Raw genomic sequence first — 56,447 nt, 5'->3', positions numbered from 1 at the left:
GCACCCGCTCCGCCGCGACCGTGAACGTCTCCTTCGCGGGCCGCCGCCCCTGCTCGACCGACGCGACCTGTTCCAGCGAGTACCCGAGGGCCTCTCCCAGCCCCTGCTGGTTCAACCCCGCCCGCTTGCGCAGGTGCTGGAGGAGCGTGCCGTACGCCACCCACACCCCTGGCAGCTCGCCGTCCTCCCTCGCCTTCGCTTTCGTCGCGTGTCCGTCCCGCGGCTCCCGCACTGCTCTCACGCCCTTCCCGTCACCCCACTGCGACTGGACATGGTTCAACAGCAGAAACTGTCCCGCGTCACGGCCCCGGACCCGCACAACGCCCGTACAAGCCCTCGTGCGGCGTACGCCGCACACCCTCGGCGGTCACTGTGGCCGGCCGCGGCGGCCCGGTCTGTCGTCAGCGGGCCGAGGTGGCCACAAGCCAGTGCCACGACTCGTTCCGATAGTTGGTGCCGAACTCGTTGACCGTGACGAAGTTCTCCATCCACCGCCCGCGACTGTGGTATTTCGCCCGGCACGAGCAGGTGCAGTACGGCCCTTCGGCATTCTTGCAGCGGGCGTTGCACCGCTCACCCGGCCTGTACTGGCGGCCAAGGATCAGATGCCTGTGACGCTTCAGAAGCTTGTTGGAAAGCGTCAGGAAGTGGCCCTTCGGCGCTGTCCAACAGCCGCGTTGCCCGTCCCACAGGGGTTTGGTCGCCGTCGGCATCATGGTGCCGATCGCGGCGCGGTGTCCCAGGGATGTCGTGTAGGGCAGCCAGATCCGCACGTCCCCCGAGGCCGGGAGGGCAAGTGAGGCCAGGTGCCGCTGCTGCCAGGGGGGAAGCCACTTCGGAGCGGGAAGCTCGTGGGTCGCCTCTGTCCGGTCTGCGGCTATGTCCTCGGAGGTCTTGCCACCTGCACCGCGCACGGGCCGTGCACCTTCCCCCTTGCACCGGAGGTCGCTGTACACGGTCAGGAGGTGACGTGCCACGCGACCCGAGCGGGTACGCCTGACGGGTTGCGCACAGTGCGGGCATAAATACATAACGTGTTCTTACAGCATCTGGCGAATCGGGCGACACCCCTACGTTGCGGTCAGCTTCGACTTGAGCAGGACAGGCCCGTCATCGGCACGGCGGGTCAACTGGATTGCCGATGGAGCGCATCGGCGCATCAGCCGGGCCTCGGCATTCCGAGCGCCGGGAGCCCCCTTCGGTTCGTAGCCTCCGTGCGAGCGAAGCGAACGCCGTGCACTCGTCCCGCTGTAGCTGCTCTTGAAGCACGTGAGCTGCGGACCAGCGTGAAGTAGGCCTGCCAGAATGCGAGGCGGGAAAACGATGCGGCAGAGGACGGAACCCCGGCGGTGTACTGGTGAGGCCCCGGGGGTTTCGTAGAGGCGCACGGGAGGGAGTACCTGCCGTGGGGGTGAGGTCTTTCGACCTCACGAAGGGGGCATGATCATGGGTTCCAACTGGGTAGGTCTGCTGATCGCCGTCGTGGGCGTAGCGGGAACGCTGGGAGCCGCGCTGCTGACGCAGAACCGTGCGGACCGCACCAAGCGCATGGAACTCCAGGCCGCCGCCGAGCAACGGCGCGAGGAGCGCGGTCACGCCGAGGCGCTGCTCCAGGCGGAGCAGGCCAGGCAGTGGCAGGGCGAGAGCCTTGAACGGCGGCGCACCTGTTACATCGCACTGAACACCGCCTCACGCCAGTACGTGACGGAAATGACCAACTACGTGCATGCGCTGCGAGGCAGGCAGGACGTCGATGCGGCGCTGAACAACTTGGAAGTGGCCCGACTGGGCTTTCGGGACAGTTATGCGGAGTCCCAGATGGTCTTCCCGGACGCGGTGCTGCGTGCCGCCAGCGCGGCCAAGACGGCTTTGAACACCGCGTACGGCACGCTCAGGAAGTACGGAGCTGAACCCTCCACATACGCCGAGGAGCTGGCGGCCCTGGAGGATGCGTTCCATGAGCAGGTCTGGCCCCACCTTGGGGCACTGAAGCAGTCGATGCGTGCTGATCTGGGCATCGACAACTGACGAACCCGCGCGCGACAAGCGGCGAGACGACGCCGCATCGATCGTCCGCCACTTGCCGATTGCCGTACCGCGGTGCCCGTACAACGGCCGTACCGTGCGCCGTGGTACGGCGGAGCGCCCTGGCCGACACCGAGGGTGCGGCGGCACGGTGGCCGCATGTCATCGAGAAGCGTCGCCGCCGGACTCCGCGCCGAGCCGGCCGAGTTCGTCATCCGCCTCAGCAGCACCCCGCGCGGAGCCCGCCTCGCGCGGCGGCTGGCCGAACAGCAGCTGGCCGCGTGGGGGATCGCATACGACTCCGGCACCGCCCGGACGGTCGCCCTGGTCACGGCCGAACTGGCCGCCAACGCGATCACCCACGGTCGCCTGCCCGGCCGTGACTTCCGCCTGGCTCTCGGGCTCCTGCCTCACGCCGTGCGCATCGAAGTGACGGACGCCCGCCCCGAGCGCCTCCTGCCGAACCTGTCACCCGCCCTCGCTGATGTCACCGCAGGACGCGGGCTCCTCATCGTCGACGCGTACGCGGACCGCTGGGGCTGCACAGTTCGTGACACCCACACCAAGACGGTCTGGGCGGAGGTGATTTCCACGCGTGCCTTGTGAACTCAGTCAACGACTGACATGCTTGTGGGGGTCTTCTTGAGGGGGAGGGGCCACCTTGCTGGACTACCGACTTGTTCAGACTGCCGTGATCGGTGACAAGAACTCCGATCTGCCAGTCATCCTGCCGATGGATCCTCATGAGCTGGACTTCTGGCGCAAGGCTCACCCCACCCACACGTACTGGTGCGGGCTTCAGCTCGACGGATGCGGCGGTGAGTTGAGCGACCGCCGGTACACCAACAAGGTGTGCCACTTCGCGCATCACCCCAGCGCCCCCACCTGCAGCCGCACAGCCAACGGCGAGTCCAGTGCGGACCACTTGTTCATCAAGCAAGGTGTGCGGCGCCTGCTGGACAAACGGAAGCTACGCGGCGAGGTGCGGACCCGCGATCTCGGAACCGGCCCCGGAGACGCGGTGGACGTGCACCTCGCCGGCAGCCGCCGCAGGTTGCGCTTCCAGCTCAGCACCTTCGAATACCGGGCATGGCGCCGTGCGGCCGACGAACTTGCCGCCGATGGCAGCGACGTCGACTGGGTCCTCGCCTCCGACGGACCGGTCACCCAGCAGATCGTCAGCCGCCACGGCTATTGCCTGCGCGTTCGCTGCGAAACGGTCGGCGGTGAACGGCGAGTTCACATCGGCGCCGAGGCGCGCGACCGCACCGTCGCCTGGACCCCGCTCGAAGACTGCGCGTTGACGCCGTCCGGCATTGTCACGCCACGTGTCGAGGAGATCCGACTGACGCGCCCGCAACCCATGCCGATCGCCTTCCCGGTACAGGGAGGGGTGGTGTTCGCGCTCGTCCCCGAGGCCACGACACACGAGGCTTCGCCGTTCTCCACCAAAGGCCGACAGCTTTTCACCGCGGACGTAAAGCCGGTGGACAGCCCTGTCGTCCGTACGGTGATCTCACTCCCGGGCGACACCGATGCGCCCCCGCCCGATCATGTCTACCGTGCGTCCGAGGGTGCTCGTATCCTCTTGCACGAGAGTGGCGGGGACTGGGCCCTCGAGGCGAACCGCTATGTACGTCTCAACGCGCACGACGCCCAGAGGACGGGCCTATGGACTCCGCCGCCCGGAGACCGCGCCGAACAGAGGGTCACCCCGGTCCCCGAACCTCGAACGACGAGGGCGGGAGCGGACGACGCTGTGGTGCCTTCCACCCGCACGGCGCCTTCGAAGCCCCCGGAGGCGGTACCCGTGACTCGGGGTCCCCTTGCCCGCCCCGATCTGGTGACTGCGCTCCGGGACGCCCTTGCGCAACGTGCACGCCTGCGTTCCACTGCCACATGGGAGACGCTCGTCCGGACCGTCGGCCCCGAACTCGCCACGTACGCGGCCGGCGACAGGACCGCCCTCCTCGTGGACGTGGACAGGCCGCTGCGTGAGCACGTACCCGTGCTGTCCGCACTGATCCGGCAGGACGGCGCTCCGCTGCCGGACCTTTCGGAGGTGCTCTCGGGACTCGGCGTACCTCATGCCGAGGCTTCCTCGCACATCAGGCGCTGGGCTGCCGTGGAGACCGACCGGGCTTTCGCTGCTCACGGCACGCCCGCGCGGTCGATGCCACCGAGGCACGAGCTCCGGCCGGAGCGCCCGGCCGTGCCGCAGCGGCGCGACCATGCGCTCACCGGGCTGCGCCCTCGGACCGCGGTCAGACGCGGGGGGACCAGCGTGATCAGGGACACCGGCAGCGTCCGGCGGGTGCGCGTGCTCACGGCGCAACTGGAGCAATTGGTACCGGATTTGGGCAAGGCGGCCCGGAAGGTGGCGAGCGAGGTCGTCAGCGGCGCGCATGCCTGGCTCGCATACCAGGACGGTGAAGACCTGCCCCAGCAGGAGCGGAGGAAGCTAGCGACTCAGACCCCCGAACACGTCGTCGGCCTCCTGGAGGGTGCACTCCGAAGGGCAGAAGGGGATCCTGTCCTGGAGCAGCACTTGGCACCGTACAGGGCGGAGCGGCGGCGCAATGCCGAGCCCGCATCCGCAGCCCCGATACAGCGTGTGGAGCAGCCGAAGCCCCCGGCCGAGGGGCCTGTGGACAAGCTTGCCAGGCGGCTCGTCACCGTTGCGGCACAGAGAACCTCCATCCCGGCGCCTCTCCTTGATGGAGGCCGGGCACGCGCCGACCTGCAACAGCGCATGGAAGCATTGGACGGCAACATTCCGCACGACGTACCCATGCTTTCGGCAGTTGTCCTGGGGGTCGATGGGGGGCCCGTCACATTCTTCCGGGACATCCTCAAAGCCGCCGGGCTGGCTGTGCCGCGGACCGAGGAGGCGCTGCTGAAGGTCTGGCGGCGTGAACAGGAGCGGGCCTATGCCGCCTACGCGAACCCACCGAGGGAGCTGCCGCCACGCCTTGCGCCGAGAGCCGACGGAGGCGACATCGACCTGTGAAATGGTCCCGCTAGGAGCTCACAGCCCGTCACGGAGCCGGTGCGAACACCATCCGCCCGATCGCCGTCAGGATCAGAGCCACGGGGATCGCGTACCACCAACGCCGAAGGCCCACCAGTGCGACGAAGGCGGCCGTTACCGCAGCGGCCAGCAGCTCGGTCACCAGGGCGAAGACAGCCATGGCCCGCGCAGTGTCGGTGATGCCGGTGTCCCACGGCCCTTGGGGTTCGGCGAGCAGGGCGTTCAGTACGAAAAAGCTGCCGATGGTGTGCAGTACCAGAAGGAGGACGGCGCACAGAGCTGTCGCGACCACCCTCCCCGGAGACCTTCTCGTTTGACTCGTCGTGTTCTGCTCAGTCACCCAAAGCCTGCCTTGCTTCATCGAGCTTGTAAGTGAAGCCGCGGCCGTACGCCTGGGCGTCGCCTGTCTGCCAGTACGGGCCGCCGTTGTACCGGGCGGCGAGTTCCTGGTACTGCGCGGGAGTCATCCGGTCCGCCGGCACATCGGCGAACGTACTATCTGCTTTGAGCTGGACGAGGTATTCCGACGCGATGTAGACGTTGGTCGCCGGATCCTGAGTAGCCCTCTCCACCTCGTCGCGCTGGGCCTGTGTCATGTTCTCCGGGTCATATCCGAGAACCTCTGCCGATCTGCGGATCTGAATCGCGATGGGCCCCATGGAGGTCTGATCCGCTTCACCGTCAAGCCCGACCTTCTCGGCCACCCACTGGAACTCGGGCCACACCTCGTGCTGATTTTGTCGGTACTGGTCACTTACGTCGTCGAACCATTTCGGATCACCTTGTACCTCTTGCCAGGCTATTCCCGCGATCATGTCTGCCGGCAGGCCGGTATAGGCGGCGGCATCCCTGATGTGCTCGCTGTTGGCGCGTATCCATCCCCGACGCTCCGCGTCGGAGTTCGACAGCAGCCACTGGTTCTGGTCCATGGCAGTCGGCAGGCCGTCGAGCCGCAACCGGATCTCCTGCAACTTGGGCGAGACCCGGTCGCTTCCCACGTGGCTCGGGCTGCAATGCGCAACCCGAGCCCCGGATCGGCGACGGTCAGGCAGCTTGAGGTGATCTGCTGGAGCCCGCCGTAGCCGGTGCGACGCCGAAGATGTCCACGGCGTGGTAGTACGTCCAGGCTGTGGCGTTGCATGAACTCAGCGTTGCGCCGGAGTAGGCCGCACATACGCGTTTGAGGTCCGAATAGAAGGCGGAGTCGATGCGGGCCTTGTTGGCGGAGAACGTGCCGGCGGCTTTGTAGTTCCGGTAGCCGAAGTCGTGGCGGGCGCAGGCGGTTTGGAAGGGGAAGCCGAACGGGTTGTCGGGGGAGGTGCTGCAGTAGTCCGTCGTCCAGTTGAAGCCGTACGCGGCCCAGGCGCTCTGGTTGTTGCGGGCGGCCTTCCAGGCGTTGTAACTGGAGGCGCTCGTCTGGGTCCAGGAGCTGAGCACCTGGGGCTTGTCCGCAGGGGCGGCCGAAGCGGATGCGGCGGGGATGACCGCGAGCGGGAGTGACAGACCGACTGCGGCGAGCAGCGTGGCGAGGCGACGACGCATGAGCAACCCTTCTAGAGATGTGGGGGAGCTGTGGTGTCCGTGCGTCGCGGGTCGCACGGGCCGTGCCAGGATGCCGCCATGTACCTGTCATGCCTAGATGCTGCGTCGACTCGACGCCAAGAGTTGGCGTGCCTGTCGGGTGATGGATATGAGGTCTGCCCGGAGTGGAGGGGCGGGTGGCTTGAATCGTGGAGTGGAGGCCGGATCTGGCGCTCGCGAGCCTGGGCTGCCGCCGGGGCGGCTCCGATTCCGAGCAACGACCTGCATTGCGTGGCTCCCCGGCGCAACTACCGAAGTCTCATGCCCCCGCGCGCACGATGAGCGAAAGCCCATGAGGAGGCGGTCTGTGCAGGTCAGGGGGTGCCGGCCGCCCAGGCATACACGGAGTGTGCCCTTCATATCCTCCGGGCTGGATCAGGGCGGGGTTCTCAGCCAGTTGCAGGAACACTGGCCGGAGGCATCGGCCGGGGTGACCACGACCCTGGACTTCTGGCGTCACCAAGGCGGCTATCTCAACTACGGGCGCCACGAGGAGACGAGCTGCTTCCCCGTGCTCGACGCCGGTACGAGCACTCATCCCCATCTGATCTGGCCGCTCGGCCTCTACCCGGTCAGCGGAACGGTCGAGGTCGTCGCCGACCGCCGCGTCCTCTTCCTGGGCAGCGCGAACCTCACGGAATCCGCCGCCCGGCGCGCTATCGAGGCAGGTGTCCTGGTGCGAGGTGGGGACGCGCCGCGGCGTGCCGCCGAACATGTCGAGGAGCTTCAGCGCCGGGGGGTTCTCCAGCCGCTCCGCGCATGACGGGATGACGGCCCGTCGCCTCAGGCGAGGTTCGAGCCGCCTTGGCCCTTCGCCGCTTCCGTGGCCGCGTCCGGCTTCCGCCGCATCGCGGACAGCAGGGTTACGGCGGTACCGGCGACCGCCCAGGCGGAGAGCACCAGCAGCGGTCCGGTGACCGCGTTGCCCTTGAAGTACGCGATCGAGCGGGCCACCCAGGTGCCCGCGCCCGGTGGCAGGGCGGGGCCGATCGCCCGCCAGAAGTCCGGCAGCATCGGGAGCGGGAAGGCGCCGCCGGCGCTCGGGTTGCCCGCGATCACGACGATCAGCACGGCCAGGCCGATACCGACGATGCCGGTGAGCGCCTCCAGGGCGAGCGTGATCATGCCGACCGCGAAGACGACCAGGGCGCCCAGTCCGGACAGCCCCCACACGCTGCCCGGCAGCGCGCCGAGGACCGGTCCGACGATGACCGCGCCGCCGATCCCGCCCGCGATCGAGTACAGAGCCATGACACCGGTGCGGATCAGCGCGCGCTGCCGGTTGGCGGGCCTGGAACCCGCGCTGATGGCCAGGATCGAGGCGCAGAGGTAGCCGCCGACGCACCAGCCCACGACCAGGTAGAACGACGAGAGGCCGTCGAAGTCCTGCGCCGACGCCGGGGCCACGTCCACGGTCCGCACCGTGCGCTGCTGGGACGCCTCCGTCTTCGTGATGATCCGGGTCAGGGAGTTGGCCAGCGCGGTGCCGCCGCCTGAGGCGACGAGCAGGGTGTCGGTGGTTCCCTCGGGGCTGACGATCAGGGCGCCGTCGAGGTCGCGGTCCATGATCTGCTCGCGGGCCTCGGCCGCACCGTCGACCGCTCGCGTGTCCAGCGGACCGCCGGGAAGCTCTCCCAGCTGGGTGACGAGCTGGGCGGACACCTGCCGGGGGGCCACGACCCCGAAGGGGACGTCGGTCGGGTCGGGCCTGTGCAGCGCCCCGACGTAGGACGCGATGAACAGCAGCTGCAGCCCGAGCACACCGATGACGAGCAGGGCGGCCCGTGGGGTGACGGCGTTCTTCACTTCGCGGGCGAAAGTCATGCCCCCACGGTCCGGGCGGGAGGCCCCTCACGCAGGTGGGGCGGGGCCGAATGGCGGATGCGGGGTAGGGGGTGGCCCGGCCTCGACTGAACACCGGGCGGAATCCGGGGTGTCAGTGTCCTGTGGCAGGGTGAATCACGGACGGGAGGACCGTCCGTGACGGATCCCGAAAAGCCCAGGGGGCAGCACGTGAACAGCCCAGTCGCCGCCCCGGCCGGTCGCCGCGCGCAGCGGAGTGGTTCGGACCTCGCCGTGGTCACACGATGGTGGCAGGGGCTCGGCCGGGACGGGTTCCTGGTGCTTCCGCCGCCGAACCGCAGCCGCTACACCCAGTCCGACGGCCACGAGGACGCCGCCGAGCTCATCGCGGCACGGGGGCTCACCGGTGCCGTCTCCTTCGCGTACTGGCACCGGCAGTCCCATCAGCGGTCCTTCGACCGCTCGGGTGCCCTGACGGGCGAGCTGCTGCTGCACTGGGGCGGCGACCATGCCGCCGTCGCCGCCGGGCTCGGCGAGGGGCCTGCCGGATTCCGGATCGTCGACGGCGGACCGCAGGGCGCCTTCCGGCTGGACCGGATCACCCATCGGGACGACGCCGGTCTGCCCGACCCCGCGGACCCCGACGGCGTACGCCAGTTCCTCGACGCGCTCGACGAACCGGTGGACCGCACGGGGCCGTTCCTCCGGTACAGGCCACTGTCCCCCGTAGAAGCCGCGTGGCTCCACGAGCGGCTGCAGGGCCCTCTGGGCCTCCTTGACGCGACCCGTTTCGCGGTCTCGTTGGAGCGGCGGGACGGGCTCACGTCCGACGAGACGGGGCGGCTGCTGCGTGCCTGGCGGGAGGAGTACGAAGGGCGGCTCGCGGAGTGGGGCGCCTGGCGGGAGCTGCTCCACGCGCTGCTGCGCCATGGCCTGGACGAGGCGTGGGAGATCGTCGCCGTCCTCGGCCCCCCGGCAGCAGCCGTCCTTTCCCGGGTGCCGTCCGAGCGGAGCCTGGCCGTCGTGCGGGGGATCGCGCTCACCGGCGACCGCGACACGGTCCACGCCTGGCTGACGCTCCACCGGTCGCTCCGCGAACCCGACGCGGTGCGGGCCGCGGCCGCCCTCGCGGCGGAAGTGGCCGCGCACGACCTGCCGGAGTCCTCACTGCGCGGGCTGTACCAGGCGCTGATCGGAGCCGTCACAGGCGACTGGCGCCGCCGGACGGGGGCGGATCACCGTACCGGTCAGTCCTACGCCGCCCTCGCGGCGGTCCGTCTCAGCACCGACGAACAGCTGCCCCGTGCCCTGCGCGTCCTCGCCGCGGACGGGGCCGACGATCAGCTGGACCTCGTGCGGCAGGAGGCGCTCCGTCCCGGTCGCACCGTGCTCCCCGGCACCGGACCCGACGACATGCTGGCCGCCGTGGACCGTTACGAGGCGGCCCGGGGTGAACTCCTGTCCGGCACCGGACCCGATCTCACCGCCTACGAGGGCAGGCTGTGCGATGTGTGGCACCGGTACCGGACCCTCACCGACGCCGACGCGCACTGGCTGAGAGCCCGGGTGGCCGACCCGGAGACCGATCTGCAGGGGCTCGGTTTCTGCCTCGAACTCCTCCTGGCCCACGGCCTGGCCACGGAGTCCGATGTCGACGCGCTGCTGCCACGCAGGCTGAAGGACCTCACCAAGAAGTACCGGACGACGTACGTCGAATGGCGTCACCCGCTCGTCACCGTGACCTGCCTCGCCCTCGCCCTGGACCATCCGGCCGCGGGAAAGCTGACCTCCTGGTGGAACGGGGCCCGGCCGGTCTGGAAGAACGAGCTGCGGCTCCTCACCCACCTCGGCGCCCCCGACGAGGCCAAGGCCGCCGAGCTGTGGGACTTCGTCACCTCCCCGGCCCACGACGTGGGCCAGCTGATGACCTGGGTGCTGCTCCGGGCCCGCCTCGACGGGGAGCACCCGCTGCTCGTCGCCGACCGGCTGCTCGGAACCCCCGGCATCAGCGCCCATGTCCTGCACCGCGTGCTGATCGGCGTGGCCGACCCCGGGCAGCCGCTGTGGCACTACTCCGCCGACCTCCGCAGCCGGAGCTGGTGGCAGCGCGCCCTGGAGGTCGCCGAGCACCCCGGCCTCTCCTCCGAAGCCCGCGCGATCGGTCTGCGGACCGCCCGCGAGCACTACCTCATATGTCACCCGGACCAGCTGAAGCCCGTGCCGACCGAGGCCGAACGCGCGGCGGCCCTCGCCTGGATCGACCGGCACGCCGACAGCTGATGCGTGCCCTCCGGACGGGCAAACGGATGATCCGGACGGAGTCGCGCGAAGCCGTACAGAGCCGGACGGGGCGGCCGGTGACCCGCCGGCGCGCGTACGGCTTGTGCGTCGGTGACGGTACGGGACGCCGTGGTCACGGAGACCTTCCCCGCGCGTGGCCGGGCGGGGAAGGCGCGCGGTAAGCCCTGTCGGCCCCGCCGGCAGCCCAGCCCAGCCCCGCCATGCCCTGTTGAGCCAGTCTTGCCCTTGATCCGTCACGGTGTGTGCCGTCCCTGCTGCGAACCGTTACCGTTCCGGCTTCTCCGGTCGCTCGGGCCGCCGCGACTCGCTGAACGACGATGGCCGGGCGAGCGCCGTGCCGGCGAATCCCCCAACTGCTCTGCCCGCATGACGAGGTGACGGGGTGGCGCCTGTTCCGGCCACCGCTCATTCCATCAAGTTATCGATCCTGTGTTCGAATGCGGATCGCTGACCAGGGTGGATGGGGTTACAGTAATCGAACGGACGTACGATAGACATATTGGGTGTATGGCCGAAAAGGGATGGTGGGATGGAGGTGTGGCATGGCGGGCTTCGCGCATCTGCATGTCGCGTCCGGCTACTCCGTCCGTTACGGCGCCGCCCATCCCGAGCAGCTCGTGCGGCGGGCGGCCGAGCGCGGCATGGAGTCGCTCGCGCTCACCGACCGGGACACGGTCACCGGCACCGTGCGGTTCGCGCAGGCGTGTGCGGAATCCGGGGTACGGCCGGTCTTCGGCGTGGACCTGGCGGTGGAAGCCCTCGCGCCCCCGCCGCCCGGCCGGCGGCCCCGCACCCCGGCGCGCGGTGGCGCACACGTGGTCGAGCCGCCGCTGCGGTTCGTGCTGCTGGCGCAGAACCGGGCGGGATGGGCGCGACTGTGCCGCATCACGTCGGCCGCCCATGCCGGCGCCCTGTCCGGTACGTCGCCGGTGGTGCCGTGGGAGGTGTTGCGCGAGTACGGCGGCCCCGGCCTGACCGTGCTGCTCGGACCGCTCTCGGAGCCGGTGCGGGCCCTGGCGGCCGGTCGCGAGGACGTCGCGATGAAGCTGCTGGCGCCGTGGCTGGAGATCTTCGGGGCCGGAGTCCGGCTGGAAGCTGTCGCGCAGAAACGTTTCAGCACGGGGCCCGGGTCGCTACGTCTGGCCGCCCGGACGCTGGCGCTGGCCGACCGCACCCGTACCACCGCGGTGCTCTCCAACGCCGTCCGCTACGCCGACCCCGATCAGCACCGGATCGCTGATGTCCTGGATGCCGCGAGGCTGCTGCGGCCGATCGACCGGCGCCGCCTGGACACCGGAGAGCGCTGGCTCAAGGACCGGCGGGCGATGGAAGCCGTCGCACGGATGATCTCCGACTGCGCCGGAACGGATGTCCGGCGGGCACGCCGCCTGATGGCGGACACCGCCGCCACGGCGGCCGCGTGCGCCGTCGATCCGCGGGCGGACCTCGGGCTGGGCACACCGCACTTCCCGGAACCCGCGCTCTTCGGCGCCGGCCCCGGGACCGGAGGGGCCGCGCACCTGCTGCGTGAGCAGTGCGAGGCCGGTATGGCCCGCAGGGGCCTCGAACGCGACCGCGTGGCGCTCGACCGGCTGGACGAGGAACTCGCCGTGATCTCCGAGCTGGGCTACGACCCGTACTTCCTCGCCGTCGGACAGGTCGTGGCCGACATCCGGGCCAAGGGCATCCGTGTCGCGGCCCGGGGCTCGGGTGCCGGGTCGCTGGTCTGCCACGCCCTCGGCATCGCCACCGCCAACCCGCTCGACCACCACCTGCTGTTCGAACGCTTCCTCAGCGTGCGCCGCAGGTCGCTGCCCGACATCGACATCGATGTGGAGTCCGCCAGGCGGCTGGAGTGCTACGACACGATCTTCGAACGCTTCGGCAAGGAACGGGTGGCTGTCACCGCGATGCCCGAGACCTACCGGGCCCGCCGTGCCCTGCGCGACACCGGCCTCGCCCTCGGGATCGCGCCCGCCGACATCGACCGGATCGCCAAGAGCTTCCCGCACCTGCGTGCCTCGGACATCACCGGTGCGCTCGGCGAGCTGCCGGAACTGCGGGGGCTGGCGGCCGAGGCACACCGGTACGGCCCGTTGTGGGAGCTCGCCGAAGGTCTCGACTCACTGGTCCACGGCATGGCCATGCACCCCTGCGGAGTGGTCATCAGTGACGCGACCCTCCTGGACCGGTTGCCGGTGCAGCCCACTCCGCAGGGCGACTACCCCATGGCGATGGCGGCGAAGGAGGAGATCGAGGCGCTGGGCAACATCAAGCTGGACGTCCTGGGTGTCCGGATGCTGTCCTCGATGGCTCACGCGGTCACCGAGATCGAACGGACGACCGGCAACCGTATCGAACTGGACGACCCCCAGCAGGTGCCGCTCGACGACGTCTTCGCGTTCAAGCTCATCCAGGAGAGCCAGACCCTGGGGCTGTTCCAGCTCGAGTCGCCCGGCCAGCAGGACCTGCTGTCCCGGCTGCAGCCGCGCGACCCGCAGGACGTCATCGCCGACATCAGCCTCTTCCGTCCCGGTCCGGTCGCCGGCGGCATGCCCGAGCGGTACATCGCCGCCCGCCACGGCGGCACACCGTCCTACGCCCACCCGGACCTGGAGCCGGTGCTCGCCGACACCTACGGCGTGACCATCTGGCACGAGCAGATCATCGAGACGCTGTCCGTGATGACCGGCTGCGACCGCGCACTCGCCGAGATCGCCCGCCGGGCGCTCGGCGACAGGAACCGGCTGCCGAGGATCAGGAACTGGTTCCACGAACAGGCGCGCGCCAACGGCTACAGCACACAGGTCCGGGACGAGGTGTGGAAGACCGTCGAGGCCTTCGGCGCGTACGGATTCTGCCGGGCGCACGCGGTCGCCTTCGCCGTACCCGCCCTGCAGAGCGCCTGGCTCAAGGCGCATCACCCGGCGTTCCTGCTGGCGGGCCTGCTCGAACACGATCCCGGTATGTGGCCCAAGCGCGTCCTGGTCGCCGACGCCCGCCGCCGCGGCGTCTCCGTCCTGTCCGTCGACATCAACCGCTCGAAGGTGAAGCACACCGTGGAGAAGGCCGACGGCGAGCAGTGGGGCGTGCGGCTCGCCCTGTCCGCGGTACGCGGGATCAGCGAGGACGAGTGCGCCCGGATCGAGGCGGGACAGCCCTACGGATCGCTGTCGGACTTCTGGCAGCGGGCGCGCCCCAGCAGGCCGGTCGCCGAACGTCTGGCGGAGATCGGTGCCCTGACCTCCCTCCACGACGGGCGGCTCACGCGACGCGACCTGCTCCTGCAGATCGCCGAACTCCACCGGGCCTCCCGCACCCGGTCCGCGGGCGCGGGTCAGCTGCCCCTCGACGCGGACGCCGTCGGCGGGGCGGAGCCGAGCGGTCTGCCGGAGATGACCGGACGCGAGGCCCTGAGCGCCGAGCTCGGCACCCTCGGCATCGACGTGACCAAGCACCTGATGGAGCACCACCACCGGCTTCTGCGGGAGATCGGCGCGACGGACGCGGCCCACCTGGCCGGTGCGCGCGCCGGCCGGCAGGTCCTGGTCGCCGGAGTGCGGGCCTCCACCCAGACCCCGCCGATCGCCAGCGGCAAGCGCATCATCTTCGTCACCCTGGAGGACGGCTCGGGCCTGGTCGATCTGGCGTTCTTCGAGGACTCCCACCCCGCCTGCGCGCACACCGTCTTCCACAGCGGACTCCTGCTGGTCCGCGGCACGGTCCAGGTGCGCGGCTCCCGACGCACCGTCGTCGGCACCATGGCCTGGGACCTGGACGAGATCGCCGCCGCCCGCCGGGACGACGGCCCCGAGGCCGCACTCGCGCTACTCGGTGCCGGCCGTCCGCACCCGACCCCCGCACAGCGGGGGCGGACCCTGGTCAACGGCACCACCGGCGCTCGACTGCACCCGTACGCGGACCTGCAGCCCGCCGGCACCCGTTCGGCCGACCTGAAGAAGTTCGGCCACACCAGCCCCGGGAGCGCGGGATGACCACGCGCCGGCGGCACACCGCCATCGCCCACCTCCATCTGCACTCCCTGCCGAGCGAGGTCCGGTACGACGATGTAATCGAACTGATGTCTGGTGTCACGCCGCACGTCCAGGCCGTCCCGCCCGACGCGGTCCAGCTGGACCTGACCTCGGCGCTCCGGTACTTCGACCTGTCCCCCTACGACGTCGTCCAGTTGACGAAGCTCAGACTGAAGGCCCTCTACGACATCGACAGCAGCGCGGGGCTCGCCGGCAACCGCATGCTGGCCGCCATGGCGGCCGACGCCTCCGCGCCGGGTGACACCACCTGGATCCGCGACGGGCAGGCCGCCACGTGGCTGTATCCGCGCCCGGTCACCGCGCTGCCGGGGGTCGGCCGCGCGACAGCGGAAGCGCTCCACAGGTACGGGCTGCACACCATCGGACAGGTCGCCGACGTACCCGCGGCGACCCTGCAGCGACTTCTCGGAGCCGGCTCGGCCCGGCTGCTGACCGAGCGCGCCCGCGGCCATGACCCCCGCCCGGTCACCCCGTCGGAGCCCGTCGCGCACATGACCGCAGACCTCGTCCTGGAGCGGGACTGCCTCGATCCGGAACGGCAGCACCGGGCGGTCCTGGGGCTCGCCGACCAGATCGGCCGGCGCCTGCGCGGTGAGAGCCGGACCGCCGGCAGGCTCACCCTCACCGTGCGGTACGCCGACCGCAGCTCCACTACGCGTACCCGCGTGCTGCCGGAACCCACCGACCACTCACCCGTCCTCGTCACGGCGGCCCTGGGGCTGCTGGCCTCGCTGGGGCTGCAGCGTGCGCGGGTCCGGGCCTTCACCGTCCGTGCCGACCACCTGCTGCCGGCCGGGAGTGCCTACCGCCAGCTCTCCCTGGAACCCGGCGACGCCCGTGCCCGTGCGGTCGAAGCGGCCTCGGACCGCGCCCGCCGTCGCTTCGGACCGGAGGCCGTACGCCCGGCGGCCCTGGCGGACTGACGGACTGGACCGGCGGCCCGTGTGCCGCCGTCCCAGTTTTTACCGACGCGTAACTTCCCGCGCCACCTTACTCGCGCGTAATTTGACATGAGCACATAGAAACTCAACCTGTGGTCCGGACCACAGGGCGCACCGACATCGCAACTCCCTTGAGCCGCAAGGAGATCACCCGATGCTGCCCTGGACCCGTGCCTCGCGCACCCCACGCGCACGCCGAACACTCGCCGCACTGCTCCTCGCCGTCGCCGCACTCGTCGCCCCCACGGCGACGGCGACCGCGGCCACCCCCACCGTGGAAGCCACCGCGTCGTCCCGAGGCTGGAACGACTACTCCTGCAAGCCCTCCGCGGCCCACCCGCGCCCGGTCGTCCTGGTCCACGGAACCTTCGGGAACTCGATCGACAACTGGCTGGTCCTCGCGCCCTACCTCGTCAACCGGGGTTACTGCGTCTTCTCCCTCGACTACGGCCAGCTCCCGGGCGTGCCCTTCTTCAACGGACTGGGCCCGATCGACAGGTCGGCCGAACAGCTCGACGTGTTCGTCGACAAGGTGCTCGGCGCCACCGGAACCGCGAAGGCCGACATCGTCGGCCACTCCCAGGGCGGCATGATGCCCCACTACTACCTGAAGTTCCTCGGCGGCGCCGACAAGGTGAACGCCCTGATCGGGATCGCCCCCGACAACCACGGCACGACACTCCTGGGCCTCACGAAGCTGCTGCCGTACTTCCCCGGCATCGAGGACCTGCTCACGACGAACACCCCCGGCCTCGCCGACCAGATCGCAGGCTCCCCCTTCATCACGAAGCTCAACGCGGGCGGGGACACCGTTCCCGGGGTCCGCTACACCGTCATCGCGACCAAGTACGACCAGGTCGTGACCCCGTACCGCACGCAGTACCTGGACGGGCCGAACGTACGCAACGTCCTGCTCCAGAACCTGTGCCCGCTCGCCCTGTCCGAGCACGTCGCCATCGGGACCATCGACCGGATCGCCTTCCACGAGGTCGAGAACGCCCTCGACCCGGCGCACGCCACCCCGACCACCTGCGCCTCGGTGATCGGCTGAGACATGCCGGTACCCCTGCGCGGTGGGGCGCACGGGGGTACCGGTGATCGTGTACGGACGGCCGGCCGAGGTCAGCCGCGGTGGGAGCCGGTGACCGCCCGGCGACGGACCGAGGCGAACAGCGCACTCGCCCCGACGGCCAGCGCGGCGGCCCCGCCGACCGCGAGGTACGTGGTGCTGCCGCTGCCACCGGTCTCGGCGAGGCTCTCGTCCGCCGCCGCGGCCGGGGTCACGGCGGCACTGTTCGGCTCGGGGGCGTTCGCCGCGTTTTCACCAGCCGCGTCCTCACCAGCCGCGTCCTCACCGGCCGCAGCCCCGTCGGCCGGAGCCGCCTCGGTGACCTCCGCGCCGGTGGAGGCGTCGTCGTCACCGTGGCCGCCGTGCTCGACCGACGACTTGTCGGAGCCCTCGTCGATGTCCTGCTCGGACGGGGCGGACGCGGACGGGGCCGGGACGGCGGCGACGGAACCGCTGCCGCTTCCCCCACCGCCGAAGACCACGTCGGAGCAGGCGTAGAAGGCCTCGGGGGAGTCCGACCGCTGCCAGACGGTGTAGATCAACTGCCGCCCCGACGCCTGCGGGACGGTGCCGTCGAAGACGTACGACCCGTCCACCAGCTTCGGGTCGGTGGCCTCGGCGAACGGCTTCTCCTGGAGGTCCGACCACTTCAGGGGCTGCGACGGGTCGTATCCGGCCTTGGTGAGGTACAGCTCGAACGAGCCCTTGTGCGGTGCGGTCGCCCGGAACCGGAAGGTGTGGCCACCCGCCTCCATCGGGCTGGACGGCCAGTCGGCGCGCGGCAGGTCGAGCCCCCTGAACTTGTCGTTGCCCGCACTGCACAGCTTCCCGTCCGGGATCAGCTCACGGTGCTTGCCGGCCGCGTTGGCGATGTTCACACCGTTCCAGTCGTACAACGCCTGGGTGCCGCCCGCCGCCACCGCCGCCTGGCACGCGGCGGACTCCGGGCTCTCCGGACCCTCGGCGAAGCAGGCCGACACCCGGCTCACCGGGTCGGTCAGCGAACCGTGCGCGGCGGCCGGGGCGGCGGACAGCCCGGTCAGGGCGAGCGGCGCGACGCCGAGCGCGACGATGCTGCCGGCGAGCCTGCGGCGAGCGGTCATGATGACGGCCATGGTGGCGGTTCTCCTTCGACGGACACGTCTGCGAGGGGCACGGCACAGGGGCCCGTACGGCGGTGCCGCACCCCGTACGTCTGCGGCACCGGCACAACGGACCCCGTCCCGGTGATCAGCAAACTAGCCGCCGGAAAGGGCCGGTCCAGCCGCGGAAAGGCGCGGGTGGCGATCGTTATGGCGGGCTTAAGGGTCGGTTAGGAGTGGCATCGGGAAACGCCGCCGGTGCGGTGGTCCGCGCGGCCCGCCGGGGGGTGCGGTGCGTGCGAGTGGGCCCGGACCGGGCCGATGACGGAGGATGGCGGCGCGGATACAGCCGACCCGGGGGAGAAGTGACGATGCGCAAGGCCGTCGAAGTGAGTGTGGACGCGATGATCGAGGACCTCAGGACACTCGTGGAGACCGAGTCCCCCTCACGCGATCCCGACGCCCTGGCGGCCTCGGGAGCGGCGGTCGCCGCTGTCATCGAGCGCCGCCTCGGCGGGCGGGCCGTCCTCGTCGCGAGTGAGGCCGGGCCGCACGTCCACTGGTCCGGCGGCGGCGACCCCCGCGTACTGATCCTCGGTCACCACGACACCGTGTTCCCGCTCGGCACCCTTGAGCGCCGCCCGTTCAGGGTCCGGGACGGGCGGGCGACCGGCCCCGGGGTGTTCGACATGCTCGGCGGTCTGGTCCAGGCCGTCCACGGCCTGGCGGCGCTCGACGACCTGTCGGGCGTCGAGATCCTGGTGACCGCCGACGAGGAGGTCGGCTCCCGATCCTCCAGGGCCCTCATCGAGGAACGCGCCCTCGCGTGCGGCGCCGTCCTCGTGTTCGAGGGTGCCGCGGACGGCGGTGCGCTGAAGACCGGCCGCAAGGGCTGCGGCACGTTCCAGGTCTTCGTCACGGGCCGGGCCTCGCACGCGGGGCTCGAACCGGAGGCCGGGGTCAACGCCCTGATCGAGGCGGCGCACCAGGTGCTGGACATCGCGGCACTCGGCCGCCCCGGCATCGGCACGACGGTCACCCCGACCGTCGCGTCGGCGGGGACCCTGGACAACGTCGTTCCCGCGGAGGCGACCGTCGTCGTCGACGTCCGGGTCGAATCGGCCGACGAGAAGGAACGCGTCGAAGCCGCCTTCGCCGCACTGGCTCCACGTCTTGACGGTGCGCGGATCGAGGTCACGGGATCCGTTGGCCGGCCCCCGATGCCCGGGGCGGCGTCCGCCGGGCTCTTCGCGCTGGCCGAGCGGCTGCTCCCCGGGATCGAGGGCCGGGCGGTCGGCGGCGGCAGCGACGGCAACTTCACGGCCGCCCTGGGGGTGCCGACGCTCGACGGCCTCGGAGCGGTCGGGGGCGGCGCCCACGCCGACCACGAGTACCTGGTGATCGACGCCATGGAGGAGCGGGCGAACCTGGCGGCCGGACTGGTGGACGCGATCCGGAACGCCTGAGGGGCCGGCCCCCGCGAAAGCGGGCCCGGCCGCCCGTCGTCCGCCCCGCCCCTGTCAGGACACCTCCCGGTAGCGGCGTTCGGGCCGGCCTCGTACGGAAGCTGGTGGCCCGGATCAGGTCCTGACGGTTTGTCGGTGGCGGCTGAGAGGATCGTTCGCATGACCACGATCGACTGGGACGCCGCCGCCGACTCGTTCGACGAGGAGCCCGACCACGGGCTCCTCGACCCCGTCGTGCGCAGCGCCTGGGCCCGGCGGATGGAGACCTGGCTGCCCGTGGCGTGCTCGGAGGTCCTCGACCTCGGGTGCGGCACGGGCAGCCTCGCGCTGCTGGTCGCCGGTCAGGGCCACCGGGTCACCGCCGTCGACCGGTCGCCGCGCATGGCCGAGCAGGCACGGGCCAAGCTCGTCGGGACCGGTGCCGAGGTGCTGGTCGGCGACGCGGACCACCCACCCGTCGGGACACAGCGGTTCGACGTGATCCTGGCCCGGCACGTGGTGTGGCTGCTCCCCGACCCGGTGGCCGCCCTGCGCCGCTGGTTCGGCCTGCTGAGACCCGGCGGGCGGCTCGTGCTGATCGAAGGGGTGTGGGGCGGCGTCGGACTCTCCGCGGCCCGACTCACCGGACTCCTCACCCCGCACACGGAGCGCATCCACCACGAGCCGCTCTCCGGCGACGCCCGGCTCTGGGGCAAGGCGGTCGACGACGAGCGGTACGCCCTGGTGGCCCGCGCCGAGACCGCCCACCGGCACACGGAGGTGGTCGACGTCCACCTGCTGCTGCGCCGGGGCGCCGACGTTCTGCTCGCCCGGCGGGCGGGCACGGGATACGCGGACGGGCTGCTCCACGCACCCTCCGGCCACGTGGAGGACGGCGAGGACGTCCGGGAGGCGATGATCCGGGAGGCCGCCGAGGAGACCGGCGTCGTGCTGGACCCGGACGAGCTCAGGGTGGCCCTGGTCATGCAGCACCGGGGTCCCGGCGGCAGCCCGCGGACCGGCTGGTTCTTCGAGGCGGAGTACGACCCGGAGCGCCCGCCCCGCAACGCCGAGCCGGACAAGTGCTCCGAGCTCGGCTGGTTCCCGCTGGACTCGCTGCCGGACGACCTCGTGGCGTACTGCCGTGCGGGACTCGACGGCTACCGCGCGGGGGAGCGCTTCCTGCTCCACTGGCACGAGGACGGCGACCCGGTCGCGTACGCACCGGACGGGATCCGGCGTGCCGTCCCGCTGCCGGCGACCGCCCCCACCGGCGGGGTGCACCACATCGAGCTGTGGGTGCCCGATCTCGCGGCGGCCGAGGCGGACTGGGGCTGGCTGCTGGGCGAGCTCGGCCACGTGCCGTACCAGCGCTGGGCAAGGGGCCGAAGCTGGCGGCGCGGCGACAGCTATGTGGTGGCCGAGGAGTCACCCGACCTGACCGGTGACACGCACGACAGGCTGCGCCCCGGCCTCAACCACCTGGCGTTCCACGTCCGGGACCGCGACACGCTCGACGCGCTGGTGCGCCGTGCCCCCGAGCACGGCTGGCGGCTGCTCTTCCCCGACCGCCACCCGCACGCCGGTGGCGGCGGCCACCACGCGGCGTACCTGGCGAACGCGGCGGGATACGAGGTGGAGCTGGTGGCGCCCTAAAGGGCTGTCCCGGGCGTGGCCGACGTATCCCGGCGCAGGAGCTTAGCCAGGCCGCCGGTGCGGGCCAGGTGCTCCAGCTCGTCCAGCGCCCGTACTGCTGCCTCCGCCGCAGCCGGGTCCCGGCCGGCCAGGCCGCTCTCCTGGAACTCGTCCTCGTCCAGCCGCAGCACCGAGGCACCGTCCGCCGACACCCACAGGTCGAGATCCAGGTCCTCGACCAGAAGTTCCGAGTCCCGGAGGACAACGGGCCTGGTGATGTCGCAGTACCAGCCCTTGAGCTCCCCGCCGCCGGTACGGACCTCCTTCACCGCGAACCACCGGTCGCGCCAGTAGTGCTCGGTGAGGACGTCGCCCGGCTCGAACCGTACGAAGCCGAAGTCCCGGGTGTGCGGCGCCGCCCACGGGGCCCGGACCGTGACGCGGGTGCCGTCGTCGTGTACGAGGTCCGCGGGATACCGGATCTTGGTGAGGCCCGCCTTGACCAGGGTGACGGACAGGGTCTTCTCAGGTGAGACGGCGGACATGCCGTACCTCCGTGGCGCAGACCTCGTAACCGAACCAGGTGTTGATCGCCAGCATCGGGCCGTTCGCCGCGTCGTTGCCGGTGTAGGCGTCCGTGAAGCCGGCGGCCCGAGCCCGGTGCAGCGAGTCGTTCTTCGCGAGCTTCGCCAGACCCCTGCCCCGGAAGGCGCGCCGGGTGCCGGTCATGCCCGACCAGTAGCGGGTCAGGCCGTCGGTCTCCGCCACACTGAACGCCGCCACCTCCCCGTCCACCACCGCGACGGAAGTGAGCCCGTGGTCGAATCCCGGCCTGGACCAGGTCGTCCTCAGCCAGTCCTCGTAGTCGGCCAGTTCGGTCGGGGTGTCGCTCGGCTCGTCCGAGGTCGTCTCGGCGTCCGCCTCGAACAGCGGGCGCGGGTCGCCCTCGAAGTCGGCGGCGCTGAGCAACTCCACGCCGGCCGGGACCTCCTGGAGCGGCGGCAGCGCGCTGTTCGCCAGATCGAGATGGAGGAAGTGGGCCGGCCGGCTCGCCACGTATCCCCGCTTCTCGGCGAACGCGCGATGGGACGGCTCGTCGAGCACCCAGGTGTGGACGGCGACCGCGCCGACACCGGCCAGATACTCCTCGGCGGTCCGCACGAGGAGCGAACCCGCACCACGCCCCACCCTGTCCGGACGGGTGTACGGATTACAGAACGCCTGGCCCGGCTCAGGGGTCTCGTAGGCGATACCGACCTGGGCGGTGCCGATCACCTCGCCGTCCTCCTCGGCGACCAGCAGCCGGAAGCGCTTGTCGGGATGCGCGTCGGCCAGGTCGCGCCGGACCTGCTCCGGGGTCGTCACCATGTAGGGCAGCGCGGCGCGGCGCACCCGTACCCATGCCTCCGCGTCGGAGGGCCGGAAGTCACGCACGATCACGGTCATGCGCCGGACGGTACGCGGGAGACCCTCCCGGGCGCCTTCGAATTTCCGGCCGTGGGGGAGAATCAGGCCCGTGACCCTGAAGATCGCCATTGATCCGGACTCCGCCACCGCCCCGTACGAGCAGCTGCGCACCCAGCTCTCCGAACAGGCCCGCTCGGGCGCCCTGCCCGTCGGCCACCGGCTCCCGACCGTACGCGGCCTCGCCGAGGACCTGGGCCTCGCCGCCAACACCGTGGCCAAGGCCTACCGGGCGCTGGAGGCCGACGGGGTCATCGAGACCCGCGGCCGCAACGGCACGTTCGTCGCCGCCGCGGGCGACGCGGCGGCACGCAAGGCGGCGACAGCCGCCCAGGACTACGCCGGGGAGGCCAGACGCCTCGGCCTGTCCAGGGCCGAGGCGCTCTCCCTGGCCGAGGACGCGGTGCGGGCGGCCTACGAGGAGTAGGCCCCCTGGCCGAAGGGGCGGCTCCCCGGCGGCGCCCGACGGGGCCTCAGAGGTACAGCCCCGCGTCCGTCCTCGCGTCCTGCTTCGGTACGGACGCGGGACCGCTGCCCCGCCGCAGCGCGTACAGCTCGGCGAGCGTCGCGCCCTCGCGGCCGAGCCCTTCCTCCGTACCCAGCCAGGACACCGACTCCGAGCGGGTCAGCGAACCCACCTCGATCCGGGCCAGGCAGCGCCCGGGCCGTACGACCGCCGGGTGCAGCCGCTCCAGGTCCTCGTTGGTCGTCACCCCCACCAGCACGTTGCGGCCCTGGCCCAGCAGACCGTCCGTCAGGTTCAGCAGCCGGGACAGCGCCTGCCCGGCCGTGTGCTTGGCCTCGCCGCGGATCAGCTCGTCGCAGTCCTCCAGGAGCAGCAGCCGCCACCGGCCCTTCGCCGACCCGTCGTCCTCGCCGATGGCGATGTCCATCAGATAGCCGACGTCGTTGAAGAGCCGCTCCGGGTCCAGCACGCAGTCGACCTGGCACCAGTCGCGCCACGACCGGGCGAGGGTGCGCAGCGCGGACGTCTTGCCCGTGCCCGGAGGGCCGTGCAGCAGGAGCAGCCGGCCGGAGATGCCGTCCGGGGTGACCTTCATCAGCCGGTCCATGGCATCGGCCACCGGGGCCGTGTAGTTGGCGCGGACCTCGTCCCACGTGCCCGCGGCGATCTGCCGGGTCGTGCGGTGCGGCCCCCGGCGCGGGGAGACGTACCAGAAACCCATCGTCACGTTGTCGGGCTGCGGCTCCGGTTCGTCCCGGGCGCCGTCCGTGGCCTCGGCCAGCACCTTCTCGGCCAGCTCGGAGGTGGTGGCGGTGACCGTGACGTCGGCGCCCCTGTTCCACCGCGAGATCAACAGCGTCCATCCGTCGCCCTCGGCGAGCGTGGCACTGCGGTCGTCGTCACGGGCCGCCCGCAGCACCCTGGCCTCCGGCGGCAGCAGGGTCGCCCCCGAACGCACCCGGTCGAGGGAGGAACTGTGCGAGTACGGCTGCTCGCCCGTCGCGAAGCGGCCGAGGAACAGCGCGTCCACGACGTCGGACGGTGAATCGCTGTCGTCGACGTTGAGCCGGATCGGCAGAGCGGACTCGGGGGTGTCAGACATGGCGCCCATGATCCGTCACGGTGCCACCCCGCGCACCAGGTTTCATCAGCCCGCGCGTGCCGGTGGCGAGCGCGGGACCTGGCCGCACACCGGTACCGGTGCCGTGCCGGACCGTCACCCGCTCCAGGGCGTTCGGTCCCTGGCGGCGTCGCTCCAGGGCGTTGCCCACGGCGAGCGACTGGGCGAAGCCCGCCGTGCGCACCGCGCCGGACCCGGCGGCTGGAATAGCCGTACGGGTAGGCGAAGGACACCGGGAACTCGCCCAGTTCCGCCGCGACGGTCTCCCGGCAGCGCACGGTCTCGGCCCGCGGCGCCCTGTCGTCGAGCTGGTCCAGCTGGGGATGGGTGTGGCTGTGGGCGCCGATCTCCACACCCGTCGCCGCGAGTTCACGCACCTGGCCCCAGTCGAGCATGGTGTCCAGGGCGCCGCCCCCGTCGTACGCCCCGCGCAGCCAGCCGGTGGAGACGAAGACCGTGGCGGCGAAGCCGTGTTCGGCCAGCACCGGCAGGGCGTGCCGGTGCACCCCCTCGTAGCCGGCAGCACACCTGTCTGAACTGACCCTGTCTCATGGCTGATGATCCACATCGGCTACTTTGCCCACCGGTGCGCCGGATGCCGGATTTCGATATGCCGAACCACCAGGGGCGCGTCAAGAAGCCCTCGTAGCGGTCCTCGTGGAACTCATGGAACGTTCTTGGCATGGACACTTCCGGAATTGCCGTCGGGACTGCTACCACGGAGTAGGCAGAGATCCTGCCCAAGGAGGTTCCATGAAAATGTCCAGACTCGTGGCGTTCTCGTCCTCTCTCCTGCTCGGCACCGTTCTCGCCCTGACGGGCGCGGGGGTCGCCAACGCCGAGGAATCCGTACAGGCGGTGGACTACGTGGCGCTCGGCGACTCGTACTCCTCCGGTGTCGGGGCCGGTAGTTACGACAGCGCGAGCGGCGACTGCAAGCGCAGCACCCGGGCCTACCCCCGCCTCTGGGCCGCGGCCAACGCGCCCGCCTCGTTCGCCTTCACCGCGTGCTCGGGAGCCAGGACCGGTGATGTCACGGCCGGTCAGCTCGGCCCGCTCAACTCCTCGACCGACCTCGTCTCGATCTCCATCGGCGGCAACGACGCGGGCTTCGCCGATGTCATGACCACCTGTGTCCTGCAGTCCGAGGCCACCTGTCTGAGCCGGATCGCCACCGCCCGCGGCTACGTCGACTCCACCCTGCCGGGCAAGCTGGACTCCGTGTACTCGGCGATCAGCGCCAAGGCGCCCGCCGCCCGCGTCGTCGTCCTCGGATACCCCCGCTTCTACAAGCTCGGCGGCGGCTGCCTCGCCGGACTGAGCGAGAAGGAACGCTCCGCCATCAACGGCGCGGCCGACTACCTCAACGCGGCCACCGCCAAGCGGGCCGCCGACCACGGCTTCACCTTCGGTGACGTCACCTCGACCTTCACCGGGCACGAGATCTGCTCGGGCAGCGCCTGGCTGCACAGCGTGAACTGGCTCAACATCGGTGAGTCCTACCACCCCACCGCCGCCGGACAGTCGGGCGGCTACCTGCCCGTCCTCAACGCGAAGGCCTGATTCCCCGGAGCGAACCGCGCGGCCGCACCTACCCGTTCCCCGGCGCGTCCGTACCGCACGGCCCGGCGGATCAGGTGTCCGTGAGGGAGGAGGTCCCGTCGGCCGGGGCCTCCTCGCCGTGCGTTCCGGGGCAGCTCACGCCGTGCGGGGCACCCGCGCTGCCGACCGAGCGGGACGCGCCGGACGCGTCACCCGACAGTGCCCAGACGACGGCTCCGACGGCGAGCAGCACCACCGCCACGACGGCCGCGACCAGCAACAGGGCCGCCCGCCCCGGCCGTTCCGGCGCGCCCACGGAATCGTCCGGTGCCCCCGCCGGGCCGCCGGGGAGGCCGGAGGCTTCCGGACCGCGGGAGTCACCGGGGGCGGGCGGAGGCGGCGGGCCCGCGGTCCCTCCACCGGCCGGGCCCGTCCCGCCCGCGGCCAGGATCCGCAGCCGGTACTCGGCCTCCCCGGCGGTGAGCCGTCCGTCCGGGTCCTTGCGCAGCAGCCCCTCGATGACGGGGGCGAGCGCACCGGCCCGCCCGGCCGCCGGCGGTTCCTCCTCGACCACGGCCCGGAGCGTGTCCGCCGGTGTGTCCCGGACGAACGGCGTGCGACCCTCGGTCGCGGCGAACAGAAGCACTCCGAGCGACCACAGATCGGATTCGGGAACCGGCGCGTGCCCCAGCGCCCTTTCAGGGGCGAGGAATTCGGGCGAGTCGACCGGTTCACCCGTCCAGGTGAGCGCGGACGGTTCCTCGGCGGCGGCGATCCCGAAGTCCGTCAGCATCACCCGCCCGTCGTTGGCCAGCAGCACGTTGCCCGGCTTCACGTCACGGTGCAGCACCCCCGCCCCATGACCGGCCCGCAGCGCCGCGAGGACCTCCGCGCCGATCCGGGCCGCGCGCCGCGGGGGCAGTGGTCCGTCGGCGTCCAGCACGTCGGACAGGGCGAGCCCGCGGATCAGCTCCATCACGATCCAGGGCCGGGAATCATGGAGGGCCACGTCGTGGACGGCGACGGCGTTGCGGTGCGAGACGCGGGCCGCCGCCCGTGCCTCCCGCTCCAGCCGGGTGTGGAACCGCCTGACGTCGCCGGCCGGCATCCCGGCAGGCGCCCGGACCTCCCGTACGGCGACCTCGCGCCCGAGCACCTCGTCGCGGGCGCGCCACACGATGCCCGTACCGCCCTCTCCCAGCGGCCCGAGAAGGCGGTAGCGGTCCGCGACCACGCGGTCCTCGCTCGGCACGTCGCTCACGGTGATCCTCCATCAGCAGCGGGGTGCGGTACGGACGAATCCCCTCCAAGTTAGCTCAACCCGGCCCGGAATCGGTCCTGTTCGGTAACGGGCCGTCAACCTCCGTGCACGTGTGGGCAATCCTGTGGGTGGGATACACGGGTGCCGCCGCGGGACGATAGGGTTAACCTGCCCGGGCCGGGTGCCCTCGTACGGGTGGGGAGTGACATGGAACAGATAACGGTGCGCAGCAGGCCGCGTGTGCCTGCCATCACATGTGGGAGCAGTGCGACCAGTTCGCGCCTCGACCGCCATCTCGCGGTGCTGGGCGGTCCTGCCGTTCCGCAGCGTGAGTCCGCGGAAGCGACGCTGCTGATGCTCGAGCTGACCTCGCGCGACGTCGCGCACACCCGTAGGAGCAGGAGCGCGCGTGTCTCGCTCTTCGCGCCGCTGCGGCGACTGCGACGCTCGCTCTTCGGCAGCCGCCGCTGATCCCACGGCCCGTCACGACCGATCCGGCCCACCGCTCAGGGCCGTATCAGAGATCACTCCGCCCGGCGCAGTGCTGCTGTCCGTTCGCCCGTCATCCCCAGGGCCCGCAGTGTTGCGCCGGTGTGTTCACCCCGCGCCGGTACGGCACCCATCGGCGCCCCCGCCCCGCCCGGCAGCGTGATCCGGGGCAGCGGCGCCCGCGGCGGGCCCGCCGACGAGTCACCTCGGTCGCACCCCGCCGCCATGCCGGCCGTACGGCGCACCACCGTCACCGCTTGCCGTCGTGGGCGTACCGCCGCACCGTCAGCGGGACGAACACCGCGAGCAGGACCGCCGCCCATGCCAGCGTCCCGGCCACCGGGTGCGCGGACGGCCAGGCGGCGTCCGCCGTCGGTGCCGCGTTGCCGAAGAGGTCGCGGGTGGCCGCGGCCAGGGCGCTGATCGGATTCCACTCGGCCACCGTCCGCAGCCAGCCCGGCATGCCGTCCGTCGGGATGTACGCGCTGGACAGCAGCGGAAGGACGAACGTCGCGCTGCCGAGCTGGCCCGCCGCCTCCTCGTCGCGGATGAGGAGACCGAGCCAGTAGCCCGCCCAGGACGTGGCGAACCGGAAGAGCAGCAGCAGTCCGAACGCCCCCAGGGCATCGGCCACGCCGCCCTCGATCCGCCAGCCCACCGCGAGTCCGACGAGCGTCAGGGGGACCAGGCCGACCGCGGTGGTCAGCACCTCTGCCGCGGTGGAGCCGAGCGGCACGGCGGCCCGGCTCATCGGCAGCGTACGGAAGCGGTCCATCACCCCGCGGTCGCAGTCCTGCGCCGCCTGGAACATGCCGGTCATCAGGCCGTTGGCGGCAGTCGCCGCGAGGAGCCCGGGCACCAGGAAGGCGCGGTACTCCTGCCCCGGCACCGCCAGCGCGCTGCCGAAGACGTAGCCGAAGAACAGCAGCATGGTGATCGGCATGGTCAGGATCAGGACCCCGGGCGCGGCCCTCAGCTTCTGCAGATGGCGGACGGTCATGGCCAGGCCGTCGGCGATCAGCGTGCCGCCCGTGGCGGGCGCCGGATTCCGCTCGTGGACCAGGATCGTGGTGCTCATGCCGCGGGCTCCTTCACCGTGCTGATGTCTCCCCGGTCGGTCAGCCGGAGGAAGGCCTCGTCGAGGGTGGGCCGACGCAGGCTCGCGTCGATCAGGGGGACGCCCGCCGCGTCCAGTTCGCGGACGATGCGCGGCAGGGTCAGGGTGGGGTCGGCGACGACGACGCCGACGGTGTGGTGCTCGTGGTCGAGCACCGGCTCGGCCCCGGTCAGCTGGTCGAGCACCGCGGCCGCCGGCGCGAGCGCCGACGCGTCGGCGACGACGACCTCCGCGTGACTGCCGATGAGCGCCTTCAGCCCGGCGGGGGTGCCGCGGTGCGCGGCGCGGCCCCGGTCGACGAGCACGATGTCGTCGGCCAGCTGGTCGGCCTCCTCCAGATACTGCGTGGTGAGCAGGACCGTGGTGCCCCGCCCCGCGAGTTCGCGCACGGCGGCCCAGATCTGGTTGCGGCTGTGCGGGTCGAGTCCGGTCGTGGGCTCGTCGAGGAAGAGCACCCGCGGACGGGTGAGCAGGCCCGCGGCGAGGTCCAGGCGGCGGCGCATGCCGCCGGAGTAGGTGCGGGCGGGACGGTCGGCGGCCTCGGTCAGCCCGAAGCGTTCCAGGAGTTCGTCGGCCCGTGCGTGGCCCGCCGCGCCCCGGAAGCGCAGCAGCCGTGCGAAGAGCCGCAGGTTCTGCCGTCCGGAGAGCTCCCCGTCGATCGAGGTGCTCTGCCCGGTGACGCCGATCGCCGCGCGCACCGCCGCAGCCTCCCGCACCACGTCGTGTCCGGCGACCCGGGCGCTCCCGGCGTCGGGGGCCGTCAGCGTGGTGAGCACCCGGACGGCGGTGCTCTTGCCCGCGCCGTTGGGCCCCAGTACCCCGCAGACGGTGCCCTCGGCGACGGCGAGATCGAGTCCGCGCAGGGCGTGGACGTCTCCGTACCGCTTCTCCAGGCCTTCACTAAGTACGGCGTACGTAGTCGTCATGGGTGCACCGTACCGCACTACGTACGGCGTACGTAACTACGATGATGGATGAGGTGATGACGATGGTGGGGCGACCCGCTGTACCCGAAGTGATCTGGGCACGTCCCGAGCGTGCGGGGCGTGGGCCGAAGCCCGCGTTCAGCCGTGCCGACATCGCGGCGGCAGCCGTGCGCATCGCCGACGCGGAGGGCCTCGACGCGGTGTCGATGCGCAAGGTGGCCGCCGAACTGGGCTGCGGCACGATGTCGCTGTACAACTACGTCCCCCGCAAGGAGGATCTGTACGAGCTGATGTTCGACGCGGTCAGTGCCGGGTACGACCTGCCGGAGAAGCCCTCCGGGGACTGGCGGGCCGACATCCTGGCCCTCGCCCACCAGGCGCGCGCGATGATGCACCGGCACACCTGGGTGCCCCGGCTGATGTCGCCGGTCTACGGATTCAGCCCGAACACGCTGGCCTACATCGAGTACGCGCTCAGCTGCCTCGACGGGTTCGACGCCCCGTTCGGCGAGAAGATGGAACTCGTCGCCATGGTCAACGGCGTGATCACCACCTATGTCTCCAACGAGATCGCCACGGCCGAACGCAGCCGCTCGCTCCCCTGGTCCGAGGAGCAGGAACAGGAGATCCGCACCCGCTATCTGATCAGCCAGATCGCGACCGGCAGGTATCCGCGCATGGCGGCCGGATTCGCCGAGGACCCCGGACCGATCGACCTGGAAGGCGTCTTCGACCGGGCCCTGAACAGGGTGCTGGACTCGTTCGACAGGTAGTCGCACGAAGGCCCCCGCCCCCGGGCGGGCCCTCGCCCTCAAGCCGACCCCCGCCCCCGGACGGTCACAGCAGGGCGAACTGCCCTTCGGGGCCCTCCTCGTGGTGATCCAGCACCGAGGCGGGCCGTCGTGCCGACACGGGGACGGGCAGTACCCCGGCCCCGTGCAGCCCGTCCCGGGTCAGCCCCGGATTCTCGGCGAGCCGGCCCGCCAACGCCGCCTGCCGGGGTCCCAGTTCGTCGAGCAGGGCCAGGACCGTGATCAGTTCGAGCAGCTCCGAGGTCCACTCCTGCGGCCAGCCGCGCGGACGCAGCGCCGCCAGGCCCTCCGCCTCGGCCGGCACGGTGCGGCGCTCGAACCACAGTTCCAGCATCCGTACCCCGTTCACCCGGAACTCCCAGGCCCCGGCGGGAACGGGGGAGACGCGGCCGGTGCCGAGGGTCAGCGTTTCGGACGCCTGGTCGTAGTCCAGCCCTGCGGGCCGCGGCGGGATCGCCGCCCGCACATACGGGCGACGGCCGCCCGGCAGCCGAGGGCGCTCCCCGCCGTGTGCCCCGCGCAGCTGCACCCGCAGCACCTCCCGGCCCAGCGCCACCCCCTCGGCCCACAGGGCACCGTCCGAGGGCAGGGGTACGACGGGCCCGGACGGGGAGGGGCGGGCGGCGGCGAGGGCCCAGGCCAGCACGGACTCCGCGCCGCCGGAATCCCCGTACCGGGAGCGCAGCAGCCCGAGCAGGCCCGGCGCGAGGTTGGGTTCCCGCGCGCCCGGCCGCCGGTAGAGCGGCCGTATCCGGCCGGGACGGCCCGCGGGTGAGTGCCCGTCGGGCAGCAGCGCCGTCACGGACAGGGCGGGCCCGGCGCCCTGCGGCGCGTACCCGTGCTCGACGGCGAACAGCTGGTGCGCGTCGGCGACCCGCCACAGCTCGGGGCGTGCCGCGTCGAGCAGTCGGTGGTCCGGGATCAGCCAGTGCTCGTCGAAGGGGCCGTGCAGGATCCGCACCGGATCCGGATACGGCCCGGGGTCCCGGGCGAAACCACCCGTACCGGTGAACCGGCCCGGAAGTGCCGCGGCCGGGGTCAGTGGCGTACGGGAGCGGCTCGGCCGGAACAGGCGCTCCTGCTCGGCGCCCTCCGCCCCCACCAGCAGGTCCCAGCGGGCCCGCAGGGAGGCCGCGTCCGGGGCGGTCACCCAGGTGCGGCCCGGTCTCAGCGGCCGTACCGACCACGGCATGAGGTCGTCCAGCAGCGGAGGCACCGCGCCCCCGGCCGCCACCCGTGCTGCCACCGTGTCGTCCTCCCCGTCGCCACGTCCGCCCGCCCCCGGCATCGTAACGGCGGGCGTGCCGTCGTGGCGGGGGCGGTCAGTGCGCGTCCACCGTCACGGAGAAGGAGAAGCGGTCCCCGCGGTACCGGATCCGCGCCACGTCCACCACCCGGCCGTCCTCGCCGTACGCCACACCGGTGTAGTACAGGATCGGGCTCAGCAGGGGGACCCGCAGCAGCTCGGCCGTGGCCGGGTCGGCGAGGCGGGCCTCGACGGTGTCCGTGATCCGGGAGATCCGTACGCCGACGGTGTCACGCAGCACCTTCGTCATCGGCCACCGCTCCAGGTCGGCCACGTCGATCCGGGCCGCGATCTCGGGACGCACCGCGTTCTCCGCCCAGTTGGTGGGCTCCCCGGTGTCCTCGTCGCAGCGCAGGCGCCGGTAGCTGACCACCTCCGCACAGTCCGGGAAGTGCTCGGCGAGATCCCCGGGGACGGGCCCCGGACCGTGTCCGAGCACGGTCGTCCGCTCGCCCGACTGCTGGGCCACGATCGCGTCGATGGACCCCAGCAGCCGGACCGGCGACACCCGCCGGGCGCGCGGTTCGATGAACGTGCCGCGTCGCCGGTGCCTGCTGATCAGGCCCTCCGTCTCCAGCTCCTTGAGGGCCTGGCGCATGGTCAGGACACTGACGCCGTAGTGCACGGCGAGCTGCTCCTCGGTCGGCAGCCGGGGCGAGGCGTCCTGGGGGCGGCCCAGTATGGACGCCCGCAGCGACTGCGAGACCTGGTACCACAGGGGCAGCTTCCGGTTCAGCACCAGGGAGTCCGGGGCGAATGCGGGCGTGTGCCGCACCTCGTTCACCTGATCCATCCGGTTCACCTGGACTTCCTCGACGGCCGGCCGCGGGTCTCACGGCCGGAAGTTGCGGCTCAGACCCTGCCACACGTCGTCGTACCCGCGCTGCAGATGGCCCGCGCCCGCCGCCTGGGCGGTCGCCGTGACCGGCCAGCGGGTCTCGAACATGAACGCGAGTCCGTCGTCGATCTTCTGCGGCTTCAGCTCCGCCGCACTCGCCCGGTCGAAGGTCTCACGGTCCGGGCCGTGCGCCGACATCATGTTGTGCAGCGAACCGCCGCCCGGGACGAACCCGCCCGCCTTGGCGTCGTACGCCCCCTCGATCAGGCCCATGTACTCGCTCATCACGTTGCGGTGGAAGTACGGCGGGCGGAAGGTGTCCTCACCGACCAGCCAGCGTGGGGCGAAGACGACGAAGTCGACGCCGGCCAGGCCCGGGGTGTCGGACGGCGAGGTCAGGACCGTGAAGATCGACGGGTCGGGATGGTCGTAGCTGATGCTGCCGAGGACGTTGAACCGGCGCAGGTCGTAGACGTACGGCGTGTGGTTCCCGTGCCAGGCGACGACGTCGAGCGGCGAGTGGTCGTACGTCGCCGACCAGAGGTTCCCGCAGAACTTGACGACCACCTCCACGGGGCCCTCGCGGTCCTCGAACGCCGCCACGGGCGCCAGGAAGTCCCGTGCGTTGGCCAGGCCGTTGGCACCGATCGGGCCCAGGTCGGGGAGGACGAACGGCTGCCCGTAGTTCTCGCAGACGTAGCCGCGGGCGGTGGTGTCCAGGAGCTCGACACGGAAGCGGACACCGCGCGGGACCAGCGCCACCTGGCCCGGTTCGGCGCGCAGCAGGCCCAGCTCGGTGCGGAGCAGGAGACCTCCATGCTCGGGGACGATCAGGAGCTCGCCGTCGGAGTCGCCGAACACCCGGTCCGTCATGGAGGAGTTCGCGCTGTAGAGGTGCACCGCCATGCCGGTGCGCTGCGTGGCGTCGCCGTTGCCGCCCAGCGTCCACAGACCGGCCAGGAAGTCCGTACCGGGTGCGGCCTCGGGGAGCGGGTCCCAGCGCAGCCGGTTGGGGTCGGGGACCGTCTCGGTGAACGGGGCGGTGCGCAGCGTGCCGTTGTCGACGCGGACGAGGGCGGGGTGGGCCGCGGAGGGGCGGATCCGGTAGAGCCAGGACCTGCGGTTGTTGGCCCTGGGTTCGGTGAAGGCAGAACCGCTGAGCTGCTCCGCGTACAGCCCGAGGGGGGCGCGCTGCGGCGAGTTGCGGCCGTGCGGGAGGGCGCCGGGGACGGCCTCCGAGCTGTGCTCGTTGCCGAAACCGGCCCCGTAGCGGAGCCCTTCCGCGGTCTTCCTCGCCTGCTCGATGCCGCTCATCATGCGCTCCCGGTGAGAGAAGGAATCCTGTGGATCCCCTGACGAAGAATCCTATGGACAACCGTAGGAATCGGAACGCGGCCCGTCAACGGCATACATGGGGCACTCGGGTGTCATGTCTCCGGTGTCACCAGGATGCGGCGGGGGCTCCCGGGGTCGTGAAGGCCCCTGGGGGTGTGGAGGGTGCGGGAAGGGCTCGTGGGGGCGGTGCGCGAGGTGAACGGCCCATGGGGCCATCAGGCCCCTGTCGGAGCTCACGGCATCATGGTGTGCGTGTCCCCTGTGAATGCGAACCTCCGGCGCGTCCCCGTGCAGCAGCGCAGCGCCGACCGGCTGGCCCGGATCCTCGACGCCGGTGCCGGTCTGCTCGACGAGACCGGCTACGAACTGCTCTCCACCCGCGCGGTGGCCGACCGCGCCGGGGTGCCCATCGGCTCCGTCTACCGCTTCTTCCCCAACAAACGGGCGCTGGTCGACGCCCTGGCCGAGCGGAATCTCGACCTCTACGCCGAGCGGATCGTCGGCCGTCTCGCGGCCGTCCCCGCGCAGGAGTGGAGCGCGGCCATCGACGCCGTACTCGACGAGTACCTGGCGATGAAACGCTCCGTCCCCGGCTTCGCCCTCGTCGACTTCGGCCCGCCCGCCCCGGTGGCCGATCCGCTCGGCGACGCGAACCAACGGGTCGCGGACCGGCTGACCGCCCTGCTCTCCGGCCACCTCGGCCACCGTTCCGGCAGTGAGGAGGATCTGCTCCGGACCGTCCTGGTCTGCGTGGAGGCCGCCGACGCGCTGCTCCAGCTGGCCTTCCGCGCGGACCCCGCCGGCGACCCGTCGCTGATAGCCGAGACCCGGCTCCTGCTCCAGTCCTATCTGGCCAGGGTCCTGGGCTGAACCGGGCCCACCCGGGCCGACCCCACCCGGGCCGACCCCACCCGGGGTGACCCCACCCGGGGTGACCGAGGGGGTGGGACGCGGAGTGTCCACGCGGGTGCGTCCGCACTCTCGCCAGCATCCGTACCGGTCGGTATGCTCGGTCGCGCCGGGAGCCGCGCCCGCCGTGCGGGCCGCCGCGGTCATCGCCGCACGCCCGCGCGCCATCGCTGTCGCCGCCCCGGGGAGGGCCCATGTCCCACGATTCCCGCACCGCTCTGCGAGTCTGCCCGCTCTGCGAGGCCACCTGCGGACTCACCCTCACCATCGAGGGGACCACGGTCACGGGAGCCCGGGGTGACCGCGACGACGTGTTCAGCCAGGGCTTCATCTGCCCCAAGGGCGCGTCCTTCGGCGGCCTCGACGCCGACCCCGACCGGCTGCGCACCCCGCTCGTGCGCGAGAACGGTGTCCTGCGCGAAGCGACCTGGGACGAGGCCTTCGACACGATCGCCGCGAGGATCCCGGCGCTGGCCGAGGAGCACGGCAAGCAGTCGGTCGGCGTCTACCTGGGCAACCCCAACGTGCACACGATGGCCGGCGCCCTCTACCCGCCCATGCTGCTCTCCACTCTCGGCACCCGTAACGTCTTCAGCGCAGGCACCCTGGACCAGATGCCCAAGCACGTCTCCAGCGGACTGCTCTTCGGGGACGCCCACGCCATCCCCGTACCCGACCTGGACCGCACCGCCCACCTGCTGCTGATCGGTGCCAACCCTCTCGAGTCCAACGGGAGCCTCTGCACCGCCCCCGACTTCCCGGGCAAGCTCAAGTCGCTGCGCAGGCGCGGCGGCACCCTCACCGTCATCGACCCGCGCCGCACCCGCACCGCGCGCCTCGCGGACCGGCACGTCGCCATCCGGCCGGGCGCCGACGCCCTCCTGCTCGCCGCCCTCGCCCAGGTGCTCATCGACGAGAAGCTCGCCGACCCCGGCGCGCTCACCGACCACCTCGACGGCTACGACGAACTGGCCGACGCGATGGCCGACTTCACCCCCGAAGCCGTGGCCGCCGCCTGCGACATCGACGCCGACACCATCCGCGTGATCGCCCGCGAGCTCGCCGCCGCCCCCGCCGCGGCCGTGTACGGGCGCATCGGCAGCTGCACCGTCGAACACGGCACCCTCGCCAGCTGGCTCGTCGACGTACTCAACATCCTCACCGGCAACCTCGACCGCCCCGGCGGCGCCCTCTTCCCGCTCTCCGCCACCGCCCGCGCCCCCCGCGCGGCGGCCCCCGGCAAGGGCTTCGCCCTCGGCCGCTGGCGGAGCCGGGTCTCCGGCCACCCCGAGGCCAAGGGCGAACTGCCCACCGCAGCGCTCGCCGAGGAGATCGAGACCCCGGGGGAGGGGCGGATCCGCGCCCTGATCGTCGTCGCGGGCAACCCGGTGCTCTCGTCCCCCGACGGGGACCGCCTCGACCGGGCACTCGCCGGCCTCGACTTCATGGTCAGCGTCGACCCGTACCTCAACGAGACCGCACGCCACGCGGACGTGGTGCTGCCCCCGCCGCCGCCCTCGCAGAGCGCCCACTTCGACTTCGCGTTCAACTCCTTCGCCGTCCACAACCAGGTCCGCTACAGCCGGCCCGCCGTGCCCCTGGAGGACGGCCGGATGGACGAGAGCGAGATCCTCGCCCGCCTCGTCCTCGCCGTCGGCGGCACGCACGGCGCGCCGCCCGGCTCCGTCGACGACCTGGTCATCGCCGCCACGCTGGACAGGGCGGGGGCCCCCGCGACGCTCGCCGGCGAGCTGACCGGCCGCACCGGGGCTGAACGGCGCCTCGACCTGATGCTGCGCCTGGGCCCCTACGACCTCACCCTGGAGCGGCTTCTCGCCCACCCCCACGGGATCGACCTCGGCCCGCTGAAACCCCGCATCCCGCAGGCGCTCAAGACCCGCAGCGGCCGCATCGAGCTGTTCCCGGCACCGATCGCCGCCGACCTGCCCCGCCTGCGGGCGGCGCTCGACGCGGAGCCCGCGGAGCTCGTCCTCGTCGGCCGCCGCCATCTGCGGTCCAACAACAGCTGGATGCACAACGTCGCCTCGCTCCGCGGCGGCTCGAACGTCTGCACGCTGCAGATCCACCCCGACGACGCGGCCCGCCTCGGACTCGCCGACGGCGACATCGCCCGCATCACCGCGGCGGGCGGTCAGGTCGAGGCACCGGCCGAGATCACCGACGCCGTACGGGCCGGGGTCGTGAGTCTTCCGCACGGCTGGGGACACAGCCGTCCCGGTACCCGGATGTCCGTCGCGGAGGCGGAGCCGGGAGTCAACGTGAACCAGCTGCTCGACGGCACCCTCATGGACCCGCTGTCCGGCACCTCGGTGCTCAACGCCGTGCCGGTCTCTCTCACACCAGCTCGCTGACCTGGTGTTTTGCTCGTATTGCTCACGCGTCAACATCTTGTGAACGTCGCGAGGGGACCCCTAACGTCATCCGAACCGCCGGCCTCGGTGCGAGTTCAAAGGTGAACGTTAGGTATCCCACATGTTGACAGTCCTCGGATTTGCCATGATCGCGACCTTCCTGGTCCTGATCATGATGAAGAAGATGTCGCCGATCGCGGCGCTGATCCTGATCCCCGCACTCTTCTGTGTCGCCGTCGGGCAGGGTGCGCAGCTCGGCGACTACGTCATCGAAGGTGTCGGCACCCTCGCGCCGACCGCGGCGATGCTGATGTTCGCCATCGTCTACTTCGGCGTGATGATCGACGTCGGCCTCTTCGACCCGATCGTCAGGGGCATCCTGCGCTTCTGCAAGGCCGACCCGATGCGGATCGTCATCGGCACGGCGCTGCTCGCCGCGATCGTCTCGCTCGACGGCGACGGCTCCACCACGTTCATGATCACCGTCTCGGCGATGTACCCGCTCTACAAGCGGCTGAAGATGAGCCTGGTCGTGATGACCGGTGTCGCCGCCACGGCCAACGGCGTCATGAACACCCTGCCCTGGGGCGGCCCCACCGCCCGCGCCGCCACCGCGCTCAAGCTCGACGCGGGCGACATCTTCGTCCCGATGATCCCGGCCCTGGCCGTCGGACTGCTCGCCGTCGTCCTGCTGGCGTGCGTCCTGGGCCGTCGCGAGCGCAAGCGGCTCGGCGTGCTCACCCTCGACGAGGCGTGCGTGCGGGAGCCCGAGACCGTCCTGGTGGGCACGGGCGGCGGCGGGACCCCCGCGAAGGGGGCGCCGGCCGGTACGGGTGGCGGGGTCCCGGTGAAGGGGGCGCAGCCGGGCGCGGACGGGCCGGAGACGTCCGACGAGCCGGACGAGGAGTTCAAGGGACTCGACCCCGACAGGTCCACGCTGCGGCCGGGGCTCTACTGGTTCAACGCCGGCCTCACCGTCGCCCTGCTGGCCGCGATGATCCTCGAACTCATGCCGATCCCGGTGCTGTTCCTGCTCGGCGCGGCCCTCGCCCTCACGGTCAACTTCCCCCACATGCCCGACCAGCGGGCCCGTATCGCCGCCCATGCCGACAACGTGCTCAACGTCTCCGGCATGGTCTTCGCCGCCGCCGTCTTCACCGGCGTCCTCACCGGCACCGGTATGGTCGATCACATGGCCGACTGGCTCGTCGGTGCCATCCCCGACGCGATGGGCCCGCACATGGCCCTCGTCACCGGCCTCCTGAGCCTGCCCCTCACCTACTTCATGTCCAACGACGGCTTCTACTTCGGAGTCCTGCCCGTGCTCGCCGAAGCCGGCGCCGCCCACGGCGTCTCCCCGCTGGAGATCGCCCGCGCCTCCCTGGTGGGCCAGCCGCTGCACATGTCGTCCCCGCTCGTGCCCGCCGTCTACGTCCTGGTCGGCATGGCCAAGGTCGAGTTCGGCGACCACACCCGCTTCACCGTCAAGTGGGCCGCGCTCACCTCCCTCGTGGTCCTCGGCGCCGGAATCCTCTTCGGCATCATCTGATGCCCACCCCGTCACGGCCCGGCAGGGGCTGGCTGCTGCGCCTCGTCATCGCCTTCTCCTTCGCGCAGGGGGCGGTGTCGATGGCGCGGCCCGCCGTCTCCTACCGGGCCCTCTCGCTGGGCGCCGACGAACGGGCCATCGGCGTCATCGCCGGGGCGTACGCGCTCCTCCCCCTCTTCGCCGCCGTGCCGCTGGGCCGCAGGACCGACCACGGCCGCTGCGCACCCCTGCTGCCCCTCGGCGTCGTCCTGATCGCCGGGGGCTGCGCGCTCAGCGGCCGCGCGCACTCCCTCACGGCCCTGGCGGCCTGGAGCGGGGTCATGGGCCTGGGCCACCTCTGCTTCGTGATCGGCGCCCAGTCACTCGTCGCCCGGCAGTCGGCCCCCGCCGAACAGGACCGCAATTTCGGCCACTTCACCATCGGCGCCTCCCTGGGCCAGCTCGTCGGACCGATCGCCGCCGGATACCTCGTCTCGGAGCGGGACGGCGCCATGGCCCGTACGAGCGCCCTCGCGCTGCTCGTCTCGGCGGGCGTCGCCGCCGTCTCCTTCACCGCCCTGTGGCGCGTCGAGCACCGGGCGTCCACCGGCTCCGCGCGGCCGGCGTCCCGGCAGAAGGTCCCGGTCGGCCGGATCCTGCGGACCCGCGGCGTCCCGGCCGGCATCTTCATCAGCCTCGCTGTGCTCTCCGCCACCGACATCCTCACCGCCTACCTGCCGGTCTTGGGCGAACAGCGCGGCATCCCGCCCGCCACGGTCGGACTGCTGCTCAGCCTGCGGGCCGCCGCCACCATCGCCTGCCGGCTCGTCATGACACCCATGCTGCGGCTCCTCGGCCGGACCGCCCTGCTCACCACGACCTGCCTGCTCGGAGGTCTGCTGTGCGCGGGCATCGCCCTGCCGGTGCCCCTCCGGTGGCTCGCCCTGATGCTCACGGTGATGGGCTTCTGCCTGGGGGTCGGCCAGCCGCTCTCGATGACCACGGTCGTCCGGGCCGCCCCCGCGGCGGCCCGTTCCACCGCGCTCGCCCTCAGGCTCACCGGCAACCGCCTCGGCCAGGTCGCGACCCCCGCGTCGGCCGGGCTGGTCGCCGGTGTCGCGGGCGGTGCGGCGCCGTTCGTGATGCTGGGAGCCCTGCTGGTCGGGGCGGCCGGACTCGGCGTACGCAGCGGCCGGACCACCCCCGAGGACCCCGCCCCACCCGTCCCCGTACCCCGCGCCGGGGCCGAGCGGCCCCACGCGAAGCGGAACCCCGCCTGACCCATCCCGAGACCGATCGGCCCTGCGCGAATCATTCCCACGCCCCGCCCCGTGGGTCGACTTCAGGCCACGCAGCCGCTCCCCACGCGCAGCCCCCCACGTCGAGTACCAGGGCCACGAGGCGCTGGTCCACCTCGACACCGGCTCGCGGCCCGCCATGGTGCCCGACCTGGAGTCGCACCCCCGCAGGCACCCCGCCGCCGTCGCGCGGGCGGTGGCGGAACCGGTGTGCCGGAACGCCTCAAGCAGCGCGCCACCGGCTCCGTCGCCGTACTCGACACGCCGGACCCCCGGCCGCGCGTGACCTGTGTCTCCAGCCGTTCCCTGGCGCCGAAAAACTAACAGCGCTAGTTTGGGGCCGGGACGGCATCCGTCCGTACGCACGGCTTCGGCGGCAGGCACAGTGAGCCCGGGAGGAACAGCCATGAAGGCGCATGACGGGATGTACATCGGCGGGGAGTGGCGGCCCGCCTCGGGCCAGGACACGATCGCGGTCGTGAACCCGGCGGACGAACAGGTCATCGGCCACGTCCCGGCGGGCACCGCCGAGGACGTCGACGCCGCGGTACGCGCCGCCCGCGCCGCGTTCCCCGGCTGGGCCGCCACCCCGCCCGCCGAGCGCGCCGCCCGGATCGGCGCCCTGCGCGACGTCCTGGCCGCCCGCCAGGACGAGATCGCCGAGACCGTCACCGCGGAGCTCGGCTCCCCGCTGCCGCTGTCCCGGGCGGTGCACGCGGGCGTACCGGTGCTGGTCGCGGGCTCGTACGCCGAACTGGCCGCCACGTACGCCTTCGAGGAGAAGCTGGGCAACTCCACCGTCCTGCTGGAGCCCGTCGGGGTCGTCGGCGCGATCACCCCCTGGAACTACCCGCTCCACCAGATCGTCGCCAAGGTGGCCCCCGCACTCGCCGCGGGCTGCACCGTGGTCCTCAAGCCCGCCGAGGACACCCCGCTCACCGCCCAGCTCTTCGCCGAGGCCACCCAGGAGGCGGGCCTGCCGGCCGGCGTCTTCAACCTGGTCACCGGACTCGGCCCCGTCGCCGGACAGGCGCTCGCCGAGCACGAGGGCGTCGACCTGGTCTCCTTCACCGGATCCACCGCCGTCGGCCGGCGGATCGGCGCCACGGCGGGCGCCGCGGTCAAGCGGGTCGCACTGGAGCTCGGCGGCAAGTCCGCCAACGTCATCCTGCCCGGCGCCGACCTCGCCAAGGCCGTCAACGTGGGCGTCGCCAACGTGATGTCCAACTCCGGCCAGACGTGCAGCGCCTGGACCCGCATGCTGGTCGACGCCGACCGGTACGAGGAGGCCGTGACCCTGGCCGCGGCGGCCGTCGCCAAGTACGTCCCCGGGGAGCGCGTCGGCCCCGTCGTCAACGCCGCGCAGCAGGCCCGGGTGCGCGGCTACATCGAGAAGGGCGTCGAGGAGGGCGCCCGTCTCGTCGCCGGCGGCCCCGAGGCCCCCAGGGAGCAGGGCTACTACGTCAGCCCCACCGTGTTCGCCGACGTCACCCCCGGCATGACCATCGCGCGGGAGGAGATCTTCGGCCCGGTGCTCTCGATCCTGCGGTACGAGGACGTGGACGACGCCCTGCGGATCGCCAACGACACCGTGTACGGGCTGGCCGGCGCGGTCTGGGGCGCCGACGACGCCGAGGCCGTCGCCTTCGCCCGCCGCATGGACACCGGGCAGGTCGACATCAACGGCGGCCGTTTCAACCCGCTGGCCCCCTTCGGCGGTTACAAGCAGTCGGGTGTGGGGCGCGAGCTCGGCCCGCACGGCCTCGCCGAGTACCTCCAGACCAAGTCCCTCCAGTTCTGAGCCCCCTCCGACCCACCGAGGAGTCTGTTCGTGGTCCGCGCCGCTGTACTGCCCGCCGTCGGAGCTCCCCTGGAGATCACCGACATCGAACTCCCCGAGCCCGGCCCCGGCCGGGTGAGGATCAGCCTCGCCGCCGCCGGGGTCTGCCACTCCGACCTGTCCCTGTCCAACGGCACCATGCGGCTGCCCGTCCCCGCCGTCCTCGGCCACGAGGGGGCGGGCACGGTGCTCGCCGTCGGCGAGGGCGTCACCCAGGTCGGCCCCGGTGACCAGGTCGTCCTCAACTGGGCGCCGTCCTGCGGAGAGTGCTTCCACTGCGGGATCGGCGAGATCTGGCTCTGCGCCGACGCGCTCAAGGGCGCGGCGAACATCCACGCGCGTACGGCCGACGGCACCGAGCTCCACCCGGGCCTGAACGTGGCGGCCTTCGCACAGGAGACCGTCGTCGCGGCGAACTGCGTCCTGCCCGCCCCGGCCGGCATCCCGCTCACCGACGCCGCGCTGCTCGGCTGCGCGGTCCTGACCGGATACGGGGCCGTACACCACTCCGCCCGGGTCCGCGAGGGCGAGAGCGTCGTCGTGTTCGGGATCGGCGGGGTCGGCCTCGCAGTCCTCCAGGCCGCCCGCATCGCGGGAGCTTCGAAGATCATCGCCGTCGACGTGTCGCCGGAGAAGGAGGAGCTCGCCCGCCGGGCCGGGGCCACCGACTACGTCGTCGCCTCGGACACCACCCCGCGCGCGATCCGCAAGCTCACCGGCGGCCAGGGCGCCGACGTCGCCGTCGAGTGCGTGGGACGGGCCGCCACGATCCGCGCGGCCTGGGAGTCCACCCGGCGCGGCGGACGCACCACGGTCGTCGGCATCGGCGGCAAGGACCAGCCGGTGACCTTCAACGCCCTGGAGATCTTCCACTGGGGCCGCTCGCTCACCGGCTGCGTCTACGGCAACAGCGACCCGGCACGGGACCTGCCCGTGCTCGCCGAACACATCCGGGCCGGCCGCTTCGACCTCTCCATGCTGGTGACGGAACGCATCGCGCTCGACGGCATCCCGGCGGCCTTCGAGAACATGATCGCGGGCAGGGGCGGCCGCGCGCTGGTCGTCTTCTAGGCACCGGGGCAGGACACCGGCGGCGGCTCAGGAGACCCGGGCCTCCGCCGGCTCCTCGCCGCCCGCGGCCGTACGCGAGGCCGCCCGCGACCGGGTGCGGGAGATCGCCACCCCGGCCAGGCACAGCAGCCCGCCCGCGACGGTGAGCAGCGCGGGCACCTCGCCGAGCAGCAGCCACGACATCAGCACCACCAGGGCCGGCACCGCGTACGTCGTCGCGCCCAGCCGGCCCGCCGTGGTCCGGGCCAGGGCGTAGGCCCAGGTGGTGAACGCCAGCGCCGTCGGGAAGACGCCGAGGTAGATCATGTTCAGCGTCGCGGAGAGCGGTGCGTCGGCCGCCTCGGAGACCAGCACCCCGGTGAACGGCAGGCAGGCGGCCGTACCCACCAGGCAGCCGAACGTGGTGATCTGCAACGGCGATCCGTGCCGCAGCGCGGGCTTCTGGATGACCACCCCGCCGGCGTACGACACCGCGGCCACCAGGCACAGGAGCACACCGAGCACCGAGGAACTCCCGTGCCCGGACATGGAGAGACCCACCACGACGGCACCGGCGAACGAGACCCCCATGCCCGTCAGGAGCCGGCGCGGCAGCCCCTCCCCGAGCAGGCGGGCCCCGAGCAGCGCCATCAGGATCGGCCCGATGTTCACGATCATGGCCGCCGTACCCGCGTCGACCTGCTGCTCGCCCCAGTTGAGCACCACCATGTACAGCCCGAACCACAGCAGCCCGGACGCGATGACGCCCGGCCAGGCGGCCCTCGACGGCAGCCCCTCCCGGCGTACGAGCAGGATCGCGCCGAGCGTCAGCGAACCGGCGAGCAGCCGGCCCAGGGCCAGTGCGCCCGGTGAGTACGCCTCGCCCGCGCTGCGGATCGAGACGAAGGCGGAGGCCCACAGGATCACCGTGGTGCACACGGCGGCAGGGGCACGCCAGTCCCGGAGCGGTGAGGAGGCCGCGGATGGTGCGGGTGTCGTCGTCATGGCGACGACCGTAGGGCCGAAACGCTTCGGCACCCAACGAATTGTCACGAACCGTCAATCGTCGTGGGGCCGAGATCCAGGAGCTCCGACAGTGCCCGCAGCCCGCCGGGGGTCACCCGGACCGCGCGGCCCGATCCGAAGCGTTCGCACCATCCGGCCCCCAGCGCGTGGCCGCACAGGGCGGCACCCGCGACACCCGCCAGGTGCGGCCTGCGTTCGGTCCAGTCCAGGCAGCCGCGCGCCAGGGGCCGCCGTGACGTGGTGTCCAGCGGCACACCGAGCGCGCCGAACCAGTCCAGCCCGTCCTCGGTGAGCGCGAAGCCGGTGTCCTGCCGCAGCAGCCCCCGGGCGGTCATCGCGTCCGTGATCGCGATGCCGAGCCGCCCGGCGAGGTGGTCGTAGCAGGTGCGCCCCCTGGCCAGCGCGCTGCTCAGGCCCGCCGCGCCCAGGGTCCGCGGACCTGCCTCGTCGGGGCCGGGGGCGGTCTGTGCGGCGAGCTCCTCGACGAGCCGGGCGACCCGTGCGCCCGCGAGCCGCACGTAGCGGTGGCGGCCCTGACGCTCCTCGGCCAGCAGCCCGCCGGTGACCAGCTTCCCCAGGTGCTCGCTCGCGGTCGACGGGGCCACCCCGGCACAGCGCGCCAGCTCGCCCGCGGTCCAGGCGCGGCCGTCGAGCAGGGCGAGACAGAAGGAGGCGCGGGTCTCGTCGGCGAGCAGCGAGGCCAGGGCGGCGAGACGGGGTGCGACCGGGTCGTGCGGGGGCGTGCGTGCCATAGGTCCAGGATGCGTCAGGAACCGTTCGGCGGGCGCCGAACGGTTCCTGACGCCGTCTTTCCGTTCGTCACCGTCCGGTCGTACTGGAGTGCGAGGCCGTCCAACAGGGCCCGCAGCCCGGTCTCGAAGGCGCCCTCGTCGACCTGCTGGCGGCGGTCGGCCAGCAGATGGGCCTGCCCGAGGTGGGGGTAGTCGGTGGGGTCGTAGGCGGTCTCGTCGTCGACGAAGCCGCGGGCGAAGGAACCGAGCGCGGATCCGGTGATGAAGTAGCGCATCAGCGCGCCGATGTAGGTCGCCTGGGCGGGCGGCCAGCCGGCCCGGACCATGGCGCCGAACACCGCGTCGGCCACCCGCAGACCGGCCGGGCGGCGCCCCGGCCCCTGGGCCAGCACCGGCACGATGTGCGGGTGCGCGGCGAGCGCCGCACGGTAGGAGACGGCCCAGTCGTGCAGGGCCGCGGGCCAGTCGCGGGGGTCGGACTCCTCGAACATCGACAGGTCGACCTGGGCGGACACGGTGTCCGCGACGGCGTCGAGGATCTCGTCCTTGTTCCGGAAGTGGTTGTAGAGCGAGGGCCCGCTGACTCCCAGCTCGGCCGCGAGCCGACGGGTCGAGACGGCGTCGAGTCCCTCGGCGTCCACGAGGGCGCCCGCCGCCTCGACGATGCGGTCTCTGCTGAGGAGGGGCTTGCGCGGTCGGGCCATGCGGCACATAGTAGGGCCTGCAAGCAGAAAACTAGCAGTGCTAATTAAAAGTGGGGTGTCGCAGGATGAACCTGGAGCTGAGCGAGGAGCAGGAAGCCGTACGGCAGCTCGCCGAGGACTGCGTCGCGCGGGAGATCACCCCGCACGTCGTCGAGTGGGACCGGGCCGAGAATGTCGACAAGTCGATCGTGAAGAAGCTGGGAGCCCTCGGCTTCCTCGGTCTGACGATCCCCGAGGAGTACGGCGGCTCGGGCGGCGACCACCTCGCCTACTGCCTGGTCACCGAGGAGCTGGGGCGCGGCGACTCCTCGGTGCGCGGCATCGTGTCCGTCTCGCTCGGCCTGGTCGCCAAGACCATCGCCGCATGGGGGACCGAGGAGCAGAAGCGGCAGTGGCTGCCCGGGCTCACCGCGGGCGAAGCGGTCGGCTGCTTCGGCCTCACCGAGCCGGGCACCGGCTCCGACGCGGGCAACCTGACCACGAAGGCCGTGCGCGACGGCGACAGCTATGTGATCAACGGCTCCAAGATGTTCATCACCAACGGCACCTGGGCCGATGTCGTCCTGCTCTTCGCCCGCACGAACGACACCCCCGGTCACCGGGGCGTCTCCGCCTTCCTGGTGCCCGCCGACAGCCCCGGCCTGACCCGGCGCACCGTACACGGCAAGCTCGGACTGCGCGGCCAGGCGACGGCCGAGATCGTGCTGGAGGACGTCCGCGTCCCCGCCACCACCCTCCTGGGGCCGGAGGGCAAGGGCTTCTCCATAGCCATGTCCGCCCTGGCGAAGGGCCGGATGTCAGTCGCGGCCGGCTGTGTCGGCATCGCCCAGGCCGCCCTCGACGCCGCCGTGCGGTACGCGGGCGAGCGCGAGCAGTTCGGCAAGTCCATCGCGAGCTACCAGCTCGTCCAGGAGCTGATCAGCGACATCTCCGTGGACGTCGACGCGGCCCGCATGCTGACCTGGCGCGTCGCCGACCTCGTCGACCGCGGCCAGGACTTCGCCACCGCCGCGTCCACGGCGAAGCTCTTCGCCTCCGAGGCGGCCGTCCGCGCCGCAAACAACGCCCTCCAGGTGTTCGGCGGCTACGGCTACATCGACGAGTACCCGGTGGGCAAGCTGGTGAGGGACGCCCGTGTGATGACCCTCTACGAGGGCACCAGCCAGATCCAGAAGCTGATCATCGGCCGCGCGCTGACGGGCGTCTCCGCCTTCTGACCGCCGCCCGGCCGGCCCCGGGCCGCCGCGGGGACTGAGTACCGACTGAGTACGCCGACGGATGTGGCGTACGCCACCGCGCCCGATGCTGTGCAGCATGAGTGAGACAACATCGGTCAAGCAGCAGAGCACCGCCGCCTTCTACGGCCAGGCCGTCCTCTCCTTCGGAGTGGCCATGGGCGCGGTGGCCCTCGGTATCTTCTTCCTCGACGCGGACGCCTGGGTGCGGGCCTTCCTCGCCATCGGCGTTCTCTACCTCGTCACTTCGTGCTTCACTCTGGCCAAGGTCATCAGGGACCGCCAGGAGGCCGGGCAGATCATCAGCCGTGTCGACCAGGCCCGGCTGGAGAAGATCCTCGCCGAGCACGACCCCTTCCAGAAGCTCTGACGATCCCGGCCACCGGTGCCCCCTAAGCGCTTGCTCAGGTTCGCGGTATGGTGTTCGTCCTGCGAGGGGAAAGGGGCACGTGACCATGAGCACGGCGGAGGAGACCGACGGCGAGAACACGCCGTGGAGCGAGGTCACGCCCGAGGCGGCCCGGCGACTGCTCGTCGCCGCCGTCGAGGCCTTCGCCGAGCGCGGCTATCACGCGACCACCACACGGGACATCGCAGGACGGGCCGGGATGAGCCCGGCCGCGCTCTACATCCACTACAAGACGAAGGAAGAGCTGCTCCACCGGATCAGCAGGATCGGCCACGACCGCGCCCTGCTCCTCCTGGAGACGGCCGCCGACCGGGACGGCACGGCGGCCGAACGGCTCGCCGGCGCCGTACAGGCCTTCGTCCGCTGGCACGCCGAGCGCCACACCACGGCCCGGGTCGTCCAGTACGAGCTCGAAGCCCTCAGCGACGAGCACCGGGCCGAGATCGTCGAACTGCGCCGGAAGAGCGACGCCGCGGTGCGCCGGATCATCAGCGAGGGCGTACGGGCGGGCGAGTTCGACGTCCCCGACGTCCCGGGCACCACGCTGGCCGTGCTGTCCCTCTGCATCGACGTGGCGCGCTGGTTCAACGCGCAGGGCAGCCGGACGCCCGACGAGGTCGGCACGCTCTACGCCGACCTCGTCCTGCGGATGGTCGGCCCCCGGAAGTAGCACCGGCGGGGCCCCGGGGGACGCCTGTACGGCCCGGGGCCCCGGGGGGCGCCCGTAACAGCCTGGCGGCCCGGCGGCCGTGAGGGGCTCAGAAGTAGTAGCGCGACACCGACTCCGCGACGCAGGCGGGCTTGTCGCCGCCCTCGCGCTCGACGGTGACGAGGGCGGTCACCTGCACCCCGCCGCCCGCCTCCTCGACGCTCCTGAGCACGGCGGTGGCGCGCAGCCGCGACCCCACCGGGACCGTCGAGGGGAAGCGGACCTTGTTGGTCCCGTAGTTGATGCCCATCTTCGCGCCCTCGACCTGAAGGATCTGCGGGACGAACACGGGCAGCAGCGACAGCGTCAGGTAGCCGTGCGCGATCGTCGTCCCGAAGGGACCGGCCGCGGCGCGCTCCGGGTCCACATGGATCCACTGGTGGTCGCCGGTGGCCTCGGCGAACTGGTCGATCCTCTTCTGCTCGATCTCCAGCCACTCGCTGTGACCGAGTTCCTGGCCCACCCCGTCACGCAGCTCCTGCGCGGACGTGAAGATCTTCGGCTCTGCCATGTTCCTGGTCCCTGCCTTCCGGCTGTCAGTCCTGAGGTGCGCGCCCCGAGCGGTGTCTAAGCGCTTGCTCAGCATGGTTGGGCGGTGCGTCCCTGTCAACGAGTGGCCGCCCGGGATTTCGAAGGGGGAGGCGGCGGCCGAGGCGCGACCAGTAGGGTTCGGGGAGTGCCACAGATCCCGCAGACACTTCATGAACTCACGGTCGGCCAGCTCTCCTTGCGCAGCGGCGCCGCCGTGTCGGCCCTGCGCTTCTACGAGGCCAAGGGCCTGATCAGCAGCCGCCGCACCAGCGGCAACCAGCGCCGGTACACCAGGGACGCCCTGCGCAGGGTCGCCTTCGTCCGCGCCGCCCAGCGGGTGGGGATCCCGCTCGCCACCATCAGGGACGCGCTCGCCGAGCTGCCGGAGGAGCGCACGCCGAACCGCGAGGACTGGGCGCGGCTCTCCCGCGCCTGGCGCTCGGAGCTGGACGAGCGCATCAAGCAGCTGGGGCGGCTGCGCGACCACCTCACCGACTGCATCGGCTGCGGGTGCCTGTCGCTGGAGAACTGCGTGCTGTCCAACCCCGACGACATCTCCGGCGAGCGGATCACCGGGTCGCGTCTGATGCCCGAGGGCAAGGCGGCGGACCGCCCGTAGGCGCGTGCGGGCCCGGTGCGGCTCCCGCGTGTGCCCGTGCGCCGGCCCCACGCGGGGCGCGCCCGTGTCCGGCGCCCCCGCCCGGCCCCGCTCAGGCGGCCGACGCCAGGCCCCTCGTCCGTACCCCCCGGGCCTTCGCCAGTGCTCTCGCGGTCAGCACGGGCCGGGGGACCGCGATGCCGCACCCCGTGCAGACCGGCCCGGACCACGGTTCGCGGTCGAGGTCCTGCCGCCAGGCGATGCCGGTCCCCGCGCAGACCGGGCAGGCGGCACCCGGCTTCGAGCCCAGGGCGGCGATCAGCCGGCCCAGCACCTCGGCGAGCGGCGCGGTCGGGTGGACCTCCGGGTCGTCGCAGGGGGCGACGCCGTTGCCGCCCCAGGTCCGCCGGTGCCAGTCGTCGAACGTGCCCGGCCGGCGCAGCCCGTCGTGCTTCTCACGGCGCCGCCGCTCGGCGAAGCCCGTCTCGTACGCGAGCCAGACGGCCCGCGCCTCCTCCAGCTCCTCCAGTGCGCGGACCAGGCGCCCCGGGTCGGGAGCCCGGTCCTCGGGCTCGAACCCGTGCCGGGCACACAGGTGGTCCCAGGTCGCCCGATGACCGTAAGGGGCGAATCGTTCCAGGCATTTGCGCAGCGAGTACCGCCGCAAAGCCAGATCGCCCCGCGGATCGCGGACCTGTCTCGCAAGACTCCGGAAACCAGCCATGGCACTGCCACCTCCGTCGCTCGTACTTCGGCGTCAAGGGATGGACGTACGACTGCCCGATTCGGCTCCATCGAAAGGTGAAAAGCATCCACGGGTTGAGACGATCCCCCGTGTGGAGGCGTGTCGCCGTGTGGTGATTCGGAAAAAGTGACTGATGTTCATCTTACCGACGTGTCCTACCGGCGGTAACCTCCGGCGCATCGGCCACCCGGAGGAGCACGCATGCCCCCTCGCACCCGCACGCTCAGAGCCGCCACAGTCGCGGCCGTCCTCGCCCTCGGTACGTCCCTTCTCGCCTCGGCGCCCCAGGCCGGGGCGGCGCAGCCGGAACCCGTCGCCGTCACCGACCACTGCCAGGGGCAGTGCGCGGACATCCTGCCGCCCGGCGAGAACGGCAACGCCACCCTCGTCGAGATCCTCGGCAACAAGGCGTTCGGCACGCACCCCGCGCACAGCGACGACCAGCTCGACCGCTACAACGGCCTGGTGGCCGGTCACACGGGCCTCACCGACCAGAAGCTGACCGACTTCTTCAACGACGCCTCCTTCGGGGTCGCCGCCGACCAGGTCGAGTCCGTCACCACGCCGCGCTCCGACGTCACCATCACCCGCGACAAGAAGAGCGGCGTCCCCCACATCAAGGGCACCACCCGCTACGGCACCGAGTTCGGCGCCGGGTACGCGGCCGGGCAGGACCGGCTCTGGCTGATGGACCTCTTCCGGCACATCGGACGCGGCCAGCTGACCTCGTTCGCCGGAGGCGCGCTCGCCAACCAGGGTCTGGAGCAGCAGTTCTGGCCGCAGGCCCCGTACACCGAGGCGGACCTCGAAGCCCAGGTCGAATGGATCAGGACGACCGAGGGGGCGCGCGGCGAACAGGCGATGACCGACGCGCAGGCCTACGTCGACGGCATCAACGCCTACCGCCAGAAATCCAAGAGCGGCCGCTACTTCCCCGGGGAGTACGTCCTCACCGGGAAGATCGACTCCATCACCAACATCGGCGAGATCCAGCCGTTCAAGCTGACCGACCTGATCTCGATCGCCTCGGTCGTCGGCGGACAGTTCGGCGGCGGAGGCGGCGGCGAGGTGCAGGCCGCGCTCTCCCTGCTCGCCGCCCAGCAGAAGTACGGCGTGGAGGAGGGCACCAGGGTCTGGGAGTCCTTCCGCCAGCGCAACGACCCGGAAGCCGTCCTCACCGTCCACGACGGCACCTCGTTCCCCTACGCGGGCAAGCCCGACCAGGCCCGCGGCACCGCCCTCCCCGACGCGGGCTCCGTCACCCCGGAACCGCTGATATACGACCGCACCGGCTCGGCGGGCACCGGTGCGAAGGCCCCGGTCGAGGCACCGGCCGCCCTCAAGCCGCTGCAGGGCATGTACGACGACGGCGTCATCCCGGAGGGATCGCTGCCCGGATCCGGGGACGGCGCCCGGAAGCGGGGCATGTCCAACGCCCTCCTGGTGTCGGGCGAGCACACCGCGAGCGGGAACCCCATCGCCGTCATGGGCCCCCAGACCGGCTACTTCGCCCCGCAGCTGATGATGCTCCAGGAGCTGCAGGGCCCCGGCATCAGCGCCCGCGGCGTCTCCTTCGCCGGCGTCGGCATGTACATCCAGATGGGCCGCGGCCAGGACTACGCCTGGAGCGCCACCTCGGCCGGCCAGGACATCACCGACACCTACGCCGTCGAGCTCTGCGAACCGGACGGCTCCACGCCCTCGAAGGACTCCACGCACTACCGCGACGACGGTGCCTGCGCGGCCATGGAGAAGATGGAGCGCACCAACTCCTGGAAGCCCACGGTCGCCGACTCCACCGCCAAGGGCTCCTACCGGATGCAGGTCTGGCGCACCGACTACGGCATCGTCACCCATCGCGCCACGGTCGCGGGCAAGCCCGTCGCGTACACCTCGCTGCGCACCACCTACCGGCACGAGGCCGACTCGATCATCGGCTTCCAGATGCTCAACGACCCGGCGTACGTCACCGACGCGGCCTCCTTCCAGCAGGCGGCCAGTCACATCGACTACGCCTTCAACTGGTTCTACGCCGACTCGCGGACCGCGGCCTTCTACAACAGCGGCATGAACCCGGTGCGCGCCGCCGGAGTCGACCCGGCGCTGCCGGTGAAGGCCGAGAAGGCGTACGAGTGGCGGGGCTACGACCCGGCCGCCAACACCGCGACGTACACGCCGTTCGCCGAGCACCCGCGATCCAGCGGCCAGGACTACTACATCTCGTGGAACAACCGGCAGGCCAAGGACTACGCCACCGCCGCCTTCGGCTTCGGCTCCGTCCACCGCGGCGACCTCATCGACGACCGGGTGGCGGACCTCGTCGCCGACGGCGGCGTGACCCGCGCCTCCCTCACCCGTGCCATGGCGGAGGCGGCCGTCACCGACCTGCGTGGCGAGCAGCTGCTGCCCGAGCTCCTGAAGGTCCTGCGCTCCCAGCCGGTCACCGACCCGGCGCTCAACACGGTTGTGCAGCAGCTGGACTCGTGGCGCGCGGCCGGCGCGCAGCGCAAGGAGACCAGCTCCGGATCACACACCTACACGCATGCGGACGCGGTGCGGATCATGGACGCGTGGTGGCCGAAACTCATCGAGGCGGAATTCCGTCCCGGCCTGGGCGACGGCCTCTTCACCGCCCTGACCGCGAACCTGGGCACCGACGAGTCCCCGGCCGCGAGCCACGGGCCGAGCGGGGCGCACAGCGGCTCCGCGTTCCAGTACGGCTGGTGGGGCTTCGCCGACAAGGACCTGCGCCAGGTCCTCGGGCAGCCCGTCAAGGGGCCGCTGGCGAAGACGTACTGTGGCAACGGCGACCTGAGCGCGTGCCGCGAGGCGCTGCTCAGCACGCTGAAGCAGGCGGCGGCGACACCCGCGACGACGGTCTACCCGGGTGACGACAGCTGCAAGGCGGGGGAGCAGTGGTGCGGCGACGCCATCATCCACCGCGCGCTCGGCGGGATCACGCACAAGGCGATCCACTGGCAGAACCGTCCGACATACCAGCAGGTAGTCGAATTCCCCTCCCACCGCTGACCCACCCCGGGTGCCGGCCGACCCCGCCCGGCACCCGGGGCACACCGAGCCCGGCCTACCCAGGGCCCACTCCAGCCGGTCAGCCGGGCCCACTCCAGCCCCAGCCCGTCCAGTGGGCCCACTCCAGCCCGCCTGGACGCGCCGGGGGGCCCAATCGGCCCGTCCGGCGTTTGAGGACAAGAGCGACGCGCCCGCCCGGCGGCAGGTCCCGCCCGTCCGGCAGGGACGAGGAACCGGCCGCCGGACGCCCCCGGCCCTCACCGGTACAGCAGATGCCCCTTCCGTACGGCCCGGAACGCCGCCAGATCCGCCCCCCAGGCCCCCACCACCTCATCCGTGTCCGCGCCCGCGTCGATCATCGTGCGGACCCGCGTGTTGCCCGTGAGCTTGTCGATCCAGTTGTCCGAACGCCACGCGAACCCGCTCCAGGTCCGCTTCGCCGTCACCAGCAGGGCGATGCCGGTGCGCACCGGGTCGAAGGCCTCCCGGTCCTGGACGTGCACCTGCACCCCGCCCACCGTCTTCCCCTGGAACTTGGAGAACGTCGGCGCGAAGTACGCCTCGCGGAAGGCCACCCCCGGCAGTTCCAGCGCGTTCGCCGCAGCCGCCCACCGGTGGTCGATCCCCTCCGCTCCGAGCAGCTCGAACGGCCGCGTCGTGCCCCGGCCCTCGGAGAGGTTCGTGCCCTCGAACAGGCACGTCCCCGAGTAGACCAGCGCAGTCTCCGGCGTCGGCATGTTGGGGCTCGGCGGCACCCACGGCAGGCCCGTCGTGTCGAAGAAGTCCGCGCGCCGCCAGCCGGACATCTTCACGACGTCCAGCTCCACCGGCCGCGCCGCCAGGAACTCCGCGTTGAAGAGCAGCGCCAGCTCCGCGACCGTCATGCCGTGCGCCTGCGCGATCTCCCTGCGCCCCACGAACGTGGCGAAGGCCGGATCGAGCACCGGTCCCAGCGCCGCACGCCCCGTCACCGGGTTCGGCCGGTCGAGGACCACGAGCCGCTTGCCCGCGAGTGCCGCCGCCTCCATACAGTCGTACAGCGTCCAGATGTACGTGTAGAAGCGGGCGCCCGCGTCCTGGATGTCGAAGACGACCGTGTCCACGCCGGACGCGGTGAAGATGTCGGCGAGCGGCTGCCCGCTCTTCAGATACGTGTCGTAGACGGGCAGCCCCGTCGCCGGGTCGTCGTAGCGCCCCTCCGAGCCGCCCGCCTGCGCGGTCCCGCGGAAGCCGTGCTCGGGGCCGAAGACGGCGGTGAGGTCAACCCGGTCGTCGGGGTGCATCACGTCGACGATGTGCCGCACGTCGGAGGTGATCCCGGTGGGATTGGTGACGACACCGACCTTCTGACCCGCCAGCAGCCGGTACCCGTCGGCCGCGAGCCGTTCGAAGCCGGTACGTACGCCCGGGCGCCCGGAGCCGTGGCCCCGGCCCGTCGCAGCGGCCGTCCCGGTGCCCGCGGCGGTGGCCGCGAAGGCCCCCACCGCTCCGCCGGCCGCCAGCAAACCACGTCTGGACAGGGTCATTCCGGTACCTCCATGATCGCGCCGACTGTCATGGTCATGCACGCTAGCGCGGGTGCGGGCCGCACGGAACGGCCTTGACTGGGCAGAATCCCAGTCCTGCCCCGGACCCCTTCCCGGATCACATACCGACTGGTTAGTCTGCCGGGGAAGACGGCTGAGAGAGGCGGGACCGATGAGTACGGTGCAAGGCGCTGGCGTAGTGGTGACCGGAGCCGGAGGGGGCATCGGCGCCGCCCTGGCACGCAGATTCGCCGCGGAGGGCGCGCGGGTCGTCGTCAACGACCTCGACGGCGCCCGGGTCGAGGCGCTGGCCGAGGAGATCGGCGGCACGGTGGTCGCCGGCGACGCCTCGAAGATCGTGGAAGCCGCGCGTGACGCGCTCGGCGGCACGGTGGACGTCTACTGCGCCAACGCCGGCCTCGCCTCCGGCGGCGACGCCTTCGCCGACGAGGAGGTCTGGGCCAGGGCCTGGGACGTCAACGTGATGGCCCAGGTCCGCGCAGCCCGGGACCTGCTGCCCGACTGGCTGGAGCGCGGCAGCGGCCGCTTCGTCTCCACCGCGTCGGCGGCCGGCCTGCTCACGATGATCGGCGCCGCTCCGTACAGCGTGACCAAGCACGGCGCGGTCGCCTTCGCCGAATGGCTCGCGCTGACCTACCGCCACCGTGGGATCAAGGTCCACTCGATCTGCCCCCAGGGCGTGCGTACGGACATGCTCACCGCCGCCGGTTCCGCGGGCGCACTCGTGCTCGCCCCCACCGCGATCGAGCCGGAGGCCGTCGCCGACGCCCTGTTCGACGCCATGGAGCAGGACCGCTTCCTGGTCCTGCCGCACCCCGAGGTGGCCGGCTACTACCGGGCCCGCGCCAAGGACCCCGACCACTGGATCGGCAGCATGAACCACCTGCAGCAGAAGTGGGAGGAGGCCGGCGCATGAACGGGTCGATCTACGCGTCGAAGCCCTGGACCGCCCTGCTCAGCGAGGCACAGCGGGCCCCCGTCCACCCGGCCGAGACGGTGGTGCACGCATTCCGCGCCGCCGTCGACCGGGCCCCCGGGCACCCGGCGCTCGCCTACTTCGACGGGCGCCTCACCTACCGGGAGACCGACGAGCTCTCCGACTCCGTGGCCGGGCACCTCGCCGCCGAGGGGCTGCGCCGCGGGGACCGGGTGGCGATCATGCTGCAGAACTCCCCGCACTTCGTCCTCGCGCTGCTCGGCGCCTGGAAGGCCGGCGCGACCGTCGTCCCGCTCAACCCGATGTACAAGTCCGGCGAGGTCGGCCACGTACTGAAGGACGCGGGCGTGACCGCGTTGATCTGCTCCGACCGGGCCTGGGAGTCCTATCTGCGGGACACCGTCCTGGCCGCGCCGAGCGTGCGCATCGCCGTCACCGCCTGCGAGCTCGACCTCCAGACGACGAACGACCCGCGGGTGCTCGGCTTCGAGCGGCTCCCCGCCCCCGGCCCCGACGACCGGCAGGCCGACCTGGTGACCGTCGCCCGGCGCGGCCTCGCCGCCCCACAGGGCCGGGAGCTCACCGCGTCCGACGTGGCGCTGATCAGCTACACCTCCGGGACGAGCGGCACCCCCAAGGGCGCCTTGAACTCGCAGGGCAACATCATGGTCAACGCGGAGCGGCAGCGCACCGGCCACCCCATCGCCGAGGGATCGGCCTACTTCGCGCTCGCCCCGCTCTTCCACATCACCGGCATGGTGTGCCAGCTCGCCACCTGTATCGCCAACGCGGGCACTCTGGTCCTCGCGTACCGCTTCGAGGCGAGCGTGGTCCTGGAGGCCTTCGCCGAGCACCGCCCCGCCTACACCGTCGGCCCGTCGACCGCCTTCATGGCGCTCGCGGCCCACCCGGAGGTCACCCGCGAGCACTTCACCTCCTTCCAGGTGATCTCCTCGGGAGGCGCACCGCTGCCGCCCGCCCTGGTCGAGAAGTTCCGCGAGGGCTTCGGCCCGTACATCCGCAACGGGTACGGCCTCACCGAGTGCACCGCGCCGTGCGCCGCCGTACCGCCGGAGCACGAGGCCCCCGTCGACCCGGTCTCCGGGACGCTCTCCGTCGGCCTCCCCGGCCCGGACTCGGTCGTCCGCATCATCGACGAGTCGGGCGCCGACGTGCCCTTCGGCGAACAGGGCGAGATCGCCGTGCGCGGGCCGCAGGTCGTCTCCGGCTACTGGAACCTCCCGGAGGCCACCGAGGCCGCCTTCCCCGACGGGGAGCTGCGCACCGGCGACATCGGGTTCATGGACGCGGCGGGCTGGCTCTACGTCGTCGACCGCAAGAAGGACATGATCAACGCCTCCGGCTTCAAGGTCTGGCCCCGGGAGGTGGAGGACGTCCTCTACACCCACCCGGCGGTCCGCGAGGCGGCCGTCGTGGGCGTCTCCGACTCCTACCGCGGCGAGACCGTCCGGGCCTACGTCAGCCTGCGCCCCGGGGCGGACGTGGGCCCCGGTGAGCTGAGCGCGTACTGCGAGGAACGGCTCGCCGCGTACAAGTACCCGCGCGAAGTGGAGATCCTGACG

At 71.9% G+C, this 56,447-nt stretch carries 49 protein-coding genes and 2 pseudogenes (2 of these 51 cut by a window edge); 27 read left to right on the top strand and 24 right to left on the bottom strand.

Translation table 11 applies throughout. The annotated features are described in order from the left end of the window. Both ACFWVP_RS10630 and ACFWVP_RS10625 read right to left on the bottom strand, forming a co-directional pair. Positions 1–232, bottom strand: partial view of a helix-turn-helix domain-containing protein gene (locus tag ACFWVP_RS10630; RefSeq protein ID WP_384495511.1) — the 5' portion only. The gene continues 620 nt to the left of window position 1, outside the view; 232 of the gene's 852 nt are visible here — the first part of the coding sequence; it begins with the start codon at positions 230–232; the stop codon falls past the left edge of the window. Positions 233–401: 169 nt separating this feature from the next. Next, on the bottom strand, positions 402–914 hold the full coding sequence (locus ACFWVP_RS10625; RefSeq protein ID WP_384495395.1) for a hypothetical protein: 513 nt from the start codon (positions 912–914) through the stop codon (positions 402–404). A 526-nt stretch (positions 915–1,440) separates the two neighbouring features. Between ACFWVP_RS10625 and ACFWVP_RS10620 the strand changes: the two genes are divergently transcribed. The 3 genes from ACFWVP_RS10620 (at position 1,441) to ACFWVP_RS10610 (ending at position 5,035) form a co-directional block, all read left to right on the top strand. Continuing rightward, complete coding sequence (locus ACFWVP_RS10620; RefSeq protein WP_384495394.1) at positions 1,441–2,028, top strand: hypothetical protein; 588 nt, start codon at positions 1,441–1,443, stop codon at positions 2,026–2,028. A 156-nt stretch (positions 2,029–2,184) separates the two neighbouring features. After that, on the top strand, positions 2,185–2,631 hold the full coding sequence (locus ACFWVP_RS10615; protein ID WP_384495392.1) for an ATP-binding protein: 447 nt from the start codon (positions 2,185–2,187) through the stop codon (positions 2,629–2,631). Between the two features lie 55 nt (positions 2,632–2,686). Then, on the top strand, positions 2,687–5,035 hold the full coding sequence (locus ACFWVP_RS10610) for a hypothetical protein (protein ID WP_384495390.1): 2,349 nt from the start codon (positions 2,687–2,689) through the stop codon (positions 5,033–5,035). Between the two features lie 28 nt (positions 5,036–5,063). Here the strand turns inward: ACFWVP_RS10610 and ACFWVP_RS10605 are convergent, their stop codons facing one another. From ACFWVP_RS10605 to ACFWVP_RS10595, 3 genes are read right to left on the bottom strand one after another with little or no spacing between them, the layout of a single operon-like run. After that, complete coding sequence (locus tag ACFWVP_RS10605; protein ID WP_384495389.1) at positions 5,064–5,348, bottom strand: hypothetical protein; 285 nt, start codon at positions 5,346–5,348, stop codon at positions 5,064–5,066. Positions 5,349–5,388: 40 nt separating this feature from the next. Then, positions 5,389–6,054, bottom strand: a complete 666-nt coding sequence (locus tag ACFWVP_RS10600; protein ID WP_384495387.1) for a hypothetical protein — start codon at positions 6,052–6,054, stop codon at positions 5,389–5,391. Positions 6,055–6,100: 46 nt separating this feature from the next. Further along, entirely contained in the window at positions 6,101–6,598 is a 498-nt protein-coding gene (locus tag ACFWVP_RS10595; protein WP_384495385.1) for a phospholipase, read from the bottom strand. Positions 6,599–6,986: 388 nt separating this feature from the next. Here ACFWVP_RS10595 and ACFWVP_RS10590 point away from each other — a divergent pair, with 388 nt between their 5' ends. Then, on the top strand, positions 6,987–7,400 hold the full coding sequence (locus ACFWVP_RS10590; RefSeq protein WP_384495383.1) for a hypothetical protein: 414 nt from the start codon (positions 6,987–6,989) through the stop codon (positions 7,398–7,400). 20 nt (positions 7,401–7,420) lie between these two features. Here ACFWVP_RS10590 and ACFWVP_RS10585 read toward each other — a convergent pair whose 3' ends face one another. Next, positions 7,421–8,461: a DUF3533 domain-containing protein gene (locus ACFWVP_RS10585; protein WP_384495381.1), complete on the bottom strand. Its 1,041-nt coding sequence runs from the start codon at positions 8,459–8,461 to the stop codon at positions 7,421–7,423. Positions 8,462–8,650: 189 nt separating this feature from the next. Between ACFWVP_RS10585 and ACFWVP_RS10580 the strand changes: the two genes are divergently transcribed. The 4 genes from ACFWVP_RS10580 (at position 8,651) to ACFWVP_RS10565 (ending at position 16,788) form a co-directional block, all read left to right on the top strand. Next, positions 8,651–10,720, top strand: a complete 2,070-nt coding sequence (locus ACFWVP_RS10580) for a hypothetical protein (protein ID WP_384495379.1) — start codon at positions 8,651–8,653, stop codon at positions 10,718–10,720. A gap of 563 nt (positions 10,721–11,283) precedes the next feature. Continuing rightward, the gene (locus ACFWVP_RS10575; RefSeq protein ID WP_384495377.1) at positions 11,284–14,736 is read left to right on the top strand and encodes a DNA polymerase III subunit alpha; all 3,453 of its coding nucleotides are present in this window, start codon (positions 11,284–11,286) and stop codon (positions 14,734–14,736) included. After that, the gene (locus ACFWVP_RS10570; RefSeq protein WP_384495375.1) at positions 14,733–15,719 is read left to right on the top strand and encodes an ImpB/MucB/SamB family protein; all 987 of its coding nucleotides are present in this window, start codon (positions 14,733–14,735) and stop codon (positions 15,717–15,719) included. The genes ACFWVP_RS10575 and ACFWVP_RS10570 overlap by 4 nt, the downstream gene beginning before the upstream one ends. Before the next feature lie 172 nt (positions 15,720–15,891). After that, a complete protein-coding gene (locus ACFWVP_RS10565; RefSeq protein WP_384495374.1) occupies positions 15,892–16,788 on the top strand; it encodes an esterase/lipase family protein in 897 nt (298 codons plus the stop codon). A gap of 71 nt (positions 16,789–16,859) precedes the next feature. Here ACFWVP_RS10565 and ACFWVP_RS10560 read toward each other — a convergent pair whose 3' ends face one another. Next, positions 16,860–17,921, bottom strand: coding sequence for a lytic polysaccharide monooxygenase (locus ACFWVP_RS10560; RefSeq protein ID WP_384495372.1), 1,062 nt, complete (start codon positions 17,919–17,921; stop codon positions 16,860–16,862). A 338-nt stretch (positions 17,922–18,259) separates the two neighbouring features. Between ACFWVP_RS10560 and ACFWVP_RS10555 the strand changes: the two genes are divergently transcribed. Both ACFWVP_RS10555 and ACFWVP_RS10550 read left to right on the top strand, forming a co-directional pair. Further along, a complete protein-coding gene (locus ACFWVP_RS10555) occupies positions 18,260–19,354 on the top strand; it encodes a M20 family metallopeptidase (RefSeq protein WP_384495509.1) in 1,095 nt (364 codons plus the stop codon). Between the two features lie 159 nt (positions 19,355–19,513). Continuing rightward, positions 19,514–20,989, top strand: coding sequence for a trifunctional class I SAM-dependent methyltransferase/NUDIX hydrolase/VOC family protein (locus ACFWVP_RS10550; RefSeq protein WP_384495370.1), 1,476 nt, complete (start codon positions 19,514–19,516; stop codon positions 20,987–20,989). Here the strand turns inward: ACFWVP_RS10550 and ACFWVP_RS10545 are convergent. Then, positions 20,986–21,513, bottom strand: coding sequence for a DUF402 domain-containing protein (locus ACFWVP_RS10545; RefSeq protein ID WP_384495369.1), 528 nt, complete (start codon positions 21,511–21,513; stop codon positions 20,986–20,988). The genes ACFWVP_RS10550 and ACFWVP_RS10545 overlap by 4 nt on opposite strands. Further along, a complete protein-coding gene (locus ACFWVP_RS10540) occupies positions 21,494–22,414 on the bottom strand; it encodes a GNAT family N-acetyltransferase (protein ID WP_384495367.1) in 921 nt (306 codons plus the stop codon). Before ACFWVP_RS10540 ends, ACFWVP_RS10545 begins: the two co-directional genes overlap by 20 nt. Positions 22,415–22,484: 70 nt before the next feature. Between ACFWVP_RS10540 and ACFWVP_RS10535 the strand changes: the two genes are divergently transcribed. Then, positions 22,485–22,859, top strand: coding sequence for a GntR family transcriptional regulator (locus tag ACFWVP_RS10535; RefSeq protein ID WP_384495365.1), 375 nt, complete (start codon positions 22,485–22,487; stop codon positions 22,857–22,859). Between the two features lie 46 nt (positions 22,860–22,905). Here the strand turns inward: ACFWVP_RS10535 and ACFWVP_RS10530 are convergent, their stop codons facing one another. After that, complete coding sequence (locus ACFWVP_RS10530; RefSeq protein WP_384495364.1) at positions 22,906–24,009, bottom strand: DUF5925 domain-containing protein; 1,104 nt, start codon at positions 24,007–24,009, stop codon at positions 22,906–22,908. A gap of 85 nt (positions 24,010–24,094) precedes the next feature. Beyond that, positions 24,095–24,536: pseudogene (locus ACFWVP_RS10525) on the bottom strand (polysaccharide deacetylase family protein); the annotation flags it as partial. Between the two features lie 235 nt (positions 24,537–24,771). Here ACFWVP_RS10525 and ACFWVP_RS10520 point away from each other — a divergent pair. Further along, a complete protein-coding gene (locus tag ACFWVP_RS10520; protein WP_384495363.1) occupies positions 24,772–25,581 on the top strand; it encodes an SGNH/GDSL hydrolase family protein in 810 nt (269 codons plus the stop codon). 70 nt (positions 25,582–25,651) lie between these two features. Here the strand turns inward: ACFWVP_RS10520 and ACFWVP_RS10515 are convergent, their stop codons facing one another. Continuing rightward, positions 25,652–26,821 (bottom strand): serine/threonine-protein kinase, encoded by a 1,170-nt coding sequence (locus ACFWVP_RS10515; RefSeq protein ID WP_384495361.1) that lies wholly within the window; start codon positions 26,819–26,821, stop codon positions 25,652–25,654. Between the two features lie 207 nt (positions 26,822–27,028). On the opposite strand from ACFWVP_RS10515, the gene ACFWVP_RS10510 reads away from it, so the two are divergent. Then, a complete protein-coding gene (locus ACFWVP_RS10510; protein WP_384495360.1) occupies positions 27,029–27,292 on the top strand; it encodes a hypothetical protein in 264 nt (87 codons plus the stop codon). Between the two features lie 53 nt (positions 27,293–27,345). Here ACFWVP_RS10510 and ACFWVP_RS10505 read toward each other — a convergent pair. The 3 genes and pseudogenes from ACFWVP_RS10505 to ACFWVP_RS10495 form a co-directional block, all read right to left on the bottom strand. Further along, a pseudogene (locus ACFWVP_RS10505) lies at positions 27,346–27,513 on the bottom strand (CoA transferase); the annotation flags it as partial. 47 nt (positions 27,514–27,560) lie between these two features. Beyond that, positions 27,561–28,388: an ABC transporter permease gene (locus ACFWVP_RS10500; RefSeq protein ID WP_384495358.1), complete on the bottom strand. Its 828-nt coding sequence runs from the start codon at positions 28,386–28,388 to the stop codon at positions 27,561–27,563. Continuing rightward, a complete protein-coding gene (locus tag ACFWVP_RS10495; RefSeq protein ID WP_384495357.1) occupies positions 28,385–29,353 on the bottom strand; it encodes an ATP-binding cassette domain-containing protein in 969 nt (322 codons plus the stop codon). The genes ACFWVP_RS10500 and ACFWVP_RS10495 overlap by 4 nt, the downstream gene beginning before the upstream one ends. Before the next feature lie 62 nt (positions 29,354–29,415). On the opposite strand from ACFWVP_RS10495, the gene ACFWVP_RS10490 reads away from it, so the two are divergent. Further along, positions 29,416–30,126: a TetR/AcrR family transcriptional regulator gene (locus ACFWVP_RS10490; RefSeq protein ID WP_384495507.1), complete on the top strand. Its 711-nt coding sequence runs from the start codon at positions 29,416–29,418 to the stop codon at positions 30,124–30,126. Between the two features lie 64 nt (positions 30,127–30,190). On the opposite strand, the gene ACFWVP_RS10485 is transcribed toward ACFWVP_RS10490, so the two are convergent. The 3 genes from ACFWVP_RS10485 to hmgA form a co-directional block, all read right to left on the bottom strand. Next, positions 30,191–31,411, bottom strand: a complete 1,221-nt coding sequence (locus tag ACFWVP_RS10485; protein WP_384495355.1) for a type ISP restriction/modification enzyme — start codon at positions 31,409–31,411, stop codon at positions 30,191–30,193. Between the two features lie 76 nt (positions 31,412–31,487). Then, entirely contained in the window at positions 31,488–32,264 is a 777-nt protein-coding gene (locus ACFWVP_RS10480) for a GntR family transcriptional regulator (protein ID WP_384495353.1), read from the bottom strand. Between the two features lie 39 nt (positions 32,265–32,303). Continuing rightward, positions 32,304–33,623: a homogentisate 1,2-dioxygenase gene (gene hmgA / locus ACFWVP_RS10475; RefSeq protein WP_384495505.1), complete on the bottom strand. Its 1,320-nt coding sequence runs from the start codon at positions 33,621–33,623 to the stop codon at positions 32,304–32,306. 264 nt (positions 33,624–33,887) lie between these two features. On the opposite strand from hmgA, the gene ACFWVP_RS10470 reads away from it, so the two are divergent. From ACFWVP_RS10470 to ACFWVP_RS10445, 6 genes are all read left to right on the top strand, one after another. After that, complete coding sequence (locus ACFWVP_RS10470; RefSeq protein WP_384495351.1) at positions 33,888–34,514, top strand: TetR/AcrR family transcriptional regulator; 627 nt, start codon at positions 33,888–33,890, stop codon at positions 34,512–34,514. 233 nt (positions 34,515–34,747) lie between these two features. Then, positions 34,748–36,925 carry a molybdopterin oxidoreductase family protein gene (locus ACFWVP_RS10465; protein ID WP_384495349.1) on the top strand — a complete coding sequence of 726 codons (2,178 nt, stop codon included), beginning with the start codon at positions 34,748–34,750 and terminating at the stop codon, positions 36,923–36,925. A 121-nt stretch (positions 36,926–37,046) separates the two neighbouring features. After that, positions 37,047–38,474: a CitMHS family transporter gene (locus ACFWVP_RS10460; RefSeq protein WP_384495347.1), complete on the top strand. Its 1,428-nt coding sequence runs from the start codon at positions 37,047–37,049 to the stop codon at positions 38,472–38,474. Continuing rightward, positions 38,474–39,733 (top strand): MFS transporter, encoded by a 1,260-nt coding sequence (locus ACFWVP_RS10455; protein ID WP_384495345.1) that lies wholly within the window; start codon positions 38,474–38,476, stop codon positions 39,731–39,733. The genes ACFWVP_RS10460 and ACFWVP_RS10455 overlap by 1 nt, the downstream gene beginning before the upstream one ends. A 424-nt stretch (positions 39,734–40,157) precedes the next feature. Next, on the top strand, positions 40,158–41,552 hold the full coding sequence (locus ACFWVP_RS10450; protein ID WP_384495343.1) for an aldehyde dehydrogenase family protein: 1,395 nt from the start codon (positions 40,158–40,160) through the stop codon (positions 41,550–41,552). Positions 41,553–41,582: 30 nt separating this feature from the next. Further along, positions 41,583–42,662 (top strand): Zn-dependent alcohol dehydrogenase, encoded by a 1,080-nt coding sequence (locus ACFWVP_RS10445; protein ID WP_384495342.1) that lies wholly within the window; start codon positions 41,583–41,585, stop codon positions 42,660–42,662. Between the two features lie 27 nt (positions 42,663–42,689). On the opposite strand, the gene ACFWVP_RS10440 is transcribed toward ACFWVP_RS10445, so the two are convergent. From ACFWVP_RS10440 to ACFWVP_RS10430, 3 genes are read right to left on the bottom strand one after another with little or no spacing between them, the layout of a single operon-like run. Then, complete coding sequence (locus tag ACFWVP_RS10440) at positions 42,690–43,646, bottom strand: DMT family transporter (protein ID WP_384495340.1); 957 nt, start codon at positions 43,644–43,646, stop codon at positions 42,690–42,692. Between the two features lie 44 nt (positions 43,647–43,690). Then, positions 43,691–44,419: an ArsR/SmtB family transcription factor gene (locus ACFWVP_RS10435; RefSeq protein WP_384495338.1), complete on the bottom strand. Its 729-nt coding sequence runs from the start codon at positions 44,417–44,419 to the stop codon at positions 43,691–43,693. A 14-nt stretch (positions 44,420–44,433) separates the two neighbouring features. Further along, a complete protein-coding gene (locus ACFWVP_RS10430) occupies positions 44,434–45,123 on the bottom strand; it encodes a TetR/AcrR family transcriptional regulator (RefSeq protein WP_384495336.1) in 690 nt (229 codons plus the stop codon). 65 nt (positions 45,124–45,188) lie between these two features. Here ACFWVP_RS10430 and ACFWVP_RS10425 point away from each other — a divergent pair, with 65 nt between their 5' ends. The 3 genes from ACFWVP_RS10425 (at position 45,189) to ACFWVP_RS10415 (ending at position 47,437) form a co-directional block, all read left to right on the top strand. Further along, the gene (locus tag ACFWVP_RS10425) at positions 45,189–46,340 is read left to right on the top strand and encodes an acyl-CoA dehydrogenase family protein (protein ID WP_384495335.1); all 1,152 of its coding nucleotides are present in this window, start codon (positions 45,189–45,191) and stop codon (positions 46,338–46,340) included. Positions 46,341–46,437: 97 nt separating this feature from the next. Next, positions 46,438–46,728: a YiaA/YiaB family inner membrane protein gene (locus ACFWVP_RS10420; protein ID WP_329212709.1), complete on the top strand. Its 291-nt coding sequence runs from the start codon at positions 46,438–46,440 to the stop codon at positions 46,726–46,728. 85 nt (positions 46,729–46,813) lie between these two features. Next, positions 46,814–47,437, top strand: coding sequence for a TetR/AcrR family transcriptional regulator (locus ACFWVP_RS10415; protein ID WP_384495333.1), 624 nt, complete (start codon positions 46,814–46,816; stop codon positions 47,435–47,437). Positions 47,438–47,525: 88 nt separating this feature from the next. Here ACFWVP_RS10415 and ACFWVP_RS10410 read toward each other — a convergent pair whose 3' ends face one another. Beyond that, a complete protein-coding gene (locus ACFWVP_RS10410; protein ID WP_384495331.1) occupies positions 47,526–47,987 on the bottom strand; it encodes a MaoC family dehydratase in 462 nt (153 codons plus the stop codon). A 165-nt stretch (positions 47,988–48,152) separates the two neighbouring features. On the opposite strand from ACFWVP_RS10410, the gene soxR reads away from it, so the two are divergent. After that, positions 48,153–48,626 carry a redox-sensitive transcriptional activator SoxR gene (gene soxR / locus ACFWVP_RS10405; protein ID WP_384495330.1) on the top strand — a complete coding sequence of 158 codons (474 nt, stop codon included), beginning with the start codon at positions 48,153–48,155 and terminating at the stop codon, positions 48,624–48,626. Between the two features lie 91 nt (positions 48,627–48,717). Here soxR and ACFWVP_RS10400 read toward each other — a convergent pair whose 3' ends face one another. Continuing rightward, positions 48,718–49,329, bottom strand: coding sequence for a hypothetical protein (locus ACFWVP_RS10400; RefSeq protein WP_384495328.1), 612 nt, complete (start codon positions 49,327–49,329; stop codon positions 48,718–48,720). 222 nt (positions 49,330–49,551) lie between these two features. On the opposite strand from ACFWVP_RS10400, the gene ACFWVP_RS10395 reads away from it, so the two are divergent. Next, positions 49,552–52,380 carry a penicillin acylase family protein gene (locus tag ACFWVP_RS10395; RefSeq protein ID WP_384495326.1) on the top strand — a complete coding sequence of 943 codons (2,829 nt, stop codon included), beginning with the start codon at positions 49,552–49,554 and terminating at the stop codon, positions 52,378–52,380. A 257-nt stretch (positions 52,381–52,637) separates the two neighbouring features. On the opposite strand, the gene ACFWVP_RS10390 is transcribed toward ACFWVP_RS10395, so the two are convergent. After that, complete coding sequence (locus tag ACFWVP_RS10390) at positions 52,638–53,906, bottom strand: exo-beta-N-acetylmuramidase NamZ domain-containing protein (protein WP_384495324.1); 1,269 nt, start codon at positions 53,904–53,906, stop codon at positions 52,638–52,640. Positions 53,907–54,078: 172 nt separating this feature from the next. Between ACFWVP_RS10390 and ACFWVP_RS10385 the strand changes: the two genes are divergently transcribed. Both ACFWVP_RS10385 and ACFWVP_RS10380 read left to right on the top strand, forming a co-directional pair. Beyond that, entirely contained in the window at positions 54,079–54,843 is a 765-nt protein-coding gene (locus ACFWVP_RS10385; RefSeq protein ID WP_384495322.1) for an SDR family oxidoreductase, read from the top strand. Beyond that, on the top strand, positions 54,840–56,447 hold the 5' portion of the coding sequence (locus ACFWVP_RS10380) for an AMP-binding protein (RefSeq protein WP_384495320.1). 60 nt of this gene lie beyond the right edge of the window; the window shows 1,608 of its 1,668 coding nt (coding positions 1–1,608); the start codon lies at positions 54,840–54,842; its stop codon lies off the right edge, out of view. The genes ACFWVP_RS10385 and ACFWVP_RS10380 overlap by 4 nt, the downstream gene beginning before the upstream one ends.

This window comes from Streptomyces sp. NPDC058637 (assembly GCF_042717325.1).
Taxonomy (GTDB): Bacteria; Actinomycetota; Actinomycetes; order Streptomycetales; family Streptomycetaceae; genus Streptomyces.
Note: the sequence above shows the minus strand (reverse complement) of the source record. Positions and strands in the feature narration are given on the sequence as shown.

Bases quoted from the DNA above. Each gene is read 5' to 3' on its own strand.
- ACFWVP_RS10420 (WP_329212709.1), top strand. From the start codon at position 46,438: ATGAGTGAGACAACATCGGTCAAGCAGCAGAGCACCGCCGCCTTCTAC.
- ACFWVP_RS10400 (WP_384495328.1), bottom strand. From the start codon at position 49,329: ATGGCTGGTTTCCGGAGTCTTGCGAGACAGGTCCGCGATCCGCGGGGC.
- ACFWVP_RS10565 (WP_384495374.1), top strand. From the start codon at position 15,892: ATGCTGCCCTGGACCCGTGCCTCGCGCACCCCACGCGCACGCCGAACA.
- ACFWVP_RS10545 (WP_384495369.1), bottom strand. From the start codon at position 21,513: ATGTCCGCCGTCTCACCTGAGAAGACCCTGTCCGTCACCCTGGTCAAG.
- ACFWVP_RS10500 (WP_384495358.1), bottom strand. From the start codon at position 28,388: ATGAGCACCACGATCCTGGTCCACGAGCGGAATCCGGCGCCCGCCACG.
- ACFWVP_RS10570 (WP_384495375.1), top strand. From the start codon at position 14,733: ATGACCACGCGCCGGCGGCACACCGCCATCGCCCACCTCCATCTGCAC.
- ACFWVP_RS10450 (WP_384495343.1), top strand. From the start codon at position 40,158: ATGAAGGCGCATGACGGGATGTACATCGGCGGGGAGTGGCGGCCCGCC.
- ACFWVP_RS10495 (WP_384495357.1), bottom strand. From the start codon at position 29,353: ATGACGACTACGTACGCCGTACTTAGTGAAGGCCTGGAGAAGCGGTAC.
- ACFWVP_RS10465 (WP_384495349.1), top strand. From the start codon at position 34,748: ATGTCCCACGATTCCCGCACCGCTCTGCGAGTCTGCCCGCTCTGCGAG.
- ACFWVP_RS10560 (WP_384495372.1), bottom strand. From the start codon at position 17,921: ATGGCCGTCATCATGACCGCTCGCCGCAGGCTCGCCGGCAGCATCGTC.
- ACFWVP_RS10595 (WP_384495385.1), bottom strand. From the start codon at position 6,598: ATGCGTCGTCGCCTCGCCACGCTGCTCGCCGCAGTCGGTCTGTCACTC.
- ACFWVP_RS10620 (WP_384495394.1), top strand. From the start codon at position 1,441: ATGATCATGGGTTCCAACTGGGTAGGTCTGCTGATCGCCGTCGTGGGC.
- ACFWVP_RS10520 (WP_384495363.1), top strand. From the start codon at position 24,772: ATGAAAATGTCCAGACTCGTGGCGTTCTCGTCCTCTCTCCTGCTCGGC.
- ACFWVP_RS10575 (WP_384495377.1), top strand. From the start codon at position 11,284: ATGGCGGGCTTCGCGCATCTGCATGTCGCGTCCGGCTACTCCGTCCGT.
- ACFWVP_RS10390 (WP_384495324.1), bottom strand. From the start codon at position 53,906: ATGACCCTGTCCAGACGTGGTTTGCTGGCGGCCGGCGGAGCGGTGGGG.
- ACFWVP_RS10415 (WP_384495333.1), top strand. From the start codon at position 46,814: ATGAGCACGGCGGAGGAGACCGACGGCGAGAACACGCCGTGGAGCGAG.
- ACFWVP_RS10480 (WP_384495353.1), bottom strand. From the start codon at position 32,264: ATGGATCAGGTGAACGAGGTGCGGCACACGCCCGCATTCGCCCCGGAC.
- ACFWVP_RS10490 (WP_384495507.1), top strand. From the start codon at position 29,416: ATGGTGGGGCGACCCGCTGTACCCGAAGTGATCTGGGCACGTCCCGAG.
- ACFWVP_RS10510 (WP_384495360.1), top strand. From the start codon at position 27,029: ATGGAACAGATAACGGTGCGCAGCAGGCCGCGTGTGCCTGCCATCACA.
- ACFWVP_RS10425 (WP_384495335.1), top strand. From the start codon at position 45,189: ATGAACCTGGAGCTGAGCGAGGAGCAGGAAGCCGTACGGCAGCTCGCC.
- ACFWVP_RS10385 (WP_384495322.1), top strand. From the start codon at position 54,079: ATGAGTACGGTGCAAGGCGCTGGCGTAGTGGTGACCGGAGCCGGAGGG.
- ACFWVP_RS10555 (WP_384495509.1), top strand. From the start codon at position 18,260: ATGCGCAAGGCCGTCGAAGTGAGTGTGGACGCGATGATCGAGGACCTC.
- ACFWVP_RS10410 (WP_384495331.1), bottom strand. From the start codon at position 47,987: ATGGCAGAGCCGAAGATCTTCACGTCCGCGCAGGAGCTGCGTGACGGG.
- ACFWVP_RS10530 (WP_384495364.1), bottom strand. From the start codon at position 24,009: ATGGGCGCCATGTCTGACACCCCCGAGTCCGCTCTGCCGATCCGGCTC.
- ACFWVP_RS10430 (WP_384495336.1), bottom strand. From the start codon at position 45,123: ATGGCCCGACCGCGCAAGCCCCTCCTCAGCAGAGACCGCATCGTCGAG.
- ACFWVP_RS10550 (WP_384495370.1), top strand. From the start codon at position 19,514: ATGACCACGATCGACTGGGACGCCGCCGCCGACTCGTTCGACGAGGAG.
- ACFWVP_RS10435 (WP_384495338.1), bottom strand. From the start codon at position 44,419: ATGGCACGCACGCCCCCGCACGACCCGGTCGCACCCCGTCTCGCCGCC.
- ACFWVP_RS10585 (WP_384495381.1), bottom strand. From the start codon at position 8,461: ATGACTTTCGCCCGCGAAGTGAAGAACGCCGTCACCCCACGGGCCGCC.
- ACFWVP_RS10395 (WP_384495326.1), top strand. From the start codon at position 49,552: ATGCCCCCTCGCACCCGCACGCTCAGAGCCGCCACAGTCGCGGCCGTC.
- ACFWVP_RS10440 (WP_384495340.1), bottom strand. From the start codon at position 43,646: ATGACGACGACACCCGCACCATCCGCGGCCTCCTCACCGCTCCGGGAC.
- ACFWVP_RS10470 (WP_384495351.1), top strand. From the start codon at position 33,888: ATGGTGTGCGTGTCCCCTGTGAATGCGAACCTCCGGCGCGTCCCCGTG.
- hmgA (WP_384495505.1), bottom strand. From the start codon at position 33,623: ATGAGCGGCATCGAGCAGGCGAGGAAGACCGCGGAAGGGCTCCGCTAC.
- ACFWVP_RS10460 (WP_384495347.1), top strand. From the start codon at position 37,047: ATGTTGACAGTCCTCGGATTTGCCATGATCGCGACCTTCCTGGTCCTG.
- ACFWVP_RS10540 (WP_384495367.1), bottom strand. From the start codon at position 22,414: ATGACCGTGATCGTGCGTGACTTCCGGCCCTCCGACGCGGAGGCATGG.
- ACFWVP_RS10615 (WP_384495392.1), top strand. From the start codon at position 2,185: ATGTCATCGAGAAGCGTCGCCGCCGGACTCCGCGCCGAGCCGGCCGAG.
- ACFWVP_RS10455 (WP_384495345.1), top strand. From the start codon at position 38,474: ATGCCCACCCCGTCACGGCCCGGCAGGGGCTGGCTGCTGCGCCTCGTC.